This window comes from Cupriavidus sp. 05L411, assembly GCF_056398045.1.
This window is the reverse complement of record NZ_JBFTOQ010000008.1, coordinates 285,568-342,326: the sequence shown is the minus strand read 5'-3', so window position 1 is coordinate 342,326 and position 56,759 is coordinate 285,568. Positions and strand designations below refer to the sequence as shown.

General features: G+C 65.1%; 52 protein-coding genes, 1 tRNA gene and 1 pseudogene (2 of these 54 only partly in view). 27 read left to right on the top strand and 27 right to left on the bottom strand.

Going from position 1 to position 56,759, the window contains the following annotated elements; genetic code table 11:
- Positions 1-191 (top strand): IS3 family transposase gene (locus AC1DQR_RS12860; protein ID WP_416049555.1) (it extends 1,359 nt beyond the left edge of the window). Within the gene, positions 1-191 belong to an annotated coding region that runs on past the window's edge; the region does not span the whole gene.
- Positions 192-506: 315 nt separating this feature from the next.
- On the opposite strand, the gene AC1DQR_RS12855 is transcribed toward AC1DQR_RS12860, so the two are convergent.
- The 5 genes from AC1DQR_RS12855 to AC1DQR_RS12835 all read right to left on the bottom strand — a co-directional run bounded on the left by AC1DQR_RS12855 (position 507) and on the right by AC1DQR_RS12835 (position 5,493).
- A complete protein-coding gene (locus tag AC1DQR_RS12855) occupies positions 507-1,328 on the bottom strand; it encodes an alpha/beta fold hydrolase (protein ID WP_477133113.1) in 822 nt (273 codons plus the stop codon).
- 39 nt (positions 1,329-1,367) lie between these two features.
- On the bottom strand, positions 1,368-2,063 hold the full coding sequence (locus AC1DQR_RS12850; protein WP_477133112.1) for a dienelactone hydrolase family protein: 696 nt from the start codon (positions 2,061-2,063) through the stop codon (positions 1,368-1,370).
- 133 nt (positions 2,064-2,196) lie between these two features.
- Positions 2,197-3,201, bottom strand: coding sequence for a Bug family tripartite tricarboxylate transporter substrate binding protein (locus tag AC1DQR_RS12845; RefSeq protein WP_477133111.1), 1,005 nt, complete (start codon positions 3,199-3,201; stop codon positions 2,197-2,199).
- 30 nt (positions 3,202-3,231) lie between these two features.
- Positions 3,232-4,641 (bottom strand): amidase family protein, encoded by a 1,410-nt coding sequence (locus AC1DQR_RS12840; protein WP_477133110.1) that lies wholly within the window; start codon positions 4,639-4,641, stop codon positions 3,232-3,234.
- A 117-nt stretch (positions 4,642-4,758) separates the two neighbouring features.
- Complete coding sequence (locus AC1DQR_RS12835) at positions 4,759-5,493, bottom strand: FadR/GntR family transcriptional regulator (protein WP_477133109.1); 735 nt, start codon at positions 5,491-5,493, stop codon at positions 4,759-4,761.
- On the opposite strand from AC1DQR_RS12835, the gene AC1DQR_RS12830 reads away from it, so the two are divergent.
- The 8 genes from AC1DQR_RS12830 to AC1DQR_RS12795 all read left to right on the top strand — a co-directional run bounded on the left by AC1DQR_RS12830 (position 5,462) and on the right by AC1DQR_RS12795 (position 10,757).
- Positions 5,462-6,304: a DUF6817 domain-containing protein gene (locus AC1DQR_RS12830; RefSeq protein ID WP_477133108.1), complete on the top strand. Its 843-nt coding sequence runs from the start codon at positions 5,462-5,464 to the stop codon at positions 6,302-6,304. The two genes, AC1DQR_RS12835 and AC1DQR_RS12830, sit on opposite strands and share 32 nt — an antisense overlap.
- A 61-nt stretch (positions 6,305-6,365) precedes the next feature.
- Entirely contained in the window at positions 6,366-6,878 is a 513-nt protein-coding gene (locus AC1DQR_RS12825; RefSeq protein ID WP_477133107.1) for an N-acetyltransferase family protein, read from the top strand.
- Between the two features lie 214 nt (positions 6,879-7,092).
- Positions 7,093-7,605: a DUF6622 family protein gene (locus tag AC1DQR_RS12820; RefSeq protein ID WP_416049563.1), complete on the top strand. Its 513-nt coding sequence runs from the start codon at positions 7,093-7,095 to the stop codon at positions 7,603-7,605.
- Positions 7,606-7,679: 74 nt separating this feature from the next.
- On the top strand, positions 7,680-7,982 hold the full coding sequence (locus tag AC1DQR_RS12815) for a hypothetical protein (RefSeq protein WP_477133106.1): 303 nt from the start codon (positions 7,680-7,682) through the stop codon (positions 7,980-7,982).
- Positions 7,975-9,096 (top strand): sensor histidine kinase, encoded by a 1,122-nt coding sequence (locus AC1DQR_RS12810; protein WP_477133105.1) that lies wholly within the window; start codon positions 7,975-7,977, stop codon positions 9,094-9,096. Before AC1DQR_RS12815 ends, AC1DQR_RS12810 begins: the two co-directional genes overlap by 8 nt.
- A gap of 34 nt (positions 9,097-9,130) precedes the next feature.
- Complete coding sequence (locus tag AC1DQR_RS12805; protein WP_477133104.1) at positions 9,131-9,949, top strand: LytR/AlgR family response regulator transcription factor; 819 nt, start codon at positions 9,131-9,133, stop codon at positions 9,947-9,949.
- Positions 9,950-10,168: 219 nt separating this feature from the next.
- On the top strand, positions 10,169-10,426 hold the full coding sequence (locus AC1DQR_RS12800) for a hypothetical protein (protein WP_416049567.1): 258 nt from the start codon (positions 10,169-10,171) through the stop codon (positions 10,424-10,426).
- Between the two features lie 79 nt (positions 10,427-10,505).
- Entirely contained in the window at positions 10,506-10,757 is a 252-nt protein-coding gene (locus AC1DQR_RS12795) for a hypothetical protein (RefSeq protein WP_416049568.1), read from the top strand.
- A 69-nt stretch (positions 10,758-10,826) separates the two neighbouring features.
- Here the strand turns inward: AC1DQR_RS12795 and AC1DQR_RS12790 are convergent, their stop codons facing one another.
- The 5 genes from AC1DQR_RS12790 to AC1DQR_RS12770 are packed head-to-tail and all read right to left on the bottom strand — an operon-like array spanning position 10,827 to position 17,649.
- Positions 10,827-11,411: a glycerol-3-phosphate responsive antiterminator gene (locus AC1DQR_RS12790; protein ID WP_416049569.1), complete on the bottom strand. Its 585-nt coding sequence runs from the start codon at positions 11,409-11,411 to the stop codon at positions 10,827-10,829.
- 5 nt (positions 11,412-11,416) lie between these two features.
- Positions 11,417-12,970 carry an FAD-binding oxidoreductase gene (locus AC1DQR_RS12785; RefSeq protein ID WP_477133103.1) on the bottom strand — a complete coding sequence of 518 codons (1,554 nt, stop codon included), beginning with the start codon at positions 12,968-12,970 and terminating at the stop codon, positions 11,417-11,419.
- Positions 12,967-14,646: a glycerol-3-phosphate dehydrogenase/oxidase gene (locus tag AC1DQR_RS12780; RefSeq protein WP_477133102.1), complete on the bottom strand. Its 1,680-nt coding sequence runs from the start codon at positions 14,644-14,646 to the stop codon at positions 12,967-12,969. Before AC1DQR_RS12780 ends, AC1DQR_RS12785 begins: the two co-directional genes overlap by 4 nt.
- 22 nt (positions 14,647-14,668) lie before the next feature.
- Positions 14,669-16,192, bottom strand: a complete 1,524-nt coding sequence (locus AC1DQR_RS12775; RefSeq protein WP_477133101.1) for an FGGY family carbohydrate kinase — start codon at positions 16,190-16,192, stop codon at positions 14,669-14,671.
- Positions 16,189-17,649, bottom strand: a complete 1,461-nt coding sequence (locus tag AC1DQR_RS12770; RefSeq protein WP_416049573.1) for an MFS transporter — start codon at positions 17,647-17,649, stop codon at positions 16,189-16,191. The genes AC1DQR_RS12775 and AC1DQR_RS12770 overlap by 4 nt, the downstream gene beginning before the upstream one ends.
- 324 nt (positions 17,650-17,973) lie before the next feature.
- Here AC1DQR_RS12770 and AC1DQR_RS12765 point away from each other — a divergent pair, with 324 nt between their 5' ends.
- Positions 17,974-19,110 carry a zinc-binding dehydrogenase gene (locus AC1DQR_RS12765; RefSeq protein WP_416049574.1) on the top strand — a complete coding sequence of 379 codons (1,137 nt, stop codon included), beginning with the start codon at positions 17,974-17,976 and terminating at the stop codon, positions 19,108-19,110.
- Position 19,111: 1 nt separating this feature from the next.
- Here the strand turns inward: AC1DQR_RS12765 and AC1DQR_RS12760 are convergent, their stop codons facing one another.
- Complete coding sequence (locus AC1DQR_RS12760) at positions 19,112-19,501, bottom strand: DUF302 domain-containing protein (protein ID WP_416049575.1); 390 nt, start codon at positions 19,499-19,501, stop codon at positions 19,112-19,114.
- 403 nt (positions 19,502-19,904) lie between these two features.
- On the opposite strand from AC1DQR_RS12760, the pseudogene AC1DQR_RS12755 reads away from it, so the two are divergent.
- The 4 genes and pseudogenes from AC1DQR_RS12755 to AC1DQR_RS12740 all read left to right on the top strand — a co-directional run.
- Positions 19,905-20,087, top strand: a pseudogene (locus tag AC1DQR_RS12755) (glutathione S-transferase N-terminal domain-containing protein); the annotation flags it as partial.
- Positions 20,088-20,346: 259 nt separating this feature from the next.
- On the top strand, positions 20,347-20,559 hold the full coding sequence (locus tag AC1DQR_RS12750) for a glutathione binding-like protein (protein ID WP_477133100.1): 213 nt from the start codon (positions 20,347-20,349) through the stop codon (positions 20,557-20,559).
- A 75-nt stretch (positions 20,560-20,634) separates the two neighbouring features.
- Complete coding sequence (locus AC1DQR_RS12745; RefSeq protein ID WP_416049577.1) at positions 20,635-21,810, top strand: ABC transporter substrate-binding protein; 1,176 nt, start codon at positions 20,635-20,637, stop codon at positions 21,808-21,810.
- 11 nt (positions 21,811-21,821) lie between these two features.
- Complete coding sequence (locus AC1DQR_RS12740) at positions 21,822-22,691, top strand: NAD(P)-dependent oxidoreductase (protein WP_416049578.1); 870 nt, start codon at positions 21,822-21,824, stop codon at positions 22,689-22,691.
- Between the two features lie 51 nt (positions 22,692-22,742).
- On the opposite strand, the gene AC1DQR_RS12735 is transcribed toward AC1DQR_RS12740, so the two are convergent.
- Positions 22,743-23,672, bottom strand: coding sequence for an alpha/beta hydrolase (locus AC1DQR_RS12735; protein ID WP_477133099.1), 930 nt, complete (start codon positions 23,670-23,672; stop codon positions 22,743-22,745).
- A 361-nt stretch (positions 23,673-24,033) separates the two neighbouring features.
- Between AC1DQR_RS12735 and AC1DQR_RS12730 the strand changes: the two genes are divergently transcribed.
- Entirely contained in the window at positions 24,034-25,356 is a 1,323-nt protein-coding gene (locus AC1DQR_RS12730) for a fimbrial protein (protein WP_477133098.1), read from the top strand.
- 367 nt (positions 25,357-25,723) lie between these two features.
- Positions 25,724-25,808 (top strand) — tRNA-Leu (locus AC1DQR_RS12725).
- Positions 25,809-25,899: 91 nt separating this feature from the next.
- Here the strand turns inward: AC1DQR_RS12725 and AC1DQR_RS12720 are convergent.
- The 4 genes from AC1DQR_RS12720 to AC1DQR_RS12705 form a co-directional block, all read right to left on the bottom strand.
- A complete protein-coding gene (locus AC1DQR_RS12720; RefSeq protein WP_477133097.1) occupies positions 25,900-26,805 on the bottom strand; it encodes an adenylate/guanylate cyclase domain-containing protein in 906 nt (301 codons plus the stop codon).
- 86 nt (positions 26,806-26,891) lie between these two features.
- Positions 26,892-27,926, bottom strand: a complete 1,035-nt coding sequence (locus AC1DQR_RS12715; RefSeq protein WP_477133096.1) for a patatin-like phospholipase family protein — start codon at positions 27,924-27,926, stop codon at positions 26,892-26,894.
- A 295-nt stretch (positions 27,927-28,221) separates the two neighbouring features.
- Positions 28,222-28,740 (bottom strand): LysR substrate-binding domain-containing protein, encoded by a 519-nt coding sequence (locus AC1DQR_RS12710; protein WP_477133095.1) that lies wholly within the window; start codon positions 28,738-28,740, stop codon positions 28,222-28,224.
- Positions 28,741-28,817: 77 nt separating this feature from the next.
- The gene (locus AC1DQR_RS12705; protein WP_477133094.1) at positions 28,818-29,063 is read right to left on the bottom strand and encodes a hypothetical protein; all 246 of its coding nucleotides are present in this window, start codon (positions 29,061-29,063) and stop codon (positions 28,818-28,820) included.
- Between the two features lie 177 nt (positions 29,064-29,240).
- Here AC1DQR_RS12705 and AC1DQR_RS12700 point away from each other — a divergent pair, with 177 nt between their 5' ends.
- The 10 genes from AC1DQR_RS12700 (at position 29,241) to cls (ending at position 43,134) form a co-directional block, all read left to right on the top strand.
- Positions 29,241-29,747: a type IV pilin protein gene (locus tag AC1DQR_RS12700; RefSeq protein WP_416049584.1), complete on the top strand. Its 507-nt coding sequence runs from the start codon at positions 29,241-29,243 to the stop codon at positions 29,745-29,747.
- 3 nt (positions 29,748-29,750) lie between these two features.
- Entirely contained in the window at positions 29,751-30,239 is a 489-nt protein-coding gene (locus AC1DQR_RS12695; protein WP_416049585.1) for a GspH/FimT family pseudopilin, read from the top strand.
- Positions 30,236-30,826: a type IV pilus modification PilV family protein gene (locus AC1DQR_RS12690; RefSeq protein ID WP_416049586.1), complete on the top strand. Its 591-nt coding sequence runs from the start codon at positions 30,236-30,238 to the stop codon at positions 30,824-30,826. Before AC1DQR_RS12695 ends, AC1DQR_RS12690 begins: the two co-directional genes overlap by 4 nt.
- Positions 30,827-30,843: 17 nt before the next feature.
- Positions 30,844-31,857 carry a PilW family protein gene (locus AC1DQR_RS12685; RefSeq protein WP_416050382.1) on the top strand — a complete coding sequence of 338 codons (1,014 nt, stop codon included), beginning with the start codon at positions 30,844-30,846 and terminating at the stop codon, positions 31,855-31,857.
- Positions 31,858-31,860: 3 nt separating this feature from the next.
- Positions 31,861-32,403, top strand: a complete 543-nt coding sequence (locus tag AC1DQR_RS12680) for a pilus assembly PilX N-terminal domain-containing protein (RefSeq protein ID WP_416049587.1) — start codon at positions 31,861-31,863, stop codon at positions 32,401-32,403.
- Between the two features lie 60 nt (positions 32,404-32,463).
- Positions 32,464-35,679: a pilus assembly protein gene (locus AC1DQR_RS12675; RefSeq protein WP_416049588.1), complete on the top strand. Its 3,216-nt coding sequence runs from the start codon at positions 32,464-32,466 to the stop codon at positions 35,677-35,679.
- Positions 35,680-36,258: 579 nt separating this feature from the next.
- Positions 36,259-37,971 carry an aspartate-alanine antiporter gene (aspT, locus tag AC1DQR_RS12670; RefSeq protein ID WP_416049589.1) on the top strand — a complete coding sequence of 571 codons (1,713 nt, stop codon included), beginning with the start codon at positions 36,259-36,261 and terminating at the stop codon, positions 37,969-37,971.
- Positions 37,972-38,085: 114 nt separating this feature from the next.
- Positions 38,086-39,771 (top strand): aspartate-alanine antiporter, encoded by a 1,686-nt coding sequence (aspT, locus tag AC1DQR_RS12665; RefSeq protein ID WP_416049590.1) that lies wholly within the window; start codon positions 38,086-38,088, stop codon positions 39,769-39,771.
- A 110-nt stretch (positions 39,772-39,881) separates the two neighbouring features.
- Positions 39,882-41,507, top strand: a complete 1,626-nt coding sequence (locus AC1DQR_RS12660) for a bifunctional aspartate transaminase/aspartate 4-decarboxylase (protein WP_477133093.1) — start codon at positions 39,882-39,884, stop codon at positions 41,505-41,507.
- Positions 41,508-41,625: 118 nt separating this feature from the next.
- A complete protein-coding gene (gene cls / locus AC1DQR_RS12655) occupies positions 41,626-43,134 on the top strand; it encodes a cardiolipin synthase (protein WP_477133092.1) in 1,509 nt (502 codons plus the stop codon).
- Between the two features lie 843 nt (positions 43,135-43,977).
- On the opposite strand, the gene hutG is transcribed toward cls, so the two are convergent.
- From hutG to AC1DQR_RS12600, 11 genes are all read right to left on the bottom strand, one after another.
- Positions 43,978-44,793, bottom strand: coding sequence for an N-formylglutamate deformylase (gene hutG, locus AC1DQR_RS12650; protein WP_477133091.1), 816 nt, complete (start codon positions 44,791-44,793; stop codon positions 43,978-43,980).
- Between the two features lie 100 nt (positions 44,794-44,893).
- Positions 44,894-46,294, bottom strand: coding sequence for a formimidoylglutamate deiminase (locus AC1DQR_RS12645; RefSeq protein WP_416049594.1), 1,401 nt, complete (start codon positions 46,292-46,294; stop codon positions 44,894-44,896).
- Entirely contained in the window at positions 46,291-47,565 is a 1,275-nt protein-coding gene (gene hutI, locus AC1DQR_RS12640) for an imidazolonepropionase (protein ID WP_416049595.1), read from the bottom strand. The genes AC1DQR_RS12645 and hutI overlap by 4 nt, the downstream gene beginning before the upstream one ends.
- Positions 47,562-48,173 carry a HutD/Ves family protein gene (locus AC1DQR_RS12635; RefSeq protein ID WP_416049596.1) on the bottom strand — a complete coding sequence of 204 codons (612 nt, stop codon included), beginning with the start codon at positions 48,171-48,173 and terminating at the stop codon, positions 47,562-47,564. Before AC1DQR_RS12635 ends, hutI begins: the two co-directional genes overlap by 4 nt.
- Positions 48,170-49,891 (bottom strand): urocanate hydratase, encoded by a 1,722-nt coding sequence (gene hutU / locus AC1DQR_RS12630; protein WP_416049597.1) that lies wholly within the window; start codon positions 49,889-49,891, stop codon positions 48,170-48,172. Before hutU ends, AC1DQR_RS12635 begins: the two co-directional genes overlap by 4 nt.
- 61 nt (positions 49,892-49,952) lie before the next feature.
- Entirely contained in the window at positions 49,953-51,533 is a 1,581-nt protein-coding gene (gene hutH / locus AC1DQR_RS12625) for a histidine ammonia-lyase (RefSeq protein WP_416049598.1), read from the bottom strand.
- 76 nt (positions 51,534-51,609) lie between these two features.
- Positions 51,610-52,383, bottom strand: a complete 774-nt coding sequence (gene hutC / locus AC1DQR_RS12620; RefSeq protein ID WP_416049599.1) for a histidine utilization repressor — start codon at positions 52,381-52,383, stop codon at positions 51,610-51,612.
- A gap of 15 nt (positions 52,384-52,398) precedes the next feature.
- A complete protein-coding gene (locus AC1DQR_RS12615) occupies positions 52,399-53,178 on the bottom strand; it encodes an ABC transporter ATP-binding protein (RefSeq protein ID WP_477133090.1) in 780 nt (259 codons plus the stop codon).
- A complete protein-coding gene (locus AC1DQR_RS12610) occupies positions 53,175-54,047 on the bottom strand; it encodes an ABC transporter permease (protein WP_416049600.1) in 873 nt (290 codons plus the stop codon). Before AC1DQR_RS12610 ends, AC1DQR_RS12615 begins: the two co-directional genes overlap by 4 nt.
- 13 nt (positions 54,048-54,060) lie before the next feature.
- Entirely contained in the window at positions 54,061-55,032 is a 972-nt protein-coding gene (locus AC1DQR_RS12605) for an ABC transporter substrate-binding protein (protein ID WP_416049601.1), read from the bottom strand.
- 476 nt (positions 55,033-55,508) lie between these two features.
- Positions 55,509-56,489, bottom strand: a complete 981-nt coding sequence (locus AC1DQR_RS12600; protein ID WP_477133089.1) for an NAD-dependent epimerase/dehydratase family protein — start codon at positions 56,487-56,489, stop codon at positions 55,509-55,511.
- Between the two features lie 9 nt (positions 56,490-56,498).
- Between AC1DQR_RS12600 and AC1DQR_RS12595 the strand changes: the two genes are divergently transcribed.
- Positions 56,499-56,759 carry the 5' portion of a CDP-6-deoxy-delta-3,4-glucoseen reductase gene (locus tag AC1DQR_RS12595; RefSeq protein WP_150986027.1) on the top strand. It continues 813 nt past the right edge of the window, so the window shows 261 of its 1,074 coding nt (coding positions 1-261); the start codon lies at positions 56,499-56,501; its stop codon lies off the right edge, out of view.

The window sequence follows — 56,759 nt, the reverse complement described above, 5'->3', positions numbered from 1 at the left end:
CGCCCAACCAGCGGCATCAGGGCACAGCCACCGCTCTGTTGGCGCGGAGGACGGCACTGTATGAAGTTGTGCGCGCCCGGAATCCGCAGCGTTGGACCACGGGCATCCGCAACTGGGAACTACCAGATGCTGTGTACCTGAACCCGGAGCGAGCACAACAAAACGGAGAGAATTACAAGCAAGCAGCGTAACGGCTGAGGCGACAACTACCTTGACACACGCCGCGAGTAAAGAAAAGTGACATCTCACACGTTCTAAAACGGCCAACACCGTACAGCCGCGACAGCAGCTAGAAGCGCCAAAACACGTCCAGCCCATCAACCATCAAAGTCGCCCAGTCGCGACAGCAGCTAGAAGCAGTAAAACCCCGCCCACAAGAGACACCCCCCCGCATCAGCGGGGCTATAAACCTCGCACGTCAGCAGCTTACTCAACGCGCCCCCAAACTCGCAGGCCGCCCGCCAAGGGCAAGCGCCAAAAATTACCGCATTCCCCTCGTCCTCTCCCTACCTCCGAATAAACTCAAGCAAATCCTGATTGATCAAATCAGGATGGGTCGTACACATCCCATGTGGCAGCCCCTTGTAAACCTTCAGCGTGCCCTGCTTCACCAACTCCGCTGACAGCAAAGCCGAATCCGCAATCGGCACGATCTGGTCATCGTCCCCATGCAGGATCAGCACCGGCACATCGATTTTCTTGAGGTCTTCCGTAAAGTCCGTTTCCGAGAACGCCTTGATGCAATCGTAGTGCGCCTTGATCCCGCCCATCATGCCCTGGCGCCACCAGTTCGCCATGATGCCTTCGGATGGCTTGACCCCCCCGCGGTTGTAGCCGTAGAACGGGAACGGCACGTCCTTGTAGAACTGTGCCCGGTTGGCGGCTAGCTGCCTGCGAAAGCCGTCGAACACCTCCATCGGCAGGCCGCCCGGGTTGGTGGCGCTCTTGACCATGATCGGCGGCACGGCGCCAATCAGCACCGCCTTGGCTACGCGGCCGGCGCCGTGCTGCGCGACGTAGCGTGCCACCTCGCCGCCGCCGGTGGAGTGGCCGATGTGCACGGCGTTTTTCAGGTTCAGATGGGCGGCCAGCGCGGCGACATCCGCAGCGTAGGTGTCCATCTCGTTGCCGGTGTCGGTCTGCGTGGAGCGCCCGTGGCCGCGGCGGTCGTGTGCGATCACCCGGAAGCCCTTGGAGAGGAAGAAGAGCATCTGCGCGTCCCAGTCGTCCGCGCTGAGCGGCCAGCCGTGATGGAACACGATGGGCTGGCCCGTGCCCCAGTCCTTGTAGAAGATGTGCGTGCCGTCCTTGGTAGTGATCTCACTCATGGAATGACCTCCTTGTGGATTGCAGCGGGACCTGCCGGATTACTGCATCGCCTGGAAGAAAGACAGCGTCCGCGCGTTGGCGGCCTTGGCTGCGTCGGCGTTGTAGTGCACGCCAGCGTTGCGCGCGAAGGCGTGCATGCAGCCGGGGTACGTGTGGATTTCCACCTTGGGGCGCTCGCGCAGGGCTTCAATGATGGTTGCGCGCGCCTGCGGCGGCACGAACTCGTCTTCTTCGGCGATATGCATCAACAGCGGCGCTGACAGCTTGCCGGCTTCGGCCAGATGCTTGTCGATGCCAACGCCGTAGTAGGACACCGCGGCATCTGCGTTGGTGCGCACCGCGGTCAGGAACGCCAGCAGGCCGCCAAGGCAATAGCCGACCGTGCCTACCCCGCCGCTCACGCCCGGCGCTTTGCGTGCGGCCTGAATGGTGGCATCGAGGTCTGCCACGCCTTTGTCCACGTCGAACGCGGTGTAGAGCGCCAGCGCCTTTTTCCATTCGGCCTCGGTCTTGTCAGTCAGCTCCACATTGGGCTCTTGCCGCCAGTACAGGTCGGGGCAGATGGTAACGAAGCCCTGGCTGGCAAAGTCGTCACACGTCTGCCGCATGTCCGCGTTGATGCCAAAGATCTCCTGGATCACGACGATGGCGGTGCCGCGCGCGTTGGCGGATGGCGTGGCCAGATAGGCGGCAAAGCTGCCGTCGGCTACGTCGATGGTGATGCGCTTGCCCATGGAAAGTCTCCCTTGCATTGGTGTGCCGGACGTACCACCGTACAGTTATAGGCGAAATCGTTGGAGACGACAGACCAAGTTGCGTGCGCCGGGCGACGCCGGCCGCCAGCGCGCGCGGGCAATCGGCGCCCCCTCAATCCCCCTTGAATCCCGAAGCCTTGATCACCGGCGTCCAGCGCGCGGCAAGCGCGTTCGCATACCTGGCGACCTCATCCGGCGCGCCACCCGGCAGCAGGTCATACCCGGTGCGCGCCAGCTTCTCCCGCACGTCCGGCATGGCCAGGACCTTGCGCACGGCGTCGCCCCACTGCGCGGCCACGTCGGGCGCGGTGCCCGCGCGCACATACAGCAGATAGCGCGACGAGGTCACCAGGTTTGGGAATCCGGACTCCGCAAACGTGGGCACATTGGGCAGCGCATCGGCGCGCTTGTCGCCGGCCACCGCCAGCACGCGGAGTTTGCCGGCGCGGTGATATTCCATGAAGGTGGTGGTTGCGTCCATGCCGGCGGATATCTGGTTGCCCATCAGGTCCGTGACCAGGGGGCCGCCCCCGCGATAGGGCACCAGGGTGCTGCCCGTATGGGATTGGGCAACGAATTCCACCGCGAGAAAATGAAGCAACGTGCCAACGGTGCTGATGCCGATGGAATGTTCGGCGGGACGGGCCTTGGCCGCCTGGACAAAATCTGCCAGTGTCTTGATCGGCGAGCTGGCGCTCACCGCCAGCCCGAACTGAACGCCGGCCACATCGGTGATGGCCTTGAAGTCGGTAACGGGATTAAAGCGCATGTTGTTGTAGATCAGCGGACCGATGAACATCGGGTCCACTGGCGCCAGCAGCACGGCGTTGCCGTCTGCGGGCGCGTTCTTCAGGACTTCGGCCGCCACGCGGGTGCCGGCGCCGGGACGGTTGTCGACGATCACGGTGCGGCCCATCGCGTCCTTCAACTTCTCCGCCAGCAAGCGCCCCATGAAATCGGCTGGCCCGCCGGCCGGGAACGGCACGATGATGCGCGAGACAGTCTGGCCCCACGCTGCACGCGAGATCACGCTGCCCGCACACAGGACGGCGGCAGTGCCGGCCAGCATGGCGCGGCGCGAGAGCCGCACAGCGGCGTTATGGTTGCGGTCGTTCATTGGATGCTCCTGGTTGGTTTGCGAAGGGGATTACCGGGCGGTGAATGGTGTGAAGCGCGCTGCGTCTTCGATGACCTGCCCGGCTCGCAGCAGCAGGTCTTCCCTGAAGCGCCAGGCCATCAGTTGCACGCCAACGGGGATGGCGCCGGCCATGCCCGTGGGTACAGATAGGCCCGGCATGCCAAGCATGGCGGTGGCGAGCAGCGGGCTCTGGGCGTCGAGCAGTGCGTGCGTTTGTTCAAGCGTTCCAATGTCCGCGTCCTGCGCGCAGGGCCGCTGCCATGACACCGGCATCAACACCAGCGGATAGCTATCCAGGAAGACCGACCAGTTGCGCGCCATTGTCTGGCGCCGCGCCAATGCATCGAGAAAGCCATCGCGGCTGGTTTGCGCCATGCCCTCGATCATGTTGCGCTGGCTGCGCCGCATGGCTTCGTCGCCGTGCTGATCCACCCCGGCGATGATGTTGCGGCGGCTGTCGTCCGTGATCAGCGTGCGCCATAGCGCGGCGGCTTCAAGGAAGTCGGGCAAAGCGGCTTCTTCCACCGTGTAGCCGGCTTGCTGCAACCAATGGGCGGCGCTGTCCAGTGCGTGGCTCACCGCCGGATCGATGGGAATGCCCGGGCAATGCTTGAAGAGCGCCACGCGGATCGGGCCCGCTGGTGGCGGCAACTCTAGCGGCGCCGGCACCCACGCCGGATCGCGCGCGTCGTAGCGCGCCATGGCTTCATAGCCGAGCCGCAGGTCGGCCATGCTGCGAGCCATGGCACCCTGCACTGACATCAGTTGCGGCGTGATGCTGCGCTCGGCGCTGGCGCTGGGGTTGTATGCGGGGACGCGGCCGACCGTTGGCCGCAAGCCGGGCACGCCACAGGCATAGGCCGGATAGCGGATGGATCCGCCGATGTCGTTGCCATGGGCTAGCGCGCCCATGCCGCAAGCCACCGCGGCGGCGGCGCCACCACTGGAGCCGCCGGGCGTGATATCCGGATCCCAGGGGTTGAGCGTGCGGCCGTGCAGGCCGTTATCCGTGAACCAGCGCGACGAGTAGGTGGCGGTGTTGCTGCGCCCCACGATGATGGCGCCGGCATTGCGCCAATGCGCCACCACGGGCGCGTCTTCATGCGCGATGTTGTTTTTGAGCGGGATCACGCCGTTGGTGGTGGCGTGCCCGGCCTGATCCACATTGATCTTGATCGTGACCGGCACACCATGAAGCGGGCCAAGTTGCGCGCCGCTGGCGACTTGCTGGTCAGCCGCATCGGCACTCGCCAGCGCTTGCCTGGCCAGCACCTCTACCAATGCGTTGATGCGCGGGTTGAGCTGTTCGATGCGTGCGAGCGCGCTGGCGGTGGCCTCGCGGCAGGAAATGTCGCGGCGGCGCACGGCGGCGGCAATATCGACGGCGCTCCAGCGCCACAGCGTTTCGGGGGTATTCACGTTGAGACTCCAGGAATTTCGGGCAAAAGCGATCCCGCCCCCAATGCAAAGCGGGAGAAGTGGGAGGTTGGTGAGGCGGATGGTGGATGCCGGCGGGCGGGCCCGCGCGGCGGTGGCTTAGCCGCTAGGGCTCATCAGCAGGCTTCCCCGGTCGACGCGTGATTCGGCCTCAAGGGCCAGGGCTTCGGCGTGCTCCATATGCTCGTGCATGAGCGCGCGTGCACGGTCGGCATCGCGCGCGCGGAAGGCGTCCATCAGGCCCGTGTGGCTGTGGAGGATTTCATCGTCGAAACGCTCGAAGCTGTCCTGCGCATTGCGCACGACGATCACGCGGCGAATGATGTCGTTGAGCAAGCGGCAGAACAGCGCCAGCATGGGGCTGCTGCACGCATCGGTCAGCCGGTCGTGAAACAGCAGGTCCGCTTCGCGCCGCTCGTTCCAGTCCGCGCTGCCTCCGTGCGCCGGATGGCTCAGTCCGATCAGCGCATCGAGCTCGGCCAGGTCAGCGTCGGTCAGGCGCAGTGCCACGTTGGCAGCCAGTTCGGGCTCTACCGCGCGGCGCAAGGCGTACAGCGTGGCGATATCGACCGGCTGGAAGTACAGAAAGTTGGAGACAGCCTCCAGGCAACGATCGTACGAGGGCTGCGCCAGCGTGGCACCACCGTTGGGCCCGGTGCTGACGGTGACCAGGCCCTGCACCTGCAGGGCGGCCAGCGCCTCGCGCACGGTCCCGCGCGCCACGCCCATCTGCTCGATAAGGGCCGCCTCCTGCGGCAGCTTGTCGCCGACCTTCTGGTGGGTCTGGACGATCCAGCGCTTGATGTCGGTGACCACCTGGTCCGAGCGCTTCACGCGCCTGGTGCCAGAGATTTGGGGCTTGGGATCCTTGGACATCGCTTACAGCCTATTTATGATCATCATTATCAGGATTATGATCGGCTGGATGATTCTTCCAATACGGGTATTCCCGGTGCGCGGAGGGAGCGCCTACAACGCCCCGGCCCCACAGGCCCGCCCGGCACCAGCAAACGCTTGCGCATTGCCAATCGTGGCGCAGCTATCATTTGCCTGGTGCCCAAATGACGGCAAGCAAAGAATGAACCGTGAGATCACCGACGCAGCTACGCTGCGGGACGCGCTATCTGAGTTGGGAGCGGATGACATCAATCACCACGGCCGCCCCCTGTCCGCGCATCTGATCGGAACCTATGCGCTTCTTGGCGCCTGGGGCAATCCCGACTTCGTTGCACTGGCCGGAGCATTCCACAGCATCTACGGCACGGAAGAGTTCGCGACCAAGGCACAGCCGCTTTCGCGCCGCGGGACGATTGCCGGCCTGATAGGGACCGAGGCGGAGAACCTTGCCTACGCCTTCTGCATCGCCGAACGCAGAGCGCTATACAACGTGCCGATCGAGGGCCCATTTCACATGGTTGCGCCAAAGCATGGGCATCGGGTTGCCATCAGCAGAGGCACCTATGCGGCGCTGTTGGAAATCGAGGTGGCCAATATTGTCGAGCAAGCTGCAAACCAGAAGGGCGTTCCTCAAGCCGTGGTTCAATTCTGGCTGCGCGCATTTGAGTCACGGCGGCTGTTTCTTTCGCGTGGTGCCGTCGCGGCCTATCGGGTGGTACTAGCTGATTACAAGGCTCGTGGGGTGTAGAAAAGCCCGCATCAGCCAGGGACGTCCCCCGGTACCAATGCACCCCATAGACAAGCCTGCCATGCCAGAGACCCTGAAAATCCGGAAAGCAACCAAGGCAGATGCCCCGGCGCTTTGCTCGGCCGAGCGGACAACAGCCGCCACCCCCGGCCTGCTTGTATCGCAGCCGTATGAGTTCCACGAATCCGCATTCGCGCAGAAGATCGAAGTCCTCTCGACAATAGGCGCCTATCTCGTAGCCGAGGTCAACGGCAAGCTGGTGGGCCACGCACTGCTGGAGCCGTTGGGACTGGAGTCCATTGCGCACGTGTTCACGCTGACGATCGTCGTCCATCCCGGGCACCTTGGCCTTGGGATCGGAACGGCGCTAATGGCAGCGTTGCTGGAATGGGCGGATCGCACGCCGGCCGTCAAGAAGATCGAACTGCGCGTGCGCGCAACCAACAACCGGGCTCGCGTTCTCTATGCGCGTTTTGGCTTTGTTCAGGAAGGACGTTTCGAGAAGCGGATACGCCTGCCCGACGGGTCATATCTGGACGATATCTCCATGGCCAGGTTTCCTCAGCCTGGATAGAGTCCAGCCCGGGCAGCCCCCAAAAAGCGAGGCCGGATACACCCGACTTCAGCTACCTCGCCCGGGACCGCCAGCCAAGCGCTGGCGACTCGACCTGCACCGCCTGCACTTCGCGACACCATCCGGCGTTTCATCGCACTGATTCGCACACCGAGCCGGCGTCGGCCGAACATGAGCACCATCGCGTTTCCCCCTGACAAGACTGGACGCTCACATGCTCACTGAAATCCTCCATCACACGCCCCGATGGGTCTGGATCCTGCTCGCGGGCCTGATCGCGCTCGGCTTCTCGCAAACCGTCCCCAGGCGGATGACGCCGGCACGCGCCACGGCTGTGCCCGTGGCCATGGCGGTGGTCTCGCTGGGCGGCGTCATCTCTGCCTTCTCTGCGCAGCCGCTCGCGCTGCTTGGATGGGGATTTGGTGTCGCTGTCGCGCTGGCGCTGGCCCACGCCATCGGCGCCTGGAGCGGCATTCGCTGGCTGGAGGCTGATCGCCGCCTGCTGGTGCCCGCAAGCTGGGTGCCGCTGGCGTTGATCCTCTGCCTGTTCATCATCCGCTACGGCGTGAGCGTGGCCATGGCGGTAAACCCCGGCTTGCTGTGGCATGGCGGCGTGGCGATGCCGATCGGCTTTATCTATGGTGCCGTTAGCGGTATCTTCCTCTCACGTAGCCTGGTGACCTGGAGGCTGACCCGGCAGGCAATGCCCAACAGCGTGCCGGGCTGATCACTCAAACCGCCACTAAAACCAGCCACTGAAGCCAGCAACCGCTATCCCGAACCACGTCCAGGCGTACAGCCATGAATGCACTCGATCAGTTTCAGCTGTTTATCGCTGCTCCGTCGGTACTGGCATTCGCCTTGATCGAGGCCATCGTCTTGTCGCGCCGCCAGCGCATCGATCGCGCGAATCCGTTGCGGATCGAGTTCACGCAATGGGTGCATCTGTTGCGCGACCTGGCCGGCGCGCGCAGCTTGCGCGCGTTCCTTGGGTACTTGTTCATGCCGCCGGGCTGGACGCCGCATGGCGAGGGCAGTACCACAGCGGAACTGCGCGCGCGACCCCCGCAGGCTGAGATGCCGCAAGGCGTTGCTGGTGGCTGACATCCGGCCACGGCGCAGCATGCGCTATCCAGCCAAGGAACTGGCCTGGCTGTTTCGCGAACTGCGGATTGGCGTGCCCGTGGCGTTCGGTGCCGCCGGCTTCTTCTCCGTCGTGTTCCGCGAGCCGTTTGGCATGAACCTGGCTTATGCCCTGTGCATCACGATGATGATTCAGGCGCTGGTGAAGCTGGGCCGCTATGGCCTCACGCGCCGGCTGCCCAATGCCTCGCCGGGCGCTCCCACCACGCAGCGGCGCTGGCCGGACTGGAAGTGGATGTTTCCGTGGATCGTCGTATCTGGCGTAGTGGGCTATTTTGGCGGGCATGCGATTGCCAACATGCTCACCGGCAGCCATGGCACGCCGTTGGATCTGATTCGCAATCCGCGCGCCCTGCTGCTGAGCATGACGGTGGCGCTGGTGCTGGCGCTCGGCATCTCTTACTTCCACTATGCGCGCGGGCGCATGGCGGCTGCGGACGCGCGGGCACAGGCGGCCATGCGCAGCGCCGCGGAGAACCAGCTGCGCTTGCTGGAGTCGCAGTTGGAGCCGCACATGCTGTTCAATACGCTGGGCAACCTGCGCGTGATGATCGGGCAGGATCCGCAGCGCGCGCAAGAGATGCTGAACCAGGTGATCTCGTTCTTGCGCGCCACGCTGCAGGCGTCGCGCTCCGGCTCGCATCCGCTGTCATGCGAGTTCGATCGCATCGCCGACTACCTGGCGTTGATGCAGGTGCGCATGGGCGCGCGGCTGCAGGTCGAGCTCGACCTGCCCGCCGGCCTCGCCAACCTGCCTGTGCCGCCGCTGCTGCTGCAACCACTGGTTGAGAACGCCATCAAGCACGGGCTGGAGCCCATCGTCGCGGGCGGCTGGATCAAGGTGACGGCCCGCCGCGAAGGCGGCACGCTGGTGCTCGCCGTGCGCGACACCGGCGTGGGCTTGAGCGAGCTACCGCCTGGCCCTGACTGCTTTGGCACATCGCAGGTGCGCGAACGGCTCGCCCAGCTCTATGGCAAAGCCGCGAGCTTCCAGCTGCTGAGCGCCGGCGATGGTGGCGATGGCGGCGATGGCGACGGCGGCACGCTGGCCATCGTGCGCCTTCCGCTATCCTGATTGACTGCCGCCCACCCTGCCCGATATCGCCTCCATGCAAACCACTGCCCTGATCGCCGAAGATGAAGTGCTGCTGGCCGCGGACCTCCAGGCTGAGCTGGCCCGCTTGTGGCCGACGCTGAACATCGTCGCGACCGTAGGCGACGGCGAGGCTGCCGTGGCGCAGGCGCTCGCGCTGCAGCCCGATCTGCTGTTCCTGGATATCCGCATGCCGGGCATGAGCGGTCTGGAGGCAGCGCAGACCCTGGCCGAGGATTGGCCCGACTCGGCCAAGCCGTTCCCGCTGATCGTCTTCGTGACGGCTTACGACAAATACGCCTTGCACGCATTCGAGCATGCGGCCGTCGACTACGTGCTGAAGCCCGTGCAGACCGACCGCCTGGCAAAAACCTGCGCGCGCCTGCAGGCCACGTTGCAACAGCGTGCGGCCCCGCACGCCGCCCCGCCATCGCTGGATGCTGCCATGGATCAGTTGCGCGTGCTGCTTGGCGTTGGCATGCCCGCGCCGCCAGCCGCACCGGCGGCCAGCCCGTTGCAGGTGATCCAGGCCAGCGCCGGCAATACCATCACGATGGTGCCGATTGACGAAGTGCTGTACTTCGAGGCCGCGGACAAGTATGTGCGGGTGGTCACCGCGCAGCGCGAGCACCTGATTCGCATGTCGCTGCGGGAGCTGCAGATGCGGATCGATCCGGCGTGCTTCTGGCAGGTCCACCGCAGCACCATCGTACGCTGCACGGCCATTGCCAGCGCGCTGCGCGATGACAGCGGCAAGCTCACCCTGACCCTGCGCGACCGGCCGGAAAAGCTGGGGGTCAGCCGGCTTTATGCGGACACGTTCAAGGGGATGTAGGCACAACGGTGTCGCGCAAGTCACGGACAAAAATCCTGCGCAGGTGTCTGCGTGCCACCGACGCTTGCCCAGCGTGTTGGCGCCGCGCCATCGTTTTCCTCCGGATTTATGCCCGCCCGTGCACACTGCGCGGCGCCGGGCTATGGCATGCCATGTGCGTGGTGAAGGGGGAGCGTCGAGCCCGGCGCTCCTCCACCACAACCCGCTCAGGAGAAGACCATGTCCACCCTATCCATCGGAAACCTGCCTCGCCTCAGCGAGCTTGAGCAGGCCGCCCGGATCGCCGTGACCGGCGGCACCGGTGTCTACCCCATGCCCATGATCATCCGCAGGGAGCCCGGCTATGGCGAGTTTCCGAAGCTGCCCGGAATGCCTGAAATGCCTGCGATCCCGAACTCGTTCCCGTGCGGCTCGCCGAGCTATCACGGGCCGCTGATGGGGCCCGACTCCGGCGAGCCGAAGATCGTTCCGCTCTGACCCCTCCCCATTTATGTCACGAACGTCACGAGACCCAACGGCACGCAAGAGGCCGAACCCCGCTTTCAAGGAGCACACCATGCACAACAAATTTGCTATTGCCACCCTCACCGCCGCAGCGCTTGCAGCGGCCTTGCTCGCCGGCGCCGCCCAGGCCGCCGGCCCCCAGGACCGTGCCCTCTACGGTGACCGCTATGGTGACCGCTACGGCTACAACTTCCGGGCCGGCAAAGTGGACCCATACACCGACGGCGGCCGCACCGGCAAGTTCGACTCGTTCGGCGAAGGCGCTCGCCAGGTTGACCCGTACACCGACGGCGCCAGGGCCTGAGTAGCGCCCGGCGAGCGAAAGCACGCGCAGGCGTGCTTTCGCTCGATCAGGCTTGAGGGCTTCAGAACCTCAGGACTTCAGCTCAGAAGGCTCCAGGTTCCACAGCTTGCTGTCGCTGGTGGACACCGCCACGGCGCCTTCCCGGATCGCGCTGCGGATGTCGTCCTTGTTGCAGACGAACCCCGAGGTCACGATGGGCGGCAGCGCCTTGCGGTCCTGGGTGGAAAGATGCGCGAGCATGGGCGCGGGCATCAGCTGCACCAGGTTGGGATCGCTTTGCTCCAGCGCCTTGACGCTGCGCGGCCAGGTCGAACGGTCGGTCACGAACACCTTCTGCATGGTGATCAGGCCGGCCCGGTTGGCGCGCTGGATGGTGGCCACCCGGGTCGAGACGAGACTGGTCACCCCGATATCGGCGAGATACTCTACGCCGCCCTTGTCCTGCGACAGCCCTTCGCAGCTGTCGATATTGACGATGACGTACTTGCCGGCCTTGGTCAGCGTGGCCACAACGGGCTGCAGCTTGCGCAGCTCCACGTTGGCAACGATGCAGACCTCGGCGTGGCTCTCGATCAGGATATCGGCCTGCTCGACACCGAAGAGCGTCGCGATAACCGGGTGCCGCGTCAGGCGTGCCCCGAGGGACTTATCCATGGTGCTTACCGATCCGGGTCGTGGGGCAGCGCGTCCGTCAGGCCGAGCTTTCCGGGGTTGAGGATGTTCTTGGGATCCAGCGCTTGTTTGACCGCCATCAGCACCGCAAACGCACTGCCCAGCGATTCGCGCATATACGGCGCGCGCAGCAGCCCGATGCCGTGATGGTGGCTCAACGCGGCATTGTATTTGATCAACACCGCGTTGGCGGCATCCCAGGCCTGGCGATACCACTTCGCCCGGTTCTCCACCTCGACCTCGCCGCGCAGCGAGAAGTACAGGCAGGCGCCGTCCACATAGGCATGCGACTGGTGCGCGGAGCCGGCCAGCGTGCCGGGCACGGCGTTGATGGCGTTGACCACATCCGTGTAGATGGCGGGCAGGTCGCTCCAGGGACTGGACATCTCCAGCGTGTCGGCGACAAAGCCGGGGCTGCGCTTGAAGCCTTCCGCGCTCTTGCCGGTCAGGTAGCGCGTATCCAGCCAGCGCTCGAAGATCGCTTCGCTGTCCAGCGCATCGCCGAGCCCCTTGCACACGCCTTCGCTGATGGCCATCACGGCATCGACCATCTCGCGCGCGCCTTCGTCGGCGATCAGCAGCACGTTGGTGTCGGGCAGGTTGAACTGCACGCGGCTCTCGAGCTCGTCATACAGGCGCAGGGCTGCGGGATTGGCGCCACGCTGCATGATCTCGCGGCAGGCTTCCAGGCCGATGGCGAAGGTCTTGAAGCCATAGGCGATGGCGCGGCCGTAGTCCGGCAGCCGATGCAGCTTGAGGCGCACGCGCACGATCACGCCGAGCGTGCCCTCCGAGCCGATGAACAGTTGCTGCAAGTCCGAGCCGAGTGCTGCGCGCGAGTAGCCGCCCACGCTGATCAGGCTGCCGTCGGCCAGCACCACATCCATGCCGAAGACCATGTCCTCGATCTTGCCGTAGCGCGTGGAAAGCTGCCCGGCACCTCGGCACGCCACCCAGCCGCCCACGGTGCTGATGGCGAAGGACGACGGCCAGTGGCCCATCGTCATGCCGTAGTCCTTCTGGATGGTCTGCTCGAACACGTCGCCGAACAGACCGGCTTCCACCTCGACGATCTGGCTTTCCCTGTCGAAGCCCAGCACCTTGTTCAGCTCGCACACGTCCAGCACGATGCCACCGCGCACCGGCAGCGCAGCGCCGGTAACATTGCTGCGGCCCGCCGACACCGTCAACGGGATCGCCGCCGCGTGCGCGATCCGCATGACGGCCTGGATCTGCGCGATCGTGGACACGCGCACGATGACGGCCTGCGGCGTGGCCGGCCGGCCCGCGGTCTCGGTCATCATGGAGCCGGCCCACCAATCGCGCGTCCAGGCCACCACGCTGGCAGTATCCGTCAGCACCTCATCGGCCACGCCGCGCAGCGCATCGATGTGCGCGGCATCCACGGCGACGGCGTTGCGCTGCAGGCCGGGCATGCTGGCGGTTTCCTTGATGGTGGCCGCATAGGCCGGCGGCGTGTGCGCGCCGACGATGTAGTTGCCACGGTTGTAGCCGCGCTTGATGGCTTCCTTGCTGATCATTGTGCATCTCCCAGTAGAACGGATTTTTCATGTGCGACGGCAGCCAGGTAGTCATTGACCTGCTGCGCCACCACGGATTCGGACAGGCCAAGCTCGGCCTGCAGGATTGCGCCCACGCGGGACGCGGCGCGCGCCGAGGCATCGCGCGCCATCAGGCGGGCGCGGATGCGGCGCGAGAGCACATCGTCCACGCTCCCCGCCAGCTCGTGGCGCGCGGCGTAGACGATCTCGGCTTCGGTATAGGGAAGCCCTTCGACAATCGGCGCCTGAAGGCGCGCATCGGCCTGCAGGATGTCGCTGACAAAGCGGGCTTCCGTGCCATAACGCTCGCCCAGGTGGGCGGACAAGCCGCCGGAGGCCACGATGGCCTGCGCGTCGTATCCCGCGGCACCCAGCAGGTACGCGGATTTGGTCTGGCATCTGTTGCGCTGGCCAATCACCTTCTGGGCCGCGTCGATGGTTTGCTCGGCCATGTGCCGGGAGGTGGTCAGCTTACCCCCGACAATAGTGACAAGGCCATCGGCGGCGGTATGGATCTCATGGTTGCGCTTGATCTCCAGCGTCTTGCCCCCCGGCGGCGCCACCAGCGGCCGGCAGCCCGCGATGCTGCCCAGCACGTCTTCGGCCTGCAGGTCCGTCTTCAACGCCCAGCGCGCGCCGTCCAGCAGGAAGTCGAGTTCCTCGCGGGTGCAGCAGACGTTGTCGAGATCGCCTTCGTAGTCTTCGTCCGTCGTGCCCAGGTAGGAGACGTTGCCCCAGCGTGTGATGGTGGCGCGGCGGTTGCGCCCCGGCACGGGGATGGTCACGGTGCAGTCGTTGCGGACCTTGAGCCAGGGAATGGCCACGTGCACGCCCTTGGCCGGGCGGATATGCAGCGTCTTTTCCTCGCCCTTCTTGCGGCCGGTCCAGTCACGCAGCCACACGCCTGTGGCCATGACGACGACGCCGGCCCTGGCGCGGATCTCTCGATCCCCGGCATGAATGATGGCGCCGTCGACCTTGCCGTGACCGTTGCGCGTGATCTCCACCACCTTCGCGTGGTTGACCACTGCCGCGCCGTGAAAGGCCGCGGTGCGGGCGATGTTCAGCGTGAGCCGGGCATCGTCCACGCGCGCATCGAAGTACATGAAGCCGCCGAGCAGGTTATCCTCGTTGAAGGTCGGGCAATGCGACAGCACCTCGGCCTTGGTGAGCTTTTGATGCAGGATGCCTTCGCGCCAGCCGCCCGCCAGGTCGTAGGTCCAGAGCAGGCTCTCGAATGCCTTGGACAGGCGCTTGTCGAACACGCCGTCCTTCTCCATCACGGGAAAGAGGAACGGCAAGCGCTGCACGAGGTGCTGCGCATTCCTGCGCAGGCGTTGGCGCTCCAGCAGGGAATGACGCACCAGCCCAAGGTTGCCCTGCTCGATGTAACGCAACCCGCCATGCACCATCTTGGAGGACTTGGACGACGTGCCGGAGGCAAAGTCGTTCTTCTCCACCAGGGCAACGCGATAGCCGCGCAGGCTGGCATCCAGCGCGGCATAGGCACCGGTCACGCCGCCGCCGACGATGAGGATGTCGAAGGTCTCGCTGCCAAGGCGATCGAGCTGCGCCTGGCGCGCCAGGCGCAGCGGTTCGGTGGATGTCATCCCGGCGCGGTCCCGGCTGGGACTTCTGGATGGAAAAACCATCATGTTTCGGCGATCTCCTGGCTGGTCAGTGGTGAGGGAAGGTTTGCGCGTGGCGCAGCTCGGACGCGACGCGTGCGTGCCAGAGCGCACGGCGCTCGCCACGCTGGTCGGCGCCAAGGCGTGGCTCGAACACGGCATCGGTTTCGTTGGTCGCGCGGGCGTCCTGCAGCGAGTCCCACAGCAGCCCGGACGAGCCCGCGAAGAAGGCGACGCCGCGCAAGCTGGCGCGATCGGTCTCGCGCATGCGCCGGATCGGCATGCCGGTCAGGTCCGCCTGGATTTGCAGCAGCGCGTCGCTGCCGGAGAGGCCGCCACCCACGATGAGTTCGGCCACGGGCACGCCGGCGACTTCCTCGTTAGCCTCCATGCAGGACGACACCGCATGCGCGATGCCTTCCAGGATGGCGTAGGCCACCTCGGCCTGCGTGCTCGCGATGGAGACGCCCGTCAGCGACGCGCGGGCTTCGGGCTGCATCTGCGGGACGCGCAGCCCGGTGAGCGCGGGCAGGAAGGTCACGCCGCGCGCGGAGTCGACGGTGGCGGCCAGCGCGCTGATCTGCTTCGCGCTCGCGAACCAGCGCAGCTTCTCGCAAACCCAGTTCAGCGCGGAGCCCGTGGTGGCCACGAAGGTCTCCACGGAAAGATGCGAGACATCGTGCTGCCGGCGCGCGGTCATGGTCAGGGTGCCGTCGTACAGGCCGGCCTTGGCCGGTGGCTGCGGCCCGATCACCAGGTCCACGAAGCTGCCGGTGCCATGCACGCACATCGACTGCCCGCGTTCCAGGCATCCGAGCCCCGCGGCGCCGGCAAGCTGGTCGCCCGCGCAAGCGAGGATCGGCACGTCGATGCCCAGCAGCTCGGCGCGCGTGCGCCCGAAATCGTCGGCGTCCTGGCGCAGCGCGGGCAGCAGCGTGTGCGGGAAACCCAGCGCATCGAGCCAGCCAAGGTGATAGCGGTGCCCCGCCAGCACGTAGGCGCTGGCGGAGGTGGCGTTGGTCGGCGTGGTCACGCAGGCGCGCTCGGTCGACAGATGCCAGAGCAGCCAGGTGTCGATGGTGCCAAACGCCAGGCTGCCCGCGCGGAACGCCTCGGCCACCTCGGGCGTGTCCCGCAGATGGCGCGCGGTCCAGAGGTAGGGAGAACGCACGCCGACCGGGCGCCCGACCTGCTCGAGCAGCGTCTTGTCCCAGGCCGGCGCCAGCGCGCTGAGCTCGCTGACATAGCGCGTGTCCTGCCAGACCATGGCGGGCACGATCGCCCGCCCGCTGCGGGTATCCCACAGCACCGCGGTGGCACGCTGCGTGGCAATGCCCAGCGCGACGATGCGCAACTGCGCTTGCTGCGCGCGTGCGATGGTGGCGCGGCAGACGGCGATCGTCTTTTCCAGTATCGCGTTGGCATCTTGCTCGACCACGCCGGGCCGTGGCGCGTCCACCTGCAGCGTCGTGTACTCGAGACACGAGACATGGCCGTCGGCGGCAACCACGGCCGCCCGCGTGCCGGACGTGCCTTCGTCGATGGCGAGTATGACGTTCCTGTTGGTCTTCATCGTTGGGATTTCTCTATCGCCGGGTTGAGGAACGCCGGGGCCGGCGCCTCGTCGCCGCCAAATTGCGGGGCGTCGGCTTCGTTGTCAGGATGGATGGTGGTGCGCGTCGGGTCCCACTTGATGGCAAAGCAGATGATGCTGGCCGTCAGCGGCACGATCGAGAGGATGAGAAAGGTCGTCTCCAGGCCGTATTTCTCTCGGAAGAGCGGGAAGATCAACAGGCCCAGTGCGGCGCCGGTTGAACCCAGTGCGCCGATGATGCCGTTGGCCCCCGCGCGCAGTTCGCTGCGAAACGACAGCGACGAAAGGCTCTTGCCGTTGGCGCCGGGACCGCCTGAATGGAAAAGGATGAACAGCGACGGCACGATCACCGCCACCCAGATCGGCATCTTGCCGTTGAACAGGCCGAGGATCAGCAGCATGACGAAGACGGCAGCGAAACCAAAGGCGGAAGCGCGGCGCAAACCCAGCTTGCGCCCGATCAGCGGCGACATGAAACCACCAAGGATGCCAAAGACGTTGAAGACCAGCGCACCCACCGTGGCATAGACAAAGTCCTTGCCGAACAGCGCCGCGCTGATCAGCGGCAAATACCAGCCCACCGCGAAATACTGGATGGATTGCCCGATCTGCACCGTCGCCGCAAGAATGGTGCGCGGCAAATACACACCGCGAAAGATCAGCAGCACGTTGGCCAGCCCGCGCTTTGCCTGGTTCAGCACGGGCAGGCGCTCATCCACCGGCGCGGCGGCAAAGGGACGGCCATAGATCCGCGTCATGGCCTTGGCGGCGTCGACCAGCCGCTCCTTGCGCGCCAGCCAGATCGGGCTCTCCACCAGGAACGCAAGCTGCAGCACCAGGATGCCAAGCCCGAAGATGGCGGTGGCCGCCACGGAGTAACGCCAGATGGCGTCGCCCACATTCCACGAATGGAACAACAAGGCCAGCAGCAAATTGCTGCAGACCGCGGTGTACCACATGCCCTGCCAGGTATTGAGCCGGCTCTTCAGCCTGACCGGCGTGAACTCGGCCAGCACTGCCATGGCGATGGCAAAGTCGATACCGTAGGCCGCGCCGACAAAGAAGCGCCCGACGAGGATCACTTCGAAGCCAGGCGCGAACACCACCAGCAGCGCGCCAATCACCGCCAGGAATTTCGCGAGTATCAGCGGGCGAATGCGGCCCCATCGGTCCGCCATCCATCCGCCAATGGGATTGAAGGCGATCGCGACCCACGAAGCAAACGACGTCAGCAGCGCGACTTGCGAAGCGGCAAGCTGGAGGTTCCGCGTCATGGGCCCGAGCCCGGCGCTCAATGCGGAATTGGAAAATGCGTCCAGGAACAATCCTCCCAGCGCGAGCCACCAGATGAGGCCGGCTCTACCTTTTATGCCTGGGCAGGAATCAATAAACGAGATGACATCATCGATGCCACGGATCTTGATCGTGGATTGCACAGCGGTCTCCTTGTTTTATTTCTGTAAGAGGCCGAGCAATCTGCACGCAGGAAGAGACCATCTTACAGATGGTCTCTTATCTAGATCTGCAGGCGAACTCTAGGTTGAAAGGTTCAGGGTGTCAAGGAGGGGAATCGCGGGGACGGGGGGATTTCTGCCCACCTCTATCAGTGCGATGCATGATCACCCGTCGGCTCGCGCATAACCTGGATTTCCGGTCCAGTACGGGTTCCACAAGAACTTGCTACATTGCTGACTGCTGGCGAAAACGGCCTCACGCGGCCGCCCCGCTCACCGCAAACCGACTTACCAAGGAGACATCAAATGCACACCGCACTTCAACTTCGTTCGCAAATCAAGAGCAGCGGTGAACTCGTGCTGTCGCTAGACAGCATCGACACGCCGCACCCCGGCCCGGATGAAGTGCTCATCCGCATTGAAGCCTCTCCCCTCAACCCGTCCGATCTTGGCCTGCTGTTCGGTGCGGCCGACATGAGCACGGCCAAGGCCAGCGGCACGGCAGAGCGCCCGGTAGTCACCGCGCGCGTCCCGGAAGGGGCGATGCGCAGCATGGCAGGCCGCATGGATGCGTCCATGCCGGTTGGCAATGAGGGCGCGGGCGTGGTCGTCGAGGCAGGCTCGTCCCCCGCGGCGCAAGCGTTGCTGGGCAAGACCGTGGCTGCCATCGGCGGCGCGATGTACTCGCAGTACCGCTGCATCCCGGCGGAGCAGTGCCTGGTCCTGCCCGAAGGCGCCACGCCCGCCGATGGCGCGTCGTCATTCGTCAATCCGCTCACCGCGCTGGGCATGGTCGAGACCATGCGGCGCGAAGGGCATAGCGCCCTGGTGCACACCGCCGCGGCTTCCAACCTGGGCCAGATGCTCAACCAGATCTGCCTCAAGGATGGCATCAAGCTGGTGAACATCGTGCGCAAAGAAGAGCAGGCGGACCTGCTCAAGGCACAGGGTGCGGTCTACGTGTGCAACACCGCGTCGCCCACGTTCATGCAGGACCTCACCGAGGCACTCGTCGCCACTGGCGCAACGATCGCGTTCGACGCCACGGGCGGCGGCAAGCTCGGCGGCCAGATCCTCACCTGCATGGAAGCGGCCTTGAACAAGACCGCACGCGAATACAGCCGCTATGGCTCGGCCACCCACAAGCAGGTCTACCTCTACGGCGGCCTGGACACCAGCCCGACCGAGTTCAACCGCAGCTTCGGCATGGCGTGGGGCATGGGCGGCTGGCTGCTGTTCCCGTTCCTGCAGAAGATCGGGCGCGAGCGGGCCAACGAACTCAAGCAGCGCGTGGTGGCGGAGCTGAAAACCACCTTTGCCAGCCATTACTCGAAGGAGATCTCGCTGGCCGAGGTGCTGGACCTGGACGTGATCGCTGTCTACAACAAGCGCGCGACGGGTGAGAAGTACCTGATCAACCCGAACAAGGGCCTGGCAGGGTAAGTCATCCCGGGGCGCCTTGCGCGCCCACCGTGTCGAGTATCAGCCGCTGCGCCGCGGCCAGCGGCGCAGCGCTGCCGGCCGGCAACGGGTGAGCGCTTTCCAGTTCTGCGGCGGTATGGAAGCTCACCCAGGTGCTGCCCTGGCCGTCATCGCGCACCAATACGCGCAGAGGCAAGTCCAGCGCAACGCTGGGTGCCGCGAGCATCAACGGCGTTCCCCCCTTTGGGTTGCCATAGATCAGCACCTGCGTCGGCGGCATTGCCAGCCCGGCGTTGCGTGCAGCCTCGGCATGGTCGATCCGCGCGAAGATCGTCATGCCTTTGTCCTTGAAGGCCGCGAGCAAGCGTTCCACGGTCGTCGAAAAATCGTAGCGGCTTGGGAGGGTTTCCATGGCGGGGTCTCGTTGCTTGCCTGTGGGTCACTCTATATCCCCGCCTCTCGCCTGCAATGCACAACTTGGGACAAGGCCTTAGACGAAGTGCGCGAAGTGCGCGATCAGGGTCTCGCCTCAAGCTGATGTGCCTTCTCGTCGCCACAACCCACTCGGCGGCGGATGTCTACGCTTCCATATCTCACCAATGAATGCGAGTGATTTTCACTTTCAATTATCCGTATTGCGCCAGAGTGAAACAATCAAGCATCGAACATCGAACGCCGTCTACATCAAGCACACGCCAATCATGCCGCTGATCGGGTTCGCCTCCCGCGTCGAGCCGATCGGCGCGAGGCGAGTGCGGTAGCTAGCCGCTGCCGATTTACAATTGCCGCTGCATGGTGGCGAATTCTGGGAGGGGATGCTTGTGCTTAGGGTCTGGGGGCGGCGTAGCTCATTCAATGTGCAGAAGGTGATGTGGCTGGTCGGCGAACTCGGTCTTGCGCATGAGCACATCCCGGCTGGCGGCGGTTTCGGCATCAACGACACGGCTGAATTCCTGGCCATGAATCCGCATGGCAAGATCCCTGTCATCGACGATGGCGGCACGGTGGTCTGGGAATCGCACAGCATCCTGCGGTATCTGGCCGCTTGCCATGGCAAGCCTGGCTTCTGGGACGAAGATGCCAGCAGGCGCTCTGACGTGGAGCGCTGGATGGACTGGTCGCAGACCACCTTGCAGCCTGCCTTCCTGACTGGCGTGTTCTGGGGCTTCTATCGCACGCCGCCGGCGCAGCGGGACTGGAACGGCATCAACAATAGCCTCGCGCTTTTGTGCGCAGCACTTCCGGATTCTCGACCGTGTGCTTGCCGGTCGCCCGTTCCTCAATGGCAACCGCCTGACGCTGGCGGATATTCCGGCCGGGACGAACCTGTATCGATACTTCGAGCTGGAAATCGAGAGGCCGCGCCTGCCCAATGTAGAAGCGTGGTACGAGCGGCTCAAGCAACGCCCCGCCTATCGCGAGCATGTGATGGTACCGTTCGACGAATTGCGCGGGCGGCTCGATTACTGATTGACTGTTCTACGGTTCGACAGCCCTACTGATCGCGCGCCAGGCCAACAACAAGAAACACCGAGGAGACTAACCGTGCCCCACCCGCTCAATCGCACCGCCCTGCCGTGCGCCGCCCTTCTGCTCGCTTGCCTCAAAGCCCTCCCCGTCCACGCCGACATCCGCGTGGGCATCGACGTTTCCACCACCGGCCCCGCCGCCTCCATCGGTATCCCGTCCAAGAACACCATCATGATGTGGCCGCAAACCCTGGGCGGCCAGCGCGCGCAGTACGTGATCCTGGACGATGGCTCCGACCCGGCCGCGGCCGTGCGCAATGTGCGCAAGCTGATCTCCGAGGAAAAGGTGGATGTGGTGGTGGGCCCCAACATCACGCCCACCGCCATTGCTGCGCTGGATGCCGTGGCGGAGGGCGAGACGCCGATGGTGGCGCTGGCTGCGTCGGCTGCCATCATCGAGCCGCAGTCGGACCCCAAGCGGCGCTGGGCGTTCAAGATGCCGCAAAACGATTCGCATATGGCTACGGTCCTGACCGAGTACATGAGCAACCACGGCATCAGGACTGTCGGCTTCATCGGCTTCAACGATGCTTATGGCGAGAGCTGGTGGCGCGAGTTCTCCAAGCTGGCGGATGTGCGCAAGCTCAAGGTGGTGGCCAATGAGCGCTTCTCGCGCACCGATACTTCGGTGACCGGGCAGGTGCTCAAGCTGATGGCCGCCACCCCGGATGCAATCCTGATTGCCGGCGCGGGCACGCCGTCGGTATTGCCGCAGAAGACCCTGGCCGAGCGCGGCTACAAGGGCAAGGTGTATCAGACGCACGGCATCGCCACCTGGGATTTCCTGCGGGTGGGCGGCAAGGATGTGGAAGGCACGCTGTTCCCGACCGGGCCGGTGGTAGTAGCGCGGCAGTTGCCGGACGGCCATCCGGTAAAGAAGGTGGCGCTGGATTTCGTGACGCGCTATGAGGCAAAGTACGGCGCGGACAGCATCACGCAATTCGCCGGCGATGCCTGGGGCGCGTGGATGCTGCTGGACGACGCCGCGCGCCGTGCCGGCAAGAGCGGCGCGCAGCCCGGCACGCGCGAGTTCCGCCACGCCATGCGCGATGCGCTGGAGACGACCACCAACCTGACCATTCCCAATGGCGTGATGAACCTGAGCGCGAAAGACCATCAGGGCTTTGACCAGCGCTCGCGCGTGATGGGTGTGATCCGCGACGGCAAGTTTGCCTACGCGTCAGACAAGTAAGGATATTTGAGATGAGCAATACGACGATTGGCTTTATCGGCCTTGGCGCCATGGGTACGCCGATGGTGCGCCACCTGCTCGCCGGCGGCCACGCCGTGCGCGCCTATGTACGCCGCCCCGAGGCCGCCGACGCGGCCCGCGCGCTTGGCGCCGTGCCCTGCACCACGCCGGCGCAAGCAGCGCGCGGCGCCTCGGTGGTGTTTACCAACGTCACGTCATCGGACGACGTGCAGGCCGTGCTGCTGGGCGAGCACGGCGTGATCGAAGGCGCGGCGCCGGGCACCATCTGCATCGACCACAGCACCATCTCGCCCATCGTCACCCGCGAGATCGCCGCCAGGCTGGCCGAGCGCGGCATCGAAGCACTGGACTGCCCGGTCTCCGGCGGCACGGTCGGCGCCGAGGCCGCCAGCCTCACCATCATGGTGGGCGGCAAGGCCGAGATGCTGGAGCGCGTGCGGCCGCTGCTCGCGCTGCTCGGCAAGACCATCACCCACATCGGCGATCATGGCGCGGGGCAAGTCGCCAAGCTGTGCAACCAGATCGCGCAGGTGGTCAATATCGAAGGCATTGCCGAAGCCATGCGCTTCGCGCAGGCACAGCAGGTAGACAGCGGCCGCGTGCTGCAAGCCATGGCCACCGGCATGGCCGGCAGCCGCATGCTCGACATGATGGGACCGAAGATGGTCGCCCACGACTTTGCCCCCGGTATCGAAGCGCGGCTGCACGACAAGGACTTCGGCCTGGCCGCGGAGATTGCGCGCCAGCTCGGGCTGGAGCTGCCGGCCATGCAAGCCACCTCGCGCCAGCTCGGCACGCTGATGGAAAAGGGCTGGGGCAAGGACGATACGTCGTCGCTGCTGCGGGTGCTGGAGGGCTGAATGGCCGAGGCGTGGCCTGAAAGTGGCCGGGGAGTGGCCAAAAAGGAGGCGCTAAGCCACCCCCATCATCCGCCGCACAGCCAGCAGCAACGGGCTGTCCTTGTCGGCGAAATCATGCATCACGTTGAAATGGTGCCTGTCGGGCATCGGCACATGCGCCGCGCCCGGTGCCTGCGCGTTGGCGGGCCAGCCGGCGCGCAGCAGATCGGTCTGCCGATGGTATTCGCCCGGCCCCAGCCCGCCCACCGCGGTGACCAGCGGCGCATCCGTGGCCGGCGGCAGGAAGGCCGGCGAGAGCCGGTCAACGTCGCGCGCCGATAGCTTCAGGTCGACCTGCAGGAAGTCCGCCCGGCGCAGCGGCTCCAGGTCATGCAGGCCGCTGACCGAGACCACGCCCTTGACCAGGTCGGCGGGCAGATCGCTGCCTACGCGCGGCCATAGCGTGGTGAGCATCATCGCGGCCATGTGGCCACCAACGGAATGCCCGCCCACGAAGATGCGCGATTTGTCGTGGCCAAGCCGGCTGGACTCCCGGTACAGCCACGCCACGCTGCGCACGGCCTGCAGCACGATGGTCTCCACCGTCACCGCCGGGCACAGCGAGTAATTGATCACCGCCACCGACACGCCGCAGTGCGGCAACGCATTGGCCACCAGGCTGTGGTCGCGCTTGTCCAGCGCGCGCCAGTAGCCGCCGTGGAGGAACACCAGCAGCGGCGGCGGCCCATCGGTGGCGCCCGGCTCGGCCGGAAAGTAATCGAGCCGCTCGTCCGCCGCGTGCGGGCCAGGCTCGGCACCGGCATAGCTCAGGTCCTCCAGCCAGCCGGTGCGCTTGCGCACCTGCCGCGACAACTCCGCCCAGTGGGCCATGTGGGCGGCATTGTCGGGCACGTTGGCCCGGTTGTTGTATTCGCTTGCGAAGAAGGCGGGATCCTGCGACGGCAGCTGTGCAAGGCTGGCGAGGGAGGGCTGGGCTGACATGTGGCTCCGGGGAGGATGAGAGAAACCGGGCGGCGCCACGGCTGCAAGCATGCTAGCCAGTTCGCGCAGCGCCAGATATCGACAACTTCCCGGATATCGGCCCACGGCCGTCCAGCGCCAGCTGGGCGCCACCCTGACGCTTCGGCCATGCAACGGCATTGCCTGCGGCTAGCTTCCAGGCAATACGCGCCATGGGGCTATCGGACATCGATGGCCTTGGCAAACCGCAGAGAATCTTCCCAATGCCGGAGCGAAATTTAGGATCTTGTCTTATCTTTTCGGTAGAAATTTAGGACACGTCCTATTTTAATATTTCCCCACAGGAAATACACTACAGTTGCGCCATCAAAGCCGCCACATCGTGCATGAACTGCTGGTACGCAAAAAGATGGGGGATCAGGAAATCACCAGCGGATTGAGGCGGCCTGCTCGAAAAATCCGATGCATCAATCCAAATTTAAAGTCAAAAAAATTTAGCAGAAAATATCTGGCGGAGAAATTTTGCGAAACCAACATGGAATGCGAGACGAGAAACCGCGGCCACAGCGGCGTCTGGACAACGACCACCTCCTTGATAAAAACAGTTCACGCATGCTTGCTGGCTCCGGAACCAATAACGGTGGGCGATTCGCCTTGCGACAAGGCCACAATCAAATCTTACCTATTCCGTAGAATGATGAAAAAATTGATTCGAATTTTCGCTTTTTTTAGCATATCTATTTTTTTGAATGCGATACCTTCCATAGCGCAAGCCCAGTATTTGGATTGTCCCTGGAAAACGCTTATGACACCACCGCCGGCAATTGTTTTCGATCCAGGGGTCCCGGACGGAACCGTGCTATGGAAAGGAGACCTTCGTACGAATTTTCGTGGCAGCGGCGCTTACGCTTGCCCCGTAGGGTACTTCGCCATGAGCTACAAAGGAACAACGCGCTACCTGGGCGATAATCTCTACGAGACTGAAATACCCGGCGTTGCGTACCGGTTCAAGATGTCTGGCACGCCGCCGTCCATACCGTGCCTTGCGGATAAGTATTTTCCAGACGGCTGCATTGCCACATTTCCCGCGGGATTTTATAACCATACGCTGCACGTTGAACTTATAAAAACAGGTCCAATTACCGCCGGCGGTGTATTGACAGGAAAGTTCGCGTACTGGTACGGAGGGCAAGGGTCGAACGTGATCGGGGACTATGCCAGCTACACTTGGTCGGGAGGAGGTGTCGTGGTACAGCCGACCCTCCCCACGTGCAAGGTATCGACATCATCGATTGCGGTCCCTCTCAAAGACGTAAGCGCACATATTTTCACTGGCACTGGCAAAACGTCATCGGGTCAGTCATTTAATATTACATTGCTGTGTTCTGGGGGAACTACCGGCCCGGACACAAATATCTATGTGACACTGACCGATCAAACCGATCCGGGTAATTTCTCAGATACCCTGCGCCTTACAAATGACTCTACTGCCTCCGGCATTGGTATTCAGGTTTTATTCGGGACCGCGGTGATCAAGTATGGCCCGGATTCCAGTGCCGCGGGCAACAAGAATCAGTGGAAGGCTGGTTCATATGGCCAGGGTGCATTCCATATACCGCTGACAGCCCGGTACATTCAGACCGCACCCGCGGTGAAAGCAGGAACGGCAAATGGTCGTGCGACTTTTACGATGAGCTACCAGTAAAGGGAGAATACGCGATCAGAAAGGTGGTACCAGGGTGAACGGACCGCCGCGGCCATGCACCGGTCAGCCGCCAGAAGAATCATTCCGTCTTCACCGAGGCCGAACTGGCCCACACTTGCCACGACTGGGAGCGCCTGCACCCCTCCCCCTTAGCCGGCTTCATCCGCTGTACCACCCGGAAGCCGCCTGAATCCCGCGATCGCAGCCGGGCGACGCGGGACAAGCGCAGGCGCCAGGGCTGCGGATGGGACGCGTTGGGGGCCCGCTACCGGAGCCAGTTGTGGCCTGGCAGGATTTGCGGCATAATTACCGGCTCAGCACCGTGCTGGTACGCCGGACTCCCGGCAAATCCGCCAGCACCCACTCAGCCCGGGTGGTGAAACAGGTAGACGCAGGGGACTCAAAATCCCCCGCCGCAAGGCGTGTCGGTTCGAGTCCGACCCCGGGCACCACTATATTTCCCAAAAGAAACAAGTCGATACGCCCAAGGGCGAGCGCAGCTTCACCACACGCTGAGAGTCCGTACAGCGCGCCGGCCCGAAGCTAAGCCGGAAAGAACTCAACCCGCTCCCCGGCGCCAGCCATCGACTGCCCGAACGTAATCCAGCCGTGCCCTCTCAGCGCAACCTCATCGCGGCGCAGGATGACTTCGTCATCACCGTCGATGGCGACATGCGTACCGTTCGCGCTTCTGTCGATCAGCATGTACTTGCCGGCGCGGACCTCGATCATGGCGTGGAACCGCGATGTCTGCGGATCCGCAACGACGATCGTCATCGCGGCGTCGCGCCCTAGCGTGACCGGCGGCGAGGCGCCATTCATGCGGACCTCCATCTCCCGATACCGCAGCGTTAGCAGCGCGGGGCGGATCGCGCGCTGGCTGACGTCGGCCAGAATGGTCAAGTCGGCGTTCTGCTGCCATATCGCTTCGAACAACTCCACGGGCACGTCCTTGCCGCGCACCTGTATCGGGTAGAGGTAGCGCATCGCCTGGCGCAGGCTTGCCGGCAGATGCGCCACGGCGTCCTTGCTGGTGATGATCTGCCCCTGCGATGCGAGCTTGGTGAGGCGCGCGGCAAGGTTCACCGTGTCGCCGAAGACGTCGCCCGATGCATCATGCAGGAGCGGGCCGTGGTGAAAGCCGATATGGATGGACATGGGGATGCCGGATACGGGCGGCAGCGCCGCAATCGCCATTTGCATGTCGAGTGCAGCCTGCATGGCATTCTCGGCGCAGGGGAACACTGCCATGACTTCATCGCCGATGGTCTTCACCACGCGGCCTTGCTGCGCCGACGAACAGGACTTCATCAGGGCAATGCACTGCCCGATTGCACCGAAGGCAGCCGTGTTGCCTGCCTTTTCATACAGCTTGGTGCTGCTGCTGATATCCGCGAACAGTACGGAACCGTCGCCGTCGGACATCGCAGGCATCGATTCCCGGTCCATATGCACCTCAATATGCACCTCAACCCGTTCGCTCGCCGCGCGCCTCGCGCGGCGCCCTGCACTGATGGTAGTACGCGGCCGAACGCTCAAAGGAATGTTTCAGCAATATCGATCGAAGAGCGCTGGCCGAGTGCCTCGAAGTTTGCCGCGAGCCAGGCGTCGGCGCGCTCGCGCCCGAGCGTGAACAAGCTGCGCAGGAAGGCCCAGTCCGCGTTGAACTTGCTGGGCGCGCCCAGCCGTGCCATCTCGGTTTCGGCATCGATGCTGTGGATCAGCATGCGGCGGTAGCGTGACGGGTCGAGCGCGCCTTCGTCGATCAGCCGGGTGATGAACTCGATGGCGCGCATCTCTCGCATCAACGAGGAGTTGAAGCTGAGCGTGTTGATACGGTCCAGGATTTCGCGTGCCGTAACAGGCACCTGTGGAATATGGATAGGGTTGAGGCGGATGATCAGCACATCGCGGCTGTCGGTCTCATAGATCAGCGGATAGATCGGCGGGTTGCCCATGTAACCGCCGTCCCAATAATACTCGCCGTCGATCTCCACGGCCTGGAACAGCGTCGGCAGGCAGGCCGAGGCCATCACGGCCTTGGCGCAGACCTCGCCAGTGCTGAACACGCGGATGCGCCCGCGCAGCACATTGGTTGCGCACAGGAACAGCTTGACGCTCTTGCTGCGGCGCAGCACCTCGAAATCGATGGTCTCATCCAGGATGTTCTGCAGCGGGTTGAGATTGCAAGGATTGAGCTGGTAAGGCGAGTAGAAACGCGTGAGATGGTCGAACATCATCCACGCGGGCGACATCTCCATATTGCCGCCGGCGCCCATCAACCGGTCCAGCCAGGTAGGTTGCAAGGGACTCAGCTTTGCGCAGTCGGACACCTTGCGCCAGCACGCCTCCAGGGCCTGCCGCGCGCCCTCCGGCCCACCGCTTGCCAGGCCGTAGGCGAGCACGGTGGCGTTGACGGCGCCGGCGCTGGTGCCGCTGATGCCGTCGATACCGATGCGCTTGTCTTCCAGCAGCCGGTCCAGCACGCCCCAGCTGAATGCCCCGTGGGTGCCGCCCCCTTGCAACGCGATGTTGATGCGGCGGATCGCGGGGGGTTGCGTGGCTTGCATGGCGGCCTCCTGTTTGCGTGCCTCTGGCATCGTCCAGCCCAGGCAGCTCGGCCCGTGCTGGCCCTCCGGCTCCCTTTGGTTGCAGCGTAGTGCATGCGGGCGGACAACCGGCTCACACCGGTTCAATCCGGCGCATTGCCTGCCTTCGCCGTCCATCTGGCGGCTTAGGACACAAGAGACGCATCAGGTAGGAATCGGCGCCTGGACGCAAACAGCCATACCGAGAGCGCCAGGTTTTTTTACGTCCTCTAGCCCTGCATAGCGCGGGAAACAGATTGTGGCCGGGGCTCTACCTCTACCCCTCCCCCACCAGCGCCTTGATCCACCCGTGCACCACCCGCACCTCCGGCGAGGCCTCGAACCGCTCTGACACCATCAGATAGTACGAGTGCGCCGATGACAAGCTGACCGGCGACAACCGCACCAGTTGCCCGGACTTGAGCAGATGCAGCAGCAGCGAGCGGCGTCCGTACGCGATGCCCTGCCCGCGAATGGCGGCGTCCAGCATCAGGCCGGTGTCGGTAAAGGTGGTCACCCGGTGGCTGCGCGGCATCGGCAAGCCGGCTTCCCGGAACCAGGGCTCCCAGGCGTGGCGGCTGTGCGAGAGCAGCATCGCCTCACCGAACAGCTTGGGCAGGGCACGCTGCCTGAGGGTGGCCAGATAGGACGGTGCCGCCACCGGAAACCACTCGTCGTGGCCAAGGTCCAGATGCGGCTCGACTGGCTTGGCACGGGCAAAGCGCAGCGCGGCATTGCCCGCGAGCGCCCAGTCGGCGGCCAGGGGCACAAGGCCGAAAGTCAGGGCGGAAAGCATGGACATCTCCCTCAGCTATTGCAATGCCGCCACTGTAGGTCCGGATCACGCGTGCATTGATGAAAGATGCAGCGGGATTATGCAATGAGGCCGACTAATCGGCTTCTGCAATCGAGAGCAAACCGGTACGGCGGCAAGCACCTCATCGTCACCGAAGTCAGTTGCGGCCGGACTTCCGGATGGGTGGCGGATCCCGCCGCCATTGAGCCCCTTCGGCTCGAGTCAGGCACTCCGATCCCCTCATCTGCGAGCACCAGAAGTGTCGATTTTTTTAAAAGATAATCCCAAATCACATTGCTGATTTCTGTTTGCAGATCGTCCATGCTGCAAGCGAATTCCTGCCGCGGGGAGTCCATTGCCCGGCCGATAGTGGGCGCGTTACAACGCCGGCCAAGCCATGCAGCCGAGGCTTTGACCATGACGTGAATCGCGACTACACTCCCCGCGAAGTACCTCCGGAACAGGGTCATCTGGAGAAAAATTAAAACAGGAGCGCGAGCATGGGCCAAAGAAGCCCGGCGGTGCGATATAGCCGAAAACATCGGTTATTTCGGGATTTTGGGGCGGCCACGGTGTGTATCGGTTGCGACCGGCACACTCGGCTCGAGGCCGGCTTTACGCTGATCGAGCTGATGGTGACCGTGGCAATCATTGCGATTCTCGCGTCAGTCGCCTACCCGTCTTATCTCCAGTACGTCGTGCGATCCAATCGCGTGGCAGCGGAATCTTTCCTGCTTGAGGTCTCCAGCATGCAGGAGCGCTATCTGGTAGACAACCGGGCTTATGCCTCCAGCCTTGCCACGCTCGGCTACGCCAGCCTTCCCGCCACGGTTTCCCCGAATTACCAGATCACTGTCACCGTGGTCGCGGGACCACCGCCCGGCTATGTGCTGTCCGCGACACCGCAAGGCGGGCAGGCCACCAACGACACCGCGTGCGGAACGCTTACCCTGTCAGGCAGCGGGGACAAGAGCGCGTCGGGCGGCAGCTTGAACTGCTGGAAATAGCCTATGCGAAATTTCACTGCATGGCGCGCTGCCGGCCTTCTCCCCAAGCGCGGATTCACATTGATCGAGCTGCTGGCCACGCTGATGATATTGGCAATCATTGCGTTTGCCGCGGCCCCTTCGTTCTCGAGCATGGTTGCGACGCAACGCGCGCGTAATGCTGCGCTTGACCTCTCTGCCGCCGTGTCGTTGACCCGTAGCGAAGCGGTGAAGCGCAACAGCACCATCACCATGGCCGCATCGAGCGCCTGGGCCAGTGGCTGGTCCGTCACGGCAGGCACCGAGAAGGTGCGCAGCTTCGGCCCCTATGACGGCATTGCAATCACTGCCAGCGCGGGCAACTCCCTTGCGATCGGCAACGACGGCAGGCCCGCGACCGGGAGCCTGACGTTCCAGGTCGCGCCTTCCGTTTCTCCCCAGCCGGCCTCTACGATCTGCGTGCAAGTGAGCGGCACCGGGCGCATCGCTGTGGTATCCGGAGCTTGCACATGACTCCGCGCGCGTCACGCCATGGCAAGTGCGCGGCCCGGTCCTCGCAGTGCGGCGCCACACTGATCGAGGTCTTGATATCCGTCGTGATCTTGCTAGTGGCGCTGCTTGGGACTGCGGGCCTGATCGCGCGCTCCAGTCAGTCGGAGATGGAATCCTATCAACGCGTGCAGGCACTGACACTGCTACAGGACATGGCGGCACGCCTGAACGGGAATCGCCAGGCCGCGCCCTGCTATGCCAGCGGCACAATCATCACGACGGCGGGCAGCGCGAGCGTTGCCCCGCCGGCTTGCGCGATCGGAACCGCAGCCCAGGTGGCCATTGCCAATGCCGACCTGGCAGCCTGGGGTACCGAGTTGCTCGGGAGCGCGGAGATCAGTGGCGGCAAGGCGGTCGGTGCGATGATCGGCGCGCTTGGCTGTATCGAAGCCATCGATGCCGCGAACCAGATCTATCGCATCACGGTAGCGTGGCAGGGCCTCGCCAAGACCGCAGCCCCCGCGCTGCCTTGTGGCAGTGGGCAGTTTGGCGATGACGCGAACCGCCGCGCGGTGAGTATTCAAGTACGCATTGGAGTGCTCTCGTGACCAGCCAGCACATTGCAATGCGGCGCCGTCAGCGCGGCCTTTCCTTGATCGAGCTGATGGTCGGGCTGACCTTGGGGCTGCTGCTCCTGACAGCGCTCGGGAGCCTGTACTTCTCCACCACGCGGTCACGCTCCGAGTTTTCCAATAGCGCAGAGCAGGTGGAGAACGGGCGCTACGTGCTGGACACACTCGGGCGCGAAATCGAGCTTGCGGGCTTTTTTGGCGCTGCCAGCGTAACGAGTGGAGCAGCGGTGGCAGGCCCCGCCGCATGTGCCACGGCACCTGATGCACTCGGCTTTGCCAGCTCGCCCGCCACAGTACCGCTTGCCGTGCAGGGCTACGCGCCAGGCACGGTACTCCCTTGCCTGCCTGGCCTCGCGCCAACCTCGGAGGTCCTGGTGATCAGGCGCGTATCGACGACGCCAACCACGGCACCCGTCGCCGGGCAGGCCTATATGCAGGTTTCATTCTGCGCCAATGACGCCACATCGTTCGTGTTCGGCGCCAGCGCGCCGGCCTTCACGATGCGCACCAAGGCATGTGACGCGGCCACGCCCACGGCGTTGCGCCAGGCGGTCGTGCGCATCTTTTATCTTGCCGCCTGCGATGTGTGCTCCGGAAACGGCGATGGCGTGCCGACGCTGAAAATGGCCGAACTGACCGGCGGTGCCTTTCAGGTCAGCTCGATGGCGCAAGGCATCCAGGATATGCACTTGTCCTACGGGGTGGACCTCGACAATAACGGCTCCGCCGACTGCTATGTCAGCGACCCCGGCGCGAACAACCAGGCGAGCTGCGCCTCGGCGCCGGCCTATGACTGGACGGTCGCCGCACTCACCAACTGGCAGAACGTGACATCGGTACGCATCAACATCCTGGCCCGTGCACAACGAACCTCGCTCGGCTGGACCGACAGCCGCACCTATGATCTCGGGCGGCCCACCACGAGCGGCCCATTCAACGACGGCTTCAAGCGCCATGTCTATGCCCGGGTGGCAAGGCTGGCCAATGTGGCAGGCCGCCGGGAGTAAGCCATGCAATACGCACAACGCGGGGAGTCCGGCGCCACCCTGATCGTTACGTTGATCTTCCTCGTCATCTTCATGCTGATGACGATATCGCTGGTTGGGTCCAGCGTCGTCAATGTGAAGGTCGCCGCCAACCAGCAGCATGGCGTCGAAGCGCAGAATGCAGCACAACAAGCCATCGAACAGGTCATCAGCAAGGACTTCACCGCCAGCCCGGCGGCGGCCGCCGCCAGTGTGCCGGTCGACGTCAATGGCGATGGCAGCGCGGACTACACGGCACAGGTTGCCGCTCCTGTGTGCCAGACCAGCAAGCCGATCAAGAATACCGATCTGGATACCACCAACGCCGACGATGTTTCCTGCTTCATCGGCAACGGCAACCAGAACACCGGCATGCTGACCGCCTCCGGAGGCGGTGGCGGCAATTCTTTATGCAACGCCACGCAATGGGATGTAAACGCCAGCGTCAACGATAGCGCCACCGGCACCAGCACTACCTTGCACCAGGGAGTTGCAGTACGCGTTCCGACCGGCACGGCTTGTCCGTGAGCTTGTCCCCGCCCATGGGCGGCTGATCTGATCATTTCACCTCGTACCCCAGGACTCACCATGCGCCAATCCGCCGGATGCATCGCCTCGCGCATTGCCATTGCCGCGTTGTTCTCACTCTGCGTCGTGCGCCCGGCAATGGCGGAGGACATCGACTTGTACACTGGCTTGCAGCCACAGGCTGGCAAGCCCAATGTGCTGATTCTGTTCGACAACGCGTCAACCTGGGATGCTTCGGCCAGCTTCACCTGCTCCACGGCGAACGTGGTATCCAGCAATAACGCGGGCAAGGATGTCGGCGCCGAGCAGTGCGCGCTCTATAACGCGGTGGCGTCCATCAAGAACAGCCCCGCCCTGCTGGGCAACCTGAATCTCGGTGTGATGATGTTCGGCACCGGGAAAAATGTCGGCGGCTCGATGCGGTTCCCGTCGGTGGCGCCTTACAAGCTGCCGCTGATGGACAGCACCGGCGTGGACAATTTCCTGACGTATGTGAAGTCCATCGATCGCCAGGCCGACAACGCGAACAACTCGCAGGTTGGCGGAGGCATGCAGGAGTCATGGGCCTTCTACGCAGGGCAGACCGGCTTGTCGGGCACCAAGTACACATCGACCATCGACAATCCCTGCCAGCGCAATTTCGTTATCTATATCGCCAACGCCGTCAACAACGGCAAGCCGCAGGACACTGGCCAGAACGCCTTCAACGCGCTGGTAGCCGCGGGCGCGACTACCGCCCAGCAACAGCAAATCACGATTCCCGCCCCTTACAACGGATACCAGAGCAACTGGGGCGACGAATGGGCTCGCTTCATGTACCAGACGGACGTACAGGGCAACATGGCCAACCAGCAGAACATCGTGACCTACACGATCGCGGTGACTGATGGCAAGAACCCGGATTACGTCCAGTTCACAGATAGCATGGGGACCAATGGCGGCGGCAAGACCTATGAGGTCCAGCTCGGAGATGTCAACGGACTGACTTCCGCTTTGCTGCAGATCTTCAACGAAGTGCAGGCCGTCAACAGCGTCTTTGCCTCGGTGAGCTTGCCGGCATCGGTGAATGCGCAAGGCCAGTTCCTCAACCAGGTCTATGTCGGCATGTTCCGCCCAGACGCCACCGCCGCGCCGCGCTGGATGGGCAATCTCAAGCAATACCGGATTGGCTACAACAGCAAGGGCAATATCGTACTGCAGGATGCCAGCGGCAATAGCGCGATCAGCAACGCCTCGACCGGATTCATTTCGCCGGGTGCCGTCAGCTACTGGACCGCTGAGCCCCCGCTCACGTTCAGCACAAGCGGCTATGGCACCGGCGGGGTAGCAAAATGGCCCGCCAAGGGCTTCTGGACGAACAGCCCATCGAGCACTGGATGGAACCTGGACTCTCCCGATGGAGAGGTGGTGGAGAAAGGCGGCGCAGGCGAGATGCTGCGTGCCCAATTGCTGACCAGCCAGGATAGCCGGGTACTGTTCACGTGCAACGGCGCGGGCAACTGCCCAACCAACGCCGCCATGCCAACGTTCGATACCGCCAACACATGGCTGAACGGCGCCAATGGCCTTGCGGCCGTCAACGCCGGAACCAGCGGTGCGGCAACCATCAGCAGTACGGAATTGCCCAAGCTGATTGCCTGGATGCGCGGCGCGGATGTTCAAGCTGCGGATGCCAGCAGCATCGCCGGCCAGGAGGCGGAGCAAGGTCCCGGCTCACTAGTCACCGTGCGCGGTTCGATTCACGCCGATGTGCTGCACTCGCGGCCGGCGGTCGTCAACTATGGTGGAAGCACGGGCGTCGTGGTGTTCTATGGCACCAACGACGGCGTGTTCCACGCGATCAACGGCAATCAGGCACAGGGGATCGGCAGCGTAAGGCCCGGCGGCGAGCTCTGGGGCTTTATTGCTCCGGAGTTTCTCGGCAAGCTCAGCCGCATCTATACCAATTCGCCGGAGGTAAAGCTCTCGACCACGCCGGGTGGCATTACCCCGGCACCGACACCACGCGACTATTTCTTCGACGGCAGCACGACGGTCATGCAAGACCTGCGGGACCCGGCACATCCGCGCATCGTGCTCTACCTGACTGCACGCCGCGGCGGCCGGCTGATCTATGCCCTGGATGTGACCGACCCCGCCAACCCTCGCTACCTATGGAAGCGCACCAACGCCGACTTCCCTGAACTTGGCCAGAGCTGGTCCCAGCCGCGCGTGATACGTGCGCGAGGCAGCACGTCCCCGCTCATCGTCATGGGTGCTGGCTACGACACGACGGAGGACAGTGATCCCGCACCAGGCACCGACATCATGGGGCGGGGCGTTCTGGTACTCGATGCCTTGACCGGCTCCCCCGTATGGAGCGCCCTGCCCAGCTGCGCGGGCATGGGCGGCACCTGTCTGCCAGTGCCGGGCCTGACTCGTGCCATCCCCTCGGATGTGACCGTGCTCGACCGCAACGGCGACGGGTACATCGAACGCTTCTATGTCGGCGACGTCGGTGGCAACATTTGGCGCGCGGATCTGGAGACTACCGCGGGGAATGCGCCGGCAAACTGGACCCTGAACAAGCTTGCCGCCCTCGGCGGCGCGTCCGGCACAAACGCTGCACGCAAGTTCTTCTACCCCCCCGATGTCGTCTCCACCGCTGGCTACGATGCCGTCACGGCCGGCACGGGGGACCGCGAGCATCCGCTGTATTCTGCCTCGACGACGCCGGGCACGGCCTACAACGTGGTCAATCGGCTCTACATGTTGAAGGACACCAACATCCTCGGCATGCCGCCGACCTGGAAGCCGATCACCGAGGCCGGCCTCGTCGACGCCACGACCCTGACGGGCACCTATGACGGCTCGGGTTCGGGCTTCTACATCACGCTGACCAATCCCGGCGAGAAAGCGGTCAACGCGCCGCTGACGGTCAGTGGCTACACCACGATCGGCACCAACACGCCAAGAGTGCCGGATGCCAGCACGTGCTATCCGAATCTCGGGATCGCCCGTAGCTACTCCTTCAGCTTCCTGACGTCGGCCGGGCAAAACCCGGCCCGCTCGATCATCCTGGACGGCGGCGGCTTCCCGCCGTCGTCCGTGTTCGGCATGGTGTCGATCGGCAGCGGCACGAGCGCGACCGTGGTGCCGGTCTTGCTCGGCGGGGGGAACCAGACCGGCCCTGGCGGCGGCGATGCCACCTCTGCGCTCGGTGCGCAGAAGGTCAATATCGCTGGCGTCGGCAAACGCAAGCGCATCTACTGGTACCCGGAAAGCGATAAGCACTAGCTAGCATCAGCACTGTCATGCCACCAAATGCGGGGTCGCCAATGATGCAATGCACGACGCCCCGCCGGTTCACGTATGTCCTTGGCAAGACACCCCTGTCGGGTTGCGCACAGTCTATACGCCAAACGGTGCAGTGGTAGCGCCCGCTACCGTCGTGGTGGATCCGGGCCCCGGTCCAGGTTTCTGTCCGCCTGGCCAGGCGAAGAAAGGGCGCTGCTAGCAAGCAGTCATACCCATAGTGACATCTGGGGCTTCCCCAGATGAATCGGCGGCCGCGAGGAATTGCGCAATGCAATATCCTCACGCACCGCCGGCTCTCTCAGCCTGATTGCTTTGCTGCACTTGCCTCGGCACGCTTCAGCCGATAAGCCAGGCCCCGGCGCTACGCGCGTTGACACCGCTTAAATCAGAAACAAAAGCTTTCAGCACGCGTGCCAAGTAGCGGCAGTGATAATGGCCCACGCCAAATCTGCGCGGTGCCCGCCGGGGAAGGATCGCGGGCTGACGCCCGTGTCGCGCCCCCGTTGCGCCGGTACCCCGTGGACCCCGTGATTCCGCCCTGACAGCCGCCGCTGCTCCATGGAAACCATTGTCCACCTGCTAGCCACGCAACCCGAGATCGCCCTGTTCCTGGCGCTGGCCGTGGGGCACGCCGTGGGTGCGGTCAAGGTGGGGCCGTTCCAGTTCGGCGGCATCTGCGGCACGCTGATTGCCGCGCTGGTGATCGGCCAAAGCGGTGCGCGGATCGACACCGACGTGCGTAACGTCTTCTTTGCCCTGTTCATCTTTGCGCTGGGTTTCACCGGCGGCCCGCAGTTCTTTGCCAACGTCGCGCGCAGCTGGCGCATTGGCCTGTTGTCGGTCGTCGAGGTGACCGTGGTGCTGGCGCTGATGGCGCTGGCGGTGGTGGTGCTGAACCTGGACCAGGGTACCGCGGCGGGCTTGCTGGCAGGCGCCGCGACGGAGTCGGCGGTGATCGGCACCGCTTCCGAGGCCATCGGCAGGCTTGGCCTGCCCCCCGACCGGATACGCGAGCTGCAGACCAATATCGTCACCGCCTACAGCGTGACCTATCTGTTTGGGCTGATCACGATCGTGTTGTTCACCAGCCAGCTGGCGCCACTGCTATTGCGCATCAACCTGCGCGAGTCTGCCGCGGCGCTCTGGCACCGGCTCGGTGGCGAGTCCGATATGGGTGCGCGCCAGTACAGCGCGCTGCCGCGCCTGGTGGGACGCGTGATCGAGGTGCGGACCGCCGCGGGCCAGACAGTGCTGGCGGCCGAGCAGGCGGTGGCGCTGGGCGTGACGATCCGGCGCATCCGGCGCGATGGCCAGACCTTCAAGCCATCGCCCGACGAATTGCTGCGCGCCGGCGATGTGGTGCTGGCGTATGGACGGCGCGACGCCATGGTGCCCTTCATGCAGGCGGTGGGCATCGAGCTGCCCGAGGCGCCGGAAGCTGCCGGCGAAGCCGGCATGGACATGGTGGTGCAGACCGAGCAGGACGTGTTGCTGACACGCCGCGCGGTGAGCGGCCTGATGCTGTCCGCGCTGCGCGGCATGGCGGATGTGGGCATGGGGCGCGGCGTGTACATCGACGCCATCCGGCGCATGGAGCGGCCCATCCCGCCGTTGCCCAACACGGTGCTGGAGCGTGGCGACGTGGTGAGCCTGAGCGGCCCGGCCGAAGCCGTGGAGCGGGTGGTGCCAGAGCTGGGCTATCGGGTCGTGCCCACCATCAAGACCGATTTTGTGTTTCTCGGCGTCGGCGTGCTGCTGGGCATGTTGCTGGGCAGCCTGAGGCTGAAGGTTGGTGGCGCGGAGCTGACGCTCGGCACCGGCGGCGGCTGCCTGGTAGCGGGCCTGGCCTTCGGCTGGCTGCGCGCGCGGGTGCCGCTGATGGGCTCGCTGCCGTCGCCGGCGGCGGAGATCCTGAAGGATTTCGGGCTGGCTACGTTCATCGCCGCGGTGGGCCTGTCGGCCGGGCCGGACGCGATCAAGCTGGTGAAGACCTACGGCCTGGCGCTGCCCGTGGCCGGGGTGTTGATCTCGATCGTGCCCGCGACGTTGTCGCTGCTGATCGGCCACTGGTGGCTGAAGATCGAAGCCCCGATCCTGCTTGGCGCGGTGGCCGGCCAGCAATGCAGCACGCCCGCGATCATGGCGCTGACCAACGCGGCCGGCAACAGCACGCCGGTCATTGGCTACACGATCACCTATGCCATCTCCAACGTGCTGTTGCCGTTGATGGGACCGATCGCTGTCGGCGTGGCCGGCGCGCTGGCGCATTGATGGCGCACGGCCCGTGGGCAGCATCGGTGCCCGGCCAGCGCGCTCGCCCGGCTCCCCCTTACCTGATTTTCTGATTTCCTGATTCATTGATTTATCACGCAGCAGGAGCAAACCATGGAGTGGTTGCACAACATCTTCCAGAAGTCCCCTGAAGCGGCTTTGTTCCTGTCGCTAGCCGTAGGCTACGCCATCGGCAAGATCACCTTCGGCCGCTTCCAGCTGGGCGGCGTGGCGGGATCGCTGCTGGCTGCGGTGGTCATCAGCCAGGTCGGGGTGGAGATCGACAACGGCGTCAAGGCGGTGATGTTCGCGGTGTTCATCTACGCCGTGGGCTACGAGAGCGGACCACAGTTCTTCAACTCGCTCAACCGCAGCTCGCTGCGGGAAATCGCCATGGCCGTCTTCATGGCGGTGGTGGGGCTGGCCACCGTGGTGATCCTGGCCAAGCTGTTCCATCTCGACAAGGGGCTGGCCGCTGGCCTGGCTGCCGGCGGCATGACGCAGTCGGCCATCATCGGTACCGCCGGAGACGCCATTACCAAGCTCGGCTTGCCGCCCGACCAGGTCAAGCTGCTGCAATCGAACGTGGCGATCGGCTATGCCGTGACCTATGTATTTGGCTCGCTGGGCGCCATCATCGTGTGCGTGAACATCCTGCCGCGCTTCATGAAGTCGGACCTGAAGACCGATGCCAAGAAAATCGAGGCGGCCATGCACGGCGGCACCCCGCAGTTCGGCCCGGGCCAGCGCGGCGCGCTGCCCCGCCTGGTGGGCCGCGTGTTCCGCGTGACCGGCGCAGCCGGCAAGACCGTGGCGCAGATCGAGACCAAGGGCGCGGATCTCGTCACGGTCGAGAAGGTGATGCGCGACGGCAAGCCGGTCGAGGCCAAGCAGGACCTGGTGCTCAAGGCCAATGACGTGGTGCTGATGGTGGGCCGGCGCGACGCCATGGTACCCACCGCGCAGGTGATCGGAGAGGAAGTGGCCGATGCCGACGGCATGGGCGTGGTGATGCAGACGCGCCGCGCGGTGTTCACGCACAAGGACATGAACAACAAGTCCATCGCACAGATCATCGACATGGTGGAGCGCGACCAGCGGCACGGCGTGTATATCGAGCATATCGAGCGCTACGACCATCCGCTGCCGATCCTGCCCGAGCTAAAGCTGCAGCACGGCGACATCCTCACCTTCTACGGCACGCCGGACGACACCGCGCGCGCGGCCAAGACCGCCGGCTACGAGCTGGTGCCGAGCGAGAAGACGGACTTCGTCTACTTCGGCGCCGGCGTGCTGGCGGGCCTGTTGATCGGGCTGCTGGTATGGCGCGTGGGGTCGATCCCGCTGACGCTGGGCTCGGGCGGCGGCGCGTTGCTCTCCGGCCTGGTGTTCGGTTGGGCGCGGTCCAAGCACCCGATGTACGGCGCCATGCCGACGGCGGCCTGCCAGTTGCTCAAGGACTTCGGGCTGGCAGCCTTTGTCGCCATCGTCGGCATCAACTCCGGGCTGCAGGCGGTGACCACGCTCAAGCAAAGCGGGCTGACCATCTTCCTGCTGGGCGCGGTGGTGACGCTGCTGCCGTTGTTTCTCACCATGCTGTTCGGCCGCTACGTGCTCAAGTACGACAACGCCGCGCTGCTGGCCGGCGCGCTGTCGGGCTCGCGCAGCGCCAACCCGGCTTTCGGCGGCATCCTGGACAAGGCGGAAAGCCCGGTGCCGACAGTGCCCTTCGCCATCACCTACGCACTGGCCAACGTACTGCTGACCCTGCTGGGGCCGCTGGTGGTCGGCCTGGTGTAGCGCGGCGCGCCTGCCAGCCAGCAGCCCCCCGCACAAGCGCTCTTTGCCTCCCTGGGCCCGGCCGCGCCGGCCAGGTCCACCCCCAACAAGCCTTACCCCTGGAGCCTGTCATGACCAAACCTGACCTTTCCAAGCTAGCGAGCCTTTCGCCCTTCGAACTCAAGGACGAGCTGATCAAGCTCGCCAGCAGCGATGCCGACCGCATGATGCTCAATGCCGGGCGCGGCAATCCCAACTTCCTGGCGACCGTGCCGCGCCACGCCTTCTGGCAGCTCGGCCTGTTTGCCATGCGCGAATCCGAGCGCTCGTTCTCGTACATGCCCGAGGGCGTGGGCGGCTTCCCGCGCCGTGCCGGCATCGAGGAACGCTTCGACCTGTTTGCGCGCGAGAACGCCGAGACCGAAGGCGTGCGCTTCCTGGCGGGCGCGGTGTCCTATGTGCGCGACCAGCTCGGCCTGGACGCGGGCGATTTCCTGTACGAGATGTGCGAAGGCATCCTGGCCTGCAACTACCCGGTGCCGGACCGCATGCTCAAGCTGTCCGAGAAGATCGTCGCGCAGTACATCCGCAAGGAGATGATCGGCAACCACCCGTTCACGGGCAAGTTCGACCTGTTCGCGGTGGAGGGCGGCACCGCCGCGATGACGTACCTGTTCAACACCATCCGCGAGAACCACCTGCTCAAGGCCGGCGACACCATCGCGCTGGGCATGCCGATCTTCACGCCGTATATCGAGATCCCGGAGCTCAACGACTATGAACTGGTGGAGCTGTCGATCGACGCGGACCCGAACCAGCACTGGCAATACGCCAACAAGGAGCTCGACAAGCTGCGCGACCCCAAGGTCAAGGCGTTCTTCCTGGTGAACCCGAGCAACCCGCCGTCGGTGCGCATGAGCGACGAGAGCCTGGAGTACCTTGCCTCGATCGTGGAAGAGCGGCCGGACCTGATCATCCTGACCGACGATGTGTATGGCACCTTTGCCGACAACTTCGTCTCGCTGTTCGCGATGTGCCCCAGGAACACCATCCTGGTGTATTCGTTCTCCAAGTACTTTGGCGCAACAGGCTGGCGCCTCGGCGTCATTGCCACGCACCAGGACAACGTCTTCGACGCGCTGATCGCCAAGCTGCCCGAGCCCCAGCATGACGGCTTGCACAAGCGCTACAACTCCATCACCACCGAGCCGGACAAGCTCAAGTTCATCGACCGCCTGGTCGCCGACAGCCGCACCGTGGCGCTGAACCACACGGCCGGCCTGTCCACGCCGCAGCAGGTGCAGATGGTGCTGTTCTCGCTGTTCTCGCTGATGGACACGCATGACGAGTACAAGGCCGCGATGAAGCGCCTGATCCGCAGCCGCAAGGCCGCGTTGTACCGCGAGATCGGCATTGCGCCGGACAACGATGACCCCAATGCCGTGGACTACTACACGCTGCTCGACATCGAGCAGCTCGGCGGCAAGGCCATCGGCCCGGACTTCGTCAAATGGGTGCTCAACTCCGCCGAGCCGGTGGAGCTGCTGTTCCGCCTCGCCGAGGAAGCGGGCGTGGTGCTGCTGCCGGGCCGCGGCTTTGGCACGCGCCATCCCTCCGGCCGCGTGTCGCTGGCCAACCTCAATGAATCGGACTACGTGAAAATCGGCCGCTCCATCCGCAAGCTGTTCGAGGAGTACGTGGAGCAGTACAACAAGGCCACGGGCAGCAAGGCGCGCAAGGATGTGACGAAGAAGTAAGCCATAGGTCGTGTCGGGCGAATGCCGGCATGGTCCGGCATCCGCCTGACACGCGCTCCAACGCACGGCTCTGGTATGGTGGGCGGTCCGCCATACCAGAGCCGAGCCGCCGAGCCGCATGTCCCCTTCCCTTCTAGATACCTTCCTGCCTGCGCCCTGGGTCGCCTCGCTGCAAGGCGCCATGCCGGTCGGCTTTTCCTGGTGGTGGCCCTCGCTGTTCACACTGGCGGAATGGGCGATCCGCCTTGCCATGCTGGTCTACGTGCCGCAGCGCCGCGCTCCGGCGGCCGCGCGCACCTGGCTGCTGCTGATCTTCTTCCTGCCATGGCTGGGGCTGGTGCTCTATGCGCTGTTCGGCCGCATCTACTATCCCAAGTCGCGCCGGCTCAAGCTGGCCCGCATCAACCAGGGCATCGCAAACGTGCGTGACCGGGTGGCGCGCTTCGCGCCATTGCAGCCGCTGCCCGCCGCCGTTGCCGCCGATGCGGCCGGCCTGATCGAGCGGCTCGGCTCCTACTCGCCGATGCGCGGCAATGCCGTGGCGCTGCTCGACGACTATGACGCGACGGTGGCCGCGATGATCGCCGATATCGACAGCGCCAGGCACCAGGTCCATCTGCTGGTCTATATCTACGCCGCGGACGCAACCGGCCGCGCCTTTACCGACGCCCTGCTGCGAGCCAGCGCGCGGGGCGTGCGCTGCCGCCTGCTGGTGGATGCGCTGGGCGCGCGCGCTGGCTGGCGCATGTTTGCCCATACGCTGCGCGACGGCGGCGTGGAGGTGGTGCAGGCCCTGCCCATGCGCTCGCTGATGGCGGTGCTCAAAGGCAAGAGCGCGCGCTTCGACCTGCGCAATCACCGCAAGATCCTGGTGGTGGACGGCAGCATTGGCTACATCGGCTCGCAAAACGTGATCGATGCCGAGTCGATGCCCGGACTGCCCAATGAAGAACTGGTGGCGCGCGTGACCGGGCCAGTGGTGGCGGAGCTGCAAGCGGTCTTCCTGGCCGATCGCTACCTGGAAACCGGCGACGGCAACTTCGGCCTCGACAGCTTCCCGCCCATGGAGGCGCAAGGCCCGCACATCGCGCAGATGCTGCCCAGCGGCCCTGGCTACGGCACGCAGAACGCGCAGATGGCGCTGATCAGCATGATCCACCGCGCGCGCAGCGAAGTGGTCATCACCACACCCTACTTCGTGCCGGATGAAGCGTTCCTGCAAGCGCTGCACCTGGCCTGCTACCGTGGCGTGGCGGTGCACCTGGTGCTATCGCAACGGATCGACCAGCGCTTCACGCAGGCCGCGCAAGAGGCTTACTTCGGCGTGCTGCTGGACTCGGGGGTGCAGATCCACTTGTACCGCCCCGCCTTCCTGCATGCCAAGCACGTCACCATTGACGATGAAGTTGCCATGGTGGGATCGACCAATATGGACATCCGGTCGTTCGCGCTCAATGCAGAAGCCGCGCTGGTGATCTATGACCGTGATGTGGTGGCGCGCATGCGGCGGATCCAGCAGCGGTATCTGGCCAATAGTGAGACGGTGGTGCGGGCGGTTTGGCAGCGGCGGCCGCTGCATACGCGGACCTGGCAGAATCTTTGCCGGTTGGCGGATTCGTTGCTGTAGGAGAGAGGGGGCTGGACGTGGCTATACGGTTCGTCTTTGGCCCCGCTGACGCGGGCGTGGCTCTGTGGGCGGGGTTTTCATGCTTCTAGCTGCTGTCGCGGCTGTGCGGGGTTGGCCGTTTTGGAACGTGTGAGATGTCACTTTTCTTTACTCGTAAAGAAAAGTGACCAAAAGAAAGCGATCCTTGCAGGAGGCTGGCGTGGCGTCATTGGGGACCCCAATGGTTTCGTCGTACGGCCCCGGGTGCTGATGGACTCGTGCCGTTACCAGTTTAGACCACCACGACCTTGCTAGTGCCCAGGGTATCGTGGTGGCCCCCACCGGTAGCCACCACCACGAATTTCAAGCCGTCTGTCGCTCGCGAGGTGACCGGCCACGAAGTTGCAGGCGTCCCGTTTTCGTCGTGGGCGCGGTGGCACCGAATGGATAGGTCGAAGAACTCTTCCACCGCGCCCACCCCACCACGAAACCATCACGGCGTGATATATCGCGGTGCTCGGAGCCGGTACCGGTAGATGTGCGAATGAGCAGGGATGTCGCTACCGAGCAGCCTCACCACGAAACCGGTGTCATTGACAGGATCGTGGCCATTCAAACCGGTAACGGCACGAGGCCATTAGCACCCAGGGCCGTACGACGAAACCATTGGGGTCCCCAATGACGCCACGCCAGCCTCCTGCAAGGATCGCTTTCTCTTGGTCACTTCTCTTTACGAGTAAAGAGAAGTGACATCTCACACGTTCTAAATCGGCCAACACCGCACAGCCGCGACAGCAGCTAGAAGCAGTAAAACCCCGCCCACAAAGGCACAAAGCCACCCAAGCGTCAGCGGGGCCAGCAACCTTAACGCGCCTCCACGTACCCCAACACCGTCTCCAGCATCGTCTTCAGCGTAGGCTGAATGCGCGTTGCCCGCGCTTCGTCATAGGCGAAAGGATAGCTCTCGCTCATATAGGCCGACTGCGTCAACTCCAGCTGCACGGCTTGCACGCCTTGTGCCGGCGCCCCGTACAGCCGCGTAATATAGCCGCCCTTGAAGCGCCCGTTAAGCACCGACGTATAGCCCGGCAACGCGCCAGCGATATCCAGCAGCTGGTTGGCCAGCGCGGCGTCGCAGCTGGCTCCATTGGCGGTGCCCAGGTTGAAGTCGGTCAGCTTGCCCTCGAAAAAGCGCGGCAGCACCGAGCGGATCGAATGCGCGTCCCACAGCGCCACGGTACCGTGCTCGGCGCGCAAGCGGGCCAGTTCTTCGGCGAGCGCGCCGTGGTACGGGCGCCAGATGGCGTCGCGGCGCGCGGCGATTTCATCGTCGGCGGGCAGGCTGCTGGCGTCGGCGTAGATCGGCGTCTTGTCGAAGGTATCGACCGGGCACAGGCCGGTGGTGTCCTGGCCGGGGTAGAGATTGGCGTTGTCGGGCGGGCGGTTCAGGTCCACCACGTAGCGCGAGTGGGTAGCCACCAGGATGGAGGCGCCGAGCTCGCGCGCGAAATCGTACAGGCGCTCCAGGTGCCAGTCGGTATCGGGCACGGTGCGTGCCTCGGCGGTCAGCCGGTCGGACACGGAAGCCGGCAGGTGGGTGCCGACGTGCGGCATCGACACCAGCATCGGGCGCGTGCCGCGATGCAGGGTGAAAGCGGGGGTATCGGTCGAGAAGGCCATGTTTTCTTGTTTGCTACTTTGCAACGTAAAGGCGCAGTGCTCATCAATACGGGCCTGAAGCTTGTAGCGTCAAGCGTCAGGCCGCGTGGTGCGCCGGATTTTAGTCAGTCAGCAGGCTGGCGCGCGCAGCGGCAAAGCCCTTGCCAGCGTCAGCCTGCAAGGCGTGCATACCATGCTGCACGCGCGTGCGGCCCGCCGTGCGGACTTCCGCTAGTGTCTCATGCCCATGGTTGGTGAACACATGGACCGCCAGCGCCTGGCTGCCCGACAAACCCGAGAGCGCGGGATGCGCCCCGTCCAGCACGACGAAATCCGCCTGCTGCCCGACGGCAATCGCGCCGATATCCCGGCCCGACGCACGCGCGCCGCCAAAGGCGGCATCAAGGTAAAGGCGGTCCGCCACCTGCTTGTGCGCGTCCGAAGCCAGCACGTTGCGCTTTTGCAGCGCCAGCCGCTGGCCGTACTCGAACAGCCGCAGCTCTTCCACGACGCTGACGCTGGCGTGGCTGTCCGAGCCGATGCCCCAGACACCGCCCTGCCCCAGGTAGGGCGCGGCATCGAATACCCCGTCGCCCAGGTTGGCCTCGGTGGTCGGGCAGATGCCGGCCACCGCGCCGCTGTGCGCCAGCCGGCGCCGCTCGTCCCAGTCCAGGTGCGTGGCATGCACCAGGCACCAGCGCGCATCCACCTCGGCATGGTCGAGCAGCCACGCCACCGGGCGTGTGCCCGTGAGCGTGATGCACTCATCGACCTCGCGCTGCTGCTCGGCGATATGGATGTGCACCGGCGCTGTTGCATCCAGCGCGTGCAGGCCCGCCACGGCGTCGGCAAGGCTCTGCGGCGGCACCGCGCGCAGCGAGTGCGGGGCAAGTCCCAGGCGAGCCTGGCCATGGCATTGGGGGGCCAGCCGGCCAAGCAAGGCGAGCATGGCGTGCGTCTCATGCAGGAAGCGGCGCTGATCCGGCACCGCGGGCTTGTCGCCGAAGCCAGCCGTCTGGTACAGCACCGGCAGCAGCGTGATGCCGATGCCGGCGGTCTGCGCGGCGCGCAGCAGGCGCAGCGACATCTCGGCAGGGTCGGCGTAAGGCTTGCCGTCCGTGTCGTGATGCACGTAGTGGAACTCGCAAACGCTGGTGTAGCCCGCGCGCAGCATCTCGATATAGAGCTGCGTGGCGATGGCTTCCAGCGTATCGGGCGAAAGCCGCAGCGCGAAGCGGTACATCAGCTTGCGCCAGCTCCAGAAGGAATCGCTCTCCTGGCCGTCGGCCAGCGTCTCGCTGCGGAACTCGGTCAACCCGGCAAAGCCGCGCTGGAACGCATGCGAATGCAGATTGGGCATGCCCGGCAACAGCGGCCCGGCGGCGCGCGGCACGTCCACGGCGGGTTCCGCACCGGCCTGCACCGTCGTAAATGCGCCAGCGTCGTCCCAGGCCAGCAGTACATCGCTGGCCCAGCCCGTGGGCAGCAAGGCCTGCGTGGCAAACAGGCTTCCGGCGTTCATGGCCGTACTCCTTGCGCTGGCGTGGCAGCGGGATAGACCTTGCCCTGGCGCACCACGGCGGCGGCGGGATTGCGCCCGAACCAGTAGGCCAGCTCGGCCGGCGAATCGATATTCCACAGCACGAAATCGGCGGCGCGCCCGGCGGCCAGCAAGCCGTGCCGGTCGGATGCGCCCAGCGCGCGCGCGGCGTGCGTGGTGACGCCTGCCAGCACTTCGGGCACGGTCAGCCTGAACAGGGTGCACGCCATATTCATCATCAGCAGCAACGAAGTGACGGGTGACGTACCGGGATTGTGATCGGTGGAGATCGCCATCGGCACGCCATGCCGGCGCAGCAGGTCGATCGGCGGCAGGTTGGTGTCACGCAGAAAATAATAGGCGCCCGGCAGCAGGACCGCCACCGTGCCCGACCCGGCCATGGCAACGACGCCGGCCTCATCGAGATGTTCCAGGTGATCGGCCGACAGCGCGCGGTAACGCGCCGCCAGCGCGGTGCCACCCAGGTTGCTGAGTTGCTCGGCGTGCAGCTTGACGCGCAAGCCGTGGCGCTCGGCAGCCTGGAACACGCGCTCGGTCTGCGCCAGGCTGAAGCCCACGGATTCGCAGAAGGCGTCCACCGCATCGATGAGGCCCTCTTCGGCCAGCGCGGGCATCATGGTTTCGCACACCAGCGTGATGTAGTCGTCGGCGCGGCCCGCGTATTCCGGCGGCAACGCGTGCGCGCCGAGGAAAGTGGTATGCACCGTCACGCCGAAGGCCTCGCCCAGGCGGCGCGCCACGCGCAGCTGCTTGCGCTCGCTGGCGAGGTCCAGGCCGTAGCCGGACTTGATCTCCAGCGTGGTCACGCCTTCGGCCAGCAGCGGCGCGAGACGCGCGGCGGCCAGCGCGAACAGCGTGTCTTCATCGGCGGCGCGGGTGGCGCGCACGGTGGAGACGATGCCGCCGCCGGCGCGCGCGATTTCCTCATAGCCTGCGCCGGCCACGCGCATGGCGAATTCGTCGGCGCGCTGCCCGCCGTACACCAGGTGGGTGTGGCAGTCGACCAGGCCCGGCGTGATCCAGGCGTTGCCCGCGTCATGGCGCGGCAGCGCTGCGTATGCCTGCGGCATCTCTGCCTGCGCGCCGAGCCACACGATGCGGCCTTGCTGCACGACCAGCGCGGCGTCACGGATAGCCTTGGCGGGATCCCCGTCGGGCAGCAGGTGGCAGCGATGCCAGACGCCGTCGGCGGACAAAGAGGTAACGGCGGCCTGCGCCGGGTTCAGGTTCATTGCGGGTTCTCCAACTCCAGTTCCAGGGTGACGCACAGGCAAAGCGCGGGCTCCGACATCGCCTGCAGGCGATATGGCACCGCTACGCCTTCGGCAAACAACATGCCGTCGTCACTGGCCAGCACGGCTTGCCCGCCCTGGCCGGCAACGCCGTGGCGCCATGCCCCCTCAACCACAAACAACAACACCACATGCGCGCCGGGCGCGATCGTGAATTCGTCGCGCGCCGCGACCACGCTCGCGCGGCACTGGCCGCGCCGCGTCATCACATTGAAGTCGCGCGTGGCGCCATCCAGCAGCGTGGCTTGCACGCCGCGCTCGCCGGCAAAGGCAAAGGGCTCGCCAACGGTATCGAGGCGATGATCGAAGCTGCCATCGTCAGCCAGCAGGCGTACGCCCTCGCCGTCCAGCAGCACGATCTGGCGATCGATGCCGGGAAAGGCGGAGAACGGCCCATCGGCGGCGATGTCGGCCACGCTCACGCGCCACAGGAATGCGTCCATGCCGGCGCCCGGCGGCCACACCGCGATTTCGCGGGTGACGCCGCCGCCGTTCTTCCAGGGCTGCGCGGCCAGCGCGCCGAGCGAGAAACGTTCGACGCCGTTCATGCGCCTGCCGCCTTCGGCACCATCGGCAGGTTCAGGCCCTTCTCATGGGCGCAGTCGATCGCGCTTTCGTAGCCGGCATCAGCGTGGCGCATCACGCCGGTGGCCGGGTCGTTCCACAACACGCGTTCGATGCGCCTGGCCGCGGCGTCGGTGCCGTCGCAGACGATCACCACGCCCGAATGCTGCGAGAAGCCCATGCCCACACCGCCGCCGTGATGCAGGCTGACCCACGTGGCACCGCCCGCGGTGTTGAGCAGCGCGTTGAGCAGCGGCCAGTCGGACACCGCATCGGAGCCGTCGCGCATGGCTTCGGTCTCGCGGTTGGGGCTGGCAACCGAGCCGCAATCCAGGTGGTCGCGGCCGATCACGATCGGCGCCTTCAGCTCGCCGTTCTTCACCATCTCGTTGAAGGCCAGGCCCGCGCGGTGGCGCTCGTCCAGCCCCACCCAGCAGATGCGCGCGGGCAGGCCCTGGAAGGCGATGCGCTCGCGCGCCATATCCAGCCAGCGGTGCAGGTGCGCGTCTTCGGGGAACAGCTCCTTCATCTTGGCATCGGTCTTGTAGATGTCCTCGGGGTCGCCCGATAGCGCAACCCAGCGGAACGGGCCCTTGCCGCGGCAAAACAGCGGGCGGATATACGCCGGCACGAACCCCGGGAAATCAAAGGCATTGGCCACGCCTTCGTCAAAGGCGACCTGACGGATGTTGTTGCCGTAGTCCAGCGTGGGCACGCCCATTTGCTGGAAGGCCAGCATGGCCTGCACGTGCTTGACGATGGAAGTCTTGGCGGCGGCCTCGACCGATTTGGGATCAGCCGTGCGCGCGGCTTCCCACTGCGCCACGGTCCAGCCCGCCGGCAGGTAGCCGTTGACCAGGTCGTGCGCCGAGGTCTGGTCGGTGACGATGTCCGGGCGCATGCCGCCGGCCTGCGCGCGTTTGACCAGCTCCGGCATGATCTCGGCAGCGTTGCCGAGCAGGCCGACGGAGATGGCCTGCTTGTTGCGCGTAGCTTCTTCGATCATGGCCAGCGCTTCGTCGATGCTGGTGGCCTTCTTGTCGACATAGCGCGTGCGCAGGCGGAAGTCGATACGCGACTCCTGGCACTCGATCGCCAGCACGCATGCGCCGGCCAGCACGCCGGCCAGCGTCTGTGCGCCGCCCATGCCGCCGAGACCTGCCGTGAGGATCCACTTGCCGGTGAGATGGTTGTTGTAGTGCTGGCGGCCGGCTTCGACAAAGGTTTCGAAGGTGCCCTGCACGATGCCCTGCGTGCCGATATAGATCCACGAGCCGGCAGTCATCTGGCCATACATCATCAGGCCGGCGCGGTCCAGCTCGTTGAACTTGTCCCAGGTGGCCCAGTGCGGCACCAGGTTGGAGTTGGCAATCAGCACGCGCGGCGCGTCGGCATGGGTGCGGAACACACCCACCGGCTTGCCGGATTGCACCAGCAGCGATTCTTCCTCGCCCAGGTTGCGCAGGCTGTCGAGGATGGCGTCGAAGCACTCCCAGTTGCGCGCCGCCTTGCCAATGCCGCCGTACACCACCAGGTCCTGCGGGCGCTCGGCCACATCGGGATCCAGGTTGTTCTGGAGCATGCGGTAAGCGGCTTCGATCAGCCAGTTCTTGCAGTGCAGCTCGGTGCCGCGCGGCGCGCGGATCTCGCGCTGGCCACGCAGGGGTGCCGCTTTGGTCAATTGGTGTTCGTTGGCGTTCATGTGGGGTTCTCCTGCCTGTTCAGTTCAGCGGTTCAGCCTGCGTTTGGGAGTAGCGCGCGCATCAAGCCACGCCCACCTGCGACGGCAGCACCTGCCGCACCGCCTCGGGCCAGCCCGCACCCGCGTCACCCTGCTGCACCCACTGCTTCATCGCCTCGATATCCGGTGCGAAGTAGCGGTCGCCTTCCACAAAGGCCACGCGCTCGCGGATGCGTGCGATCTCGGTCTCGATCAGCGGCGAGGATTCCAGCGGGCGGTGGAACTCGATGCCCTGCGCGGCGGCCATGGCTTCGATGCCGACCACCACGGCGGTGTTCTCCGCCATATCGCCCAGGCGGCGCGCGCCGTAGGTGGCCATCGACACATGGTCCTCCTGGTTGGCCGACGTCGGCAAGCTGTCCACGCTGGCAGGATGCGCCAGCGACTTGTTCTCGGAAGCCAGCGCGGCGGCAGTGACCTGCGCGATCATGAAGCCCGAATGCAGGCCGCCGTCGCGCACCAGGAACGGCGGCAGGCCGGACAGGCCGGAATCGAGCAGCAGCGCGAGGCGGCGCTCGGAGATCGCGCCGATCTCGGCGATGGCCAGCGCGATGATGTCGGCGGCAAACGCCACCGGCTCGGCGTGGAAGTTGCCGCCCGAGATCACGTCGCCCTGCTCCGGGAACACCAGCGGATTGTCGGACGCGGCGTTGGCTTCGATCTGCAGCACGCGCGCGGCGTGCTGCAGGTTGTCCAGGCAGGCGCCCATCACCTGCGGCTGGCAGCGGATGGAGTACGGGTCCTGCACGCGGCCGCAGCTCACGTGCGAGTCCACGATCTTGCTGCCATCGAGCAGCGCGCGCACGGCGCCGGCCACGGCAATCTGGCCGGCCTGGCCGCGCGCGGCGTGGATGCGCGCGTCGAACGGCTTGACCGAGCCCTTGATGGCTTCGAGCGACAGCGCGCCCGCCACCAGCCCGGCAGCGAAGATGTCTTCGGCGGCAAACAGGCCCGCCAGCGCCAGCGCGGTGGAAACCTGCGTGCCGTTGAGCAGCGCCAATCCTTCCTTGGGACCCAGCGTGAAGGGCGCCAGGCCCGCGTGGGCCAGCCCTTCGGCGGCCGGGCGGCGCACGCCGTCGATCATCACCTCGCCCACGCCGATCAGCGTGCACGACATATGCGCCAGCGGCGCGAGATCGCCCGACGCGCCCACCGAGCCCTTGGCCGGGATGCACGGCGTGACGCCCGAGTTGGCCAGCGCCAGCAGCGCCTCGATGATTTCGGGACGGATGCCGGAATGGCCGCGCGCCAGGCTCACGGCCTTGATCGCCAGGATCAGCCGCACGGTGTCGCTGTTCAGGTCCGCGCCGGTGCCCACGCTGTGCGACAACACCAGGTTGCGCTGCAGCTCCGCCAGCTTGTCATGCGGAATGCGCGTTTGCGCCAGCTTGCCGAATCCGGTGTTGATGCCGTAGACCACCGCGTCGGCGTCGATGATGTCCTGGACGGTGGCCTGGGACGCGCGCACGCCAGCCCATGCGGATGCATCCATCGCCAGGCTCACTTCGCCGCGATGGATGCGGCGCAGGTCGGCCAGCGTGACGGAGCCGGGCTGCAAGGTCAGCAGCGGGCGGGAAGTTTGGTTGGCTTGGGTGGCGCTCATTTGTATGTCCCTGTCTATACAGCCGGGTTCGTGCGTTGGCTGGTGGATCTGAAAAAACTAACGGCCCTTGGCGGGTTCAGCCGAAGGCCGGGTTGCCATCGGCGCGGAATCGGCTGCCTAGGCGGTAACGGTTGCCTGGGTGCAGGCAACGTACAAAGGTCACGGGGGTGCCGCCCGTCCAGGTGCGGCGGGTCAGCAGCAAGCACGGCTGGGTAGCCGGCATTTCCAGTTGGGTGGCCTGTTCCGCCGTGGCGGAGATGGCATCGACCACATGCTCGATCTGGTCGTAGGGCACGTGGCGCAGCAGGTATTCGCCCGGCTTCACCGCATCGGCGGCGGCGAAATCCTGGTTGATGAAATCCGGCGCGACGCGCGGGTTCACATAGCGGTCTTCGAGCTGCACCGGCACGCCGTCCTCGCGGTGCACGCACACGGAGTGGAACACCGATTCACCGGTGCGCAGGTCCAGCGCGGCGGCTACCTCGATGGAGGCAGCCACGCGTTCCACCACCATCACGTCGCAAGCGTAGTCGTGCCCGCGCATGCGGATCTCGTCCTGCAGGTTGACCACGTTGAGCAGCGTCGATTGCGGCTTGTGCTCGGCCACGAAGGTGCCCACGCCGGCCACGCGCACCACCCGGCCCTGCTCGGCCAGCTCGCGCAGCGCGCGGTTCACCGTCATGCGCGACACGCCAAAGCGGGTCACCAGTTCCTGCTCGGACGGCACGCGATCGCCAGGCTGCCACGCGCGGCTCTGGATATGGCGCGCGATGTACTCCTTCACCTGCTGGTAGAGCGCGGCGGGAGTGGCATCGGGAACACCCCGGCGGTTGGCGGTGGCAGCTTTCATGGCTTGGTTGGCAACTCAGTGCTCGGCGCTGGCCATGGCCTCGGCGCGGATTTCCTCGGTCAGTACCGCCTTGAGTTCCGAGAACGCCAGCGACGTCTTGATCGTGTAATGGCGCGGATGCGGGAAGTCCACATCGATGGTGCGCTTGATGCGGCCAGGCCGCGCCGAGAACACCGCCACGCGGTTGGCCATGAAGATGGCCTCGTCGATATCGTGCGTGACGAACAGCACCGTCTTGCGCGAGGCTTCCCAGATGCCCAGCAGCAGTTCCTGCATCAGCACGCGGGTCTGGTTGTCCAGCGCGCCGAAGGGCTCGTCCAGCAGCAGGATCTTGGGGTCGTTGGCCAGCGCCCGGGCAATCGCCGTGCGCTGCTGCATGCCGCCCGAGAGCTGCTTGGGGAAGTGATGCTCGAAGCCGCGCAGGCCCACGCGCTGGATAAAGAAGTCGCTGCGCTCGCGCTGGTCGGCCTCGCTCATGCCGCGCTCGCGCAGGCCAAAGCGCACGTTCTGCTCGATGGTCAGCCACGGGAACAGCGTGTACGACTGGAACACCATGCCGCGCTCCGCGCCCGGGCCGGTGACTTCCTGCCCGTCGAGCAGCACGCGCCCGGTGGTGGGCGTATCCAGCCCGGCGACGATGCGCAGCAGCGTGGACTTGCCGCAGCCCGAGGGGCCGAGGATGGTGACGAAGTCGTTGTCCGCCACTTCGAAATCGGTCGGCTGCAACGCCAGGGTCTGGCCGCCGCGCGGATTGACGAAGGTACGCGAGACCTGCTGGATGGACAGCGCGCTCATTTGATCGAACTCCACGGAAACAGGCGCTGGTTGGCCAGCTTGAAAGCCAGGTCGGAGACCAGGCCGATGCAACCGATCACGATGATGCCGAAGATGATCTGCCCGGTGTTGAGCAGCGCCTGACTGTCGGTGATCATATGGCCGATGCCGGAGGACGAGCCGATCAGCTCGGCCACGATGACATAGGTCCAGGCCCAGCCCAGCACCAGGCGCAGGATCTCGGCGATCTCAGGCGCGGCGCCCGGGATCAGCACGCGCCGCACGATGCCGCTGCTGTTGGCGCCCAGCGTGTAGGCCGCCTCCACCAGGTCGCGCCGCGCGCCGCCCACCGTCACCGCCACCATCAGCACGATCTGGAAGAACGAGCCGATGAAGATCACCAGCACTTTCTGCGCCTCGCCGATGCCGGCCCACAGGATCAGCAGCGGAATGAAGGCCGACGCCGGCAGGTAGCGGCAAAACGAGACGAAGGGCTCGAAGAATGCCTCCGCCGCCTTGTACGCGCCCATGAAGATGCCCAGCGGCACGGCCAGCACAGCAGCCAGCACGAAGCCGCCCAGCACGCGCCATACCGTCATGCCGATGTCGCCGATGAAGTTGTACTCGGTGAACAGCAGCACACCTTCGTGGGCCATGGTCATCGGGTCGGCCAGGAAGGTGCGCGGCACCATGCCGCCCAGGGTCACCGCCGCCCACACGGCAAAAAACACCACGAAGAACGACAAGCCCAGGACCCAGCGCGCGCGCTGGGTGACCGGCGCCAGCGGCGCCAGCCAGGGATGCCGGCGCGTGGCCGCCGGAGTCACCGCGGCGGGAGCGGGCGTTGAAGCCGCACCCGCTGCGGACGAACCAATGTGAACCTGCGTCATGGCACCGACCTCGTTACTTGATGAAGCGCGCGTCGTACAGGGCCGTGACGTCCGGCACCTGGCGAATCACGCCGATCTCCAGCAGCACCTGCGCCGCTTCCTTGCTGAAGCTGGCCAGCTCGCCGCCGAAGAATTTGCGGTTGGCGTCACGATCCTGCCAGCGCAGGTAGGCGGACGACTTGGCGAACTGCTCGCCGCTTTGCTTGACCGCCGCGCCCATGATGTCGTTAGCCTTGGCCGGGTCCTGCTTGATCATGTCGAGCGCTTCGAAGTAGCTGTCCACCAGCGCTTGCGCGGCCTTGGGATTGTCCTTGAGCCACTTGGGCGCGCAGCCCAGCGTGTCCATCACCATCGGGTAGTCCAGCGTGGTGGCGAGGATCTTGCCTTTGTCCGGGTTCTGGCGCACCGACGACAGGTACGGCTCATACGTCATGGCAGCATCGTTCTGGCCCGAGACGAAGGCCTGCGCGGCAGCTTGCGGCGACAGCGTGGTGGTCTTCACATCCTTCAGGCTCATGCCGTTCTTCTTTAGCATCCAGGCCAGGCCGAAGTAAGGCGCAGTGCCCGGCGCGTCCACGCCGACGGTCTTGCCCTTGAGGTCGGCGAAGCCTTTCACGTCGCCGCGCACGGCCAGCCCGTCGGCGCCGTAGGACTTATCGAGCTGCACGATCTGGGTGATGGGCACGCCGTTGGCGTTCCAGGCCACATGGGTCTCGACCGTGGTGGCAGCACACTGGATGGCGCCCGCGGCAAGTGCCAGGTGACGGTCCTTCTGCGGAATCATCTTGATGTCGACGTCGACACCATGCTTCTTGAAGATGCCCGCCTTGTCAGCCAGCGTCAGCGGCGCGAAGCCAGTCCAGCCGCTCATGCCGAGCGTGACCTGCGTGGCTTGCGCTTGCGCGGTGCCTGCGGCACCCAGTGTGGCGACCACTGCTGCTACGGCGACGGCTAGCGACTTACCGCTACGGATACGAAATCCCATCTTCCTGGCTCCTTTGGTGTGATGCGAACGGGGCCGCGCCAGCGTTGGCGGCGGCCGGATCGCCCGGCTCGGGCGGCGCCGTACTTGCAGCGCCGGTCATTTGCCAGGCAATTTAGCAACCCTGTATATACAAGTCAATGCAGTAGTTAACCCGAGGCAAAGCACAGAACCGGCGTGGCCGGCACTTAGGTGCCGCCGGGCCTGGAACAGCACGAAACAAGCACAAGATGAGCACAAAACGGCCACAAGGTGGCTACATGCGGGATCAGGCCGGGTACCCGCCGATGCCCGTTGACGGGGCATCCGGCCCTTGCCGCTTTCGCCTCCGCGCACCAGATCCGCGCACGGTTACGCTGAATGCATCACTTGCTGTCTATACAGGATCGAGCGGCAACACCAACGCAAACGGCGTGCCACCGGGCGCCGCAGGGTCGCGAAAGGGAAGCGCTCCCGGGCAATGCCGAGAGCACCTGAATTCAGGCGTCGAAAAAAGAAGCCACGGTGGGATAGCGCAGCCGCAGGCGCAGCTCGCGTTTGAGACGGGCGTTTTCCAGCCGGCGCGATTCGCTCATGAAGCTGAGCAAGGTTGGCTCCACGGCTTCGCGCAATTGCGCGCGAGCCAGGCGCGGCGGCCGGGGCAGGCCGCGGCGGTCGGCTACCAGGTCAAAGTAGTCGGCCATGCGCATTTCCGAATCGTCGCTGGCATGCACCACCCGCTGCGCGCGGCCGCGGAACAGCGACGCCACCATGGTGCGGGCGAGGTCCAGGGCATGAATGTGGTTGGTATAGACATCGTCCTGCGGCGCCAGCGCCGGGGTGCCCTTGGCCAGGCGAGCCAGCGGCAGCCGGTCTTCGGCATAAATGCCGGGGATGCGCACGATGGAAGCACGCCAGCCGGCATGGCGGCCGAAGTCCCGCACGGACTGCTCGGCCGCCACGCGGCGCCGGGCGCGCGCGGTTTGCGGGCGCACCGCTTGCGATTCCGCCAGCCTGGCGCCACCCCGGTCGCCATACACGCCCGAGGTGCTGGCGTAGACAAACGCTGGCGGCGCAGCGCTTTGGCCAGACCTGCCGTAGCGTCGGTCGGGTAGAATAGCGGGTTTGGCAGACCATCCGCCAGGCCGTGCGGCGGACCGCCGCCAGGCATCGCGCCGCAAGGCGCGCAGCAGCGCCAGCGTGCGGGGATCGCCCTCGCCGCGGGACGGCGGCGGCGCCAGGTGCAGCACCCTGTCGGCCAGCCCGGCCAGGCGTGCCAGCGTGGCGGGCCGGTCCAGGTCGGCTACCATCGGCACGGCGCCGTTGTCCCGCAGCTCAGTGCGGCGGGACGGCTGCGAAGTGATGGCAAAGACGCGCCAGCGCGTCGATAGAATACGCAGGCAACGTGTGCCCACATCCCCACAGCCAACGATGAGTAGGCGCGGGCGACCCAGGCGGCGTCGCGACAGATTTTTGCTCATAGAGTGATTATGGCTTATCAAGTTACCGTCATGCCCAGCGGCCGCACGTTCGAAGCGGCCGCGGATGAAACCATCCTTACCGCGGCTCTGCGCCACAGCATTGGCCTGCCCTACGGCTGCAAGAACGGCGCATGCGGATCCTGCAAGGGCCGTGTCACCGCTGGCGGCATCGAGCAGGGCGACCATGCCGCTTCCGCGCTGTCCGCGCAGGAAAAGACCGAGGGCCGCGCGCTGTTCTGCTGCGCCAAGCCCACCTCGGACATCACCATC

Excerpts from the sequence above, each read along its gene's own strand:
- AC1DQR_RS12785 (WP_477133103.1), bottom strand. The coding sequence starts at position 12,970 with ATGATCAGCAAGGAAGCCATCAAGCGCGGCTACAACCGTGGCAACTAC.
- AC1DQR_RS12850 (WP_477133112.1), bottom strand. The coding sequence starts at position 2,063 with ATGGGCAAGCGCATCACCATCGACGTAGCCGACGGCAGCTTTGCCGCC.
- AC1DQR_RS12600 (WP_477133089.1), bottom strand. The coding sequence starts at position 56,489 with ATGAGCAAAAATCTGTCGCGACGCCGCCTGGGTCGCCCGCGCCTACTC.
- AC1DQR_RS12705 (WP_477133094.1), bottom strand. The coding sequence starts at position 29,063 with ATGGACGATCTGCAAACAGAAATCAGCAATGTGATTTGGGATTATCTT.
- AC1DQR_RS12790 (WP_416049569.1), bottom strand. The coding sequence starts at position 11,411 with ATGGATAAGTCCCTCGGGGCACGCCTGACGCGGCACCCGGTTATCGCG.
- AC1DQR_RS12780 (WP_477133102.1), bottom strand. The coding sequence starts at position 14,646 with ATGATGGTTTTTCCATCCAGAAGTCCCAGCCGGGACCGCGCCGGGATG.
- AC1DQR_RS12820 (WP_416049563.1), top strand. The coding sequence starts at position 7,093 with ATGCTCACTGAAATCCTCCATCACACGCCCCGATGGGTCTGGATCCTG.
- AC1DQR_RS12715 (WP_477133096.1), bottom strand. The coding sequence starts at position 27,926 with ATGCAAGCCACGCAACCCCCCGCGATCCGCCGCATCAACATCGCGTTG.
- AC1DQR_RS12845 (WP_477133111.1), bottom strand. The coding sequence starts at position 3,201 with ATGAACGACCGCAACCATAACGCCGCTGTGCGGCTCTCGCGCCGCGCC.
- AC1DQR_RS12605 (WP_416049601.1), bottom strand. The coding sequence starts at position 55,032 with ATGGGATTTCGTATCCGTAGCGGTAAGTCGCTAGCCGTCGCCGTAGCA.
- AC1DQR_RS12700 (WP_416049584.1), top strand. The coding sequence starts at position 29,241 with ATGGGCCAAAGAAGCCCGGCGGTGCGATATAGCCGAAAACATCGGTTA.
- aspT (WP_416049590.1), top strand. The coding sequence starts at position 38,086 with ATGGAGTGGTTGCACAACATCTTCCAGAAGTCCCCTGAAGCGGCTTTG.
- AC1DQR_RS12740 (WP_416049578.1), top strand. The coding sequence starts at position 21,822 with ATGAGCAATACGACGATTGGCTTTATCGGCCTTGGCGCCATGGGTACG.
- hutI (WP_416049595.1), bottom strand. The coding sequence starts at position 47,565 with ATGAACCTGAACCCGGCGCAGGCCGCCGTTACCTCTTTGTCCGCCGAC.
- AC1DQR_RS12800 (WP_416049567.1), top strand. The coding sequence starts at position 10,169 with ATGTCCACCCTATCCATCGGAAACCTGCCTCGCCTCAGCGAGCTTGAG.
- AC1DQR_RS12735 (WP_477133099.1), bottom strand. The coding sequence starts at position 23,672 with ATGTCAGCCCAGCCCTCCCTCGCCAGCCTTGCACAGCTGCCGTCGCAG.
- AC1DQR_RS12805 (WP_477133104.1), top strand. The coding sequence starts at position 9,131 with ATGCAAACCACTGCCCTGATCGCCGAAGATGAAGTGCTGCTGGCCGCG.
- AC1DQR_RS12610 (WP_416049600.1), bottom strand. The coding sequence starts at position 54,047 with ATGACGCAGGTTCACATTGGTTCGTCCGCAGCGGGTGCGGCTTCAACG.
- hutU (WP_416049597.1), bottom strand. The coding sequence starts at position 49,891 with ATGAACGCCAACGAACACCAATTGACCAAAGCGGCACCCCTGCGTGGC.
- AC1DQR_RS12645 (WP_416049594.1), bottom strand. The coding sequence starts at position 46,294 with ATGAACGCCGGAAGCCTGTTTGCCACGCAGGCCTTGCTGCCCACGGGC.
- hutC (WP_416049599.1), bottom strand. The coding sequence starts at position 52,383 with ATGAAAGCTGCCACCGCCAACCGCCGGGGTGTTCCCGATGCCACTCCC.
- AC1DQR_RS12660 (WP_477133093.1), top strand. The coding sequence starts at position 39,882 with ATGACCAAACCTGACCTTTCCAAGCTAGCGAGCCTTTCGCCCTTCGAA.
- AC1DQR_RS12795 (WP_416049568.1), top strand. The coding sequence starts at position 10,506 with ATGCACAACAAATTTGCTATTGCCACCCTCACCGCCGCAGCGCTTGCA.
- hutH (WP_416049598.1), bottom strand. The coding sequence starts at position 51,533 with ATGAGCGCCACCCAAGCCAACCAAACTTCCCGCCCGCTGCTGACCTTG.
- AC1DQR_RS12690 (WP_416049586.1), top strand. The coding sequence starts at position 30,236 with ATGACTCCGCGCGCGTCACGCCATGGCAAGTGCGCGGCCCGGTCCTCG.
- AC1DQR_RS12830 (WP_477133108.1), top strand. The coding sequence starts at position 5,462 with ATGTCGGTGACCACCTGGTCCGAGCGCTTCACGCGCCTGGTGCCAGAG.
- AC1DQR_RS12765 (WP_416049574.1), top strand. The coding sequence starts at position 17,974 with ATGCACACCGCACTTCAACTTCGTTCGCAAATCAAGAGCAGCGGTGAA.
- AC1DQR_RS12695 (WP_416049585.1), top strand. The coding sequence starts at position 29,751 with ATGCGAAATTTCACTGCATGGCGCGCTGCCGGCCTTCTCCCCAAGCGC.
- AC1DQR_RS12825 (WP_477133107.1), top strand. The coding sequence starts at position 6,366 with ATGCCAGAGACCCTGAAAATCCGGAAAGCAACCAAGGCAGATGCCCCG.
- AC1DQR_RS12855 (WP_477133113.1), bottom strand. The coding sequence starts at position 1,328 with ATGAGTGAGATCACTACCAAGGACGGCACGCACATCTTCTACAAGGAC.
- AC1DQR_RS12720 (WP_477133097.1), bottom strand. The coding sequence starts at position 26,805 with ATGGACCGGGAATCGATGCCTGCGATGTCCGACGGCGACGGTTCCGTA.
- AC1DQR_RS12675 (WP_416049588.1), top strand. The coding sequence starts at position 32,464 with ATGCGCCAATCCGCCGGATGCATCGCCTCGCGCATTGCCATTGCCGCG.
- AC1DQR_RS12615 (WP_477133090.1), bottom strand. The coding sequence starts at position 53,178 with ATGAGCGCGCTGTCCATCCAGCAGGTCTCGCGTACCTTCGTCAATCCG.
- aspT (WP_416049589.1), top strand. The coding sequence starts at position 36,259 with ATGGAAACCATTGTCCACCTGCTAGCCACGCAACCCGAGATCGCCCTG.
- AC1DQR_RS12815 (WP_477133106.1), top strand. The coding sequence starts at position 7,680 with ATGAATGCACTCGATCAGTTTCAGCTGTTTATCGCTGCTCCGTCGGTA.
- hutG (WP_477133091.1), bottom strand. The coding sequence starts at position 44,793 with ATGGCCTTCTCGACCGATACCCCCGCTTTCACCCTGCATCGCGGCACG.
- cls (WP_477133092.1), top strand. The coding sequence starts at position 41,626 with ATGTCCCCTTCCCTTCTAGATACCTTCCTGCCTGCGCCCTGGGTCGCC.
- AC1DQR_RS12775 (WP_477133101.1), bottom strand. The coding sequence starts at position 16,192 with ATGAAGACCAACAGGAACGTCATACTCGCCATCGACGAAGGCACGTCC.
- AC1DQR_RS12680 (WP_416049587.1), top strand. The coding sequence starts at position 31,861 with ATGCAATACGCACAACGCGGGGAGTCCGGCGCCACCCTGATCGTTACG.
- AC1DQR_RS12710 (WP_477133095.1), bottom strand. The coding sequence starts at position 28,740 with ATGCTTTCCGCCCTGACTTTCGGCCTTGTGCCCCTGGCCGCCGACTGG.
- AC1DQR_RS12760 (WP_416049575.1), bottom strand. The coding sequence starts at position 19,501 with ATGGAAACCCTCCCAAGCCGCTACGATTTTTCGACGACCGTGGAACGC.
- AC1DQR_RS12635 (WP_416049596.1), bottom strand. The coding sequence starts at position 48,173 with ATGAACGGCGTCGAACGTTTCTCGCTCGGCGCGCTGGCCGCGCAGCCC.
- AC1DQR_RS12685 (WP_416050382.1), top strand. The coding sequence starts at position 30,844 with ATGCGGCGCCGTCAGCGCGGCCTTTCCTTGATCGAGCTGATGGTCGGG.